The sequence below is a fragment of the Kribbella swartbergensis genome (genome assembly GCF_054784135.1).
This window is the reverse complement of record NZ_BAAGPM010000008.1, coordinates 54045-111715: the sequence shown is the minus strand read 5'-3', so window position 1 is coordinate 111715 and position 57671 is coordinate 54045. Positions and strand designations below refer to the sequence as shown.

Genomic DNA, 57671 nt, shown 5'->3' with positions numbered 1-57671 from the left:
GGCGGCGAGGACGACGTACCGAACAACCTTCACTTCCTGCTCGCCACCCTGGCCGGCTTCACGCTGAACCCGAACGTCGGCGCCGTGCTGATCGTCGACACCGAGGACGACGTGGTGTCCGGTCAGGCGATCGCGGACTTCATGGCGGAGCACGGCTACCCGTCGATCAAGGTGCCGCACGCGTACTTCACCCGTCGTGGCGGGTTCGAGCACGACCTCACCGCGGCCGGCGCGTTGATCGAGCCGTGGCTGCCGATCGTGGACGCGCAGCGGCGGGTGGAGGTCCCGCTCGCCGATCTGCGGATCGCCTTGCAGTGTGGCGGCTCGGACGCGTTCTCGGGCATCTCGGCGAACCCGCTGGCCGGTCTGGTCGGTGCCGAGGTGATCAAGCACGGCGGCGCCGCCGTCCTCGCGGAGACCGACGAGCTGATCGGCGCCGAGGGGTACGTACTGAAGAACGTCCGCGACCTGGCGACCGCGAAACGGTTCCTGGCCACCGTCCGCTCGTTCAAGGAGCGCGTCGGCTGGCACGGTCACACCGCCGAGGGCAACCCGTCGGGCGGCAACGTGTACCGCGGTCTCTACAACATCGTGCTGAAATCCATCGGTGCCGCCCGCAAACTGCCGCGCGAGGTCCGGCTCGACCATGTCATCGGGTACGGCGAACCGCTTCCGGGCAGCGGCTACATCTTCATGGACAGCCCGGGCAACGACCTCGAGTCCGTCGCCGGTGAGGTCGCCAGCGGCTGCAACCTGATCTTCTTCACCACCGGGAACGGTTCGATCACCAACTTCCCGTTCGTGCCGACAGTGAAGTTCGTCACGACCTCGGCCAGGTACGAGAGTCTGCAGGCCGAGATGGACGTGGACGCCGGGCGCTACCTCACCGGTACGCCAATGGCCCAACTGACCGCGGAGACCTTCGACCTCACCGTCCGGGTCGCGTCGGGAGAGCCGACCGCGGGGGAGCGGGCCGGGCACAGCCAGGTGTCGATCTGGCGCAACTGGCGGCAGCGCGGGCCGCGGGAGGGCATCTCGATCAGCACCGACGGCCGGATGAGCCGCGCCCTGACCGATCTGCCCGCCGAGGACCGCGACGCACCGCTCGACGGACTTCCGCTGACCGGCCTCGGTACGAACACGCGGACCGCCGTACGGCTGCTGAAGGTCGACGACCGGCTGGTTCCGGAGTCGGTCGGTCTGATCCTGCCGACCAGCCTGTGCTCGGGCCAGATCGCGCTCAGGCTCGCGGCCCAGGCGGACCTGGAGAAGTGGGCCGGTGACGCGGTCACGCGGATGGTCGCGCTCCCGCACACCGAGGGCTGTGGCAGCAGCGGCGGTGCGTCCGAGGAGACGTTCGCGCGCACCATGCTCGGCTACCTCCTGCACCCGAATACCCGGATGGCGCTGCTGCTCGAGCACGGCTGCGAGAAGACGCACAACGACTACTTCCGGTCCCGCCTGGTCGAGGCCGGCGCGGATCCGTCCCGCTTCGGCTGGGCGAGCATCCAGGCCGACGGCGGGCTCGAGGCCGTCGCCGGCAGGGTGCGCGATTGGTTCAGCGGCTTCGACCTCCCGGCGCCGAGCGAGTACGACGGAACGGTCGGCGACCTCACCATCGGACTCGAGGCCCGCGGACCGTTGTCCGGCGAGACGGCCGAGGCGCTGGCCCTGATCGGCCGCGAGATCGTCGGCTCGGGCGGTTCCGTCGTACTGTCGTCCCGCGGTGCACTGCTCGGACATGACGTCTTCCGTACGACGGCCTTCGGATCGGCGGACCGGGTCGAGTCGACGATCGCGCACGGGCAGCGGTTCGCCGAGCCGGGCTGGCACGTGATGCGGATGCCGGGCACCGACTGGATGGAGACCGCGACCGGGTTCGGGGCCGGCGGGGTGCAGCAGATCCTCGCGCACGTCGCCGGCGGCACCGTGTCCGCGCAGCGGTTCGTCCCGGTCGTCGAGATCAGTAACGATCCGGAGACGGTCGCGAAGTACGGCGACGACCTCGACGCGGTCGCCACCGGCAGCGCGGCCGACCAGGCCCGGATCGGGCTCGACACGATCGCGGCGGTGGCGAGCCGGCAGCTCGTCCCGAAGGCGGTTGCCTCAGGCAACGTCGGTTTCCAGATCACCCGTGGTTTGCTCGGCACCTCGATGTGAAAGGTCTCTCCATGCACCTGGTCCGTTTCCAGTCCCCGGACGGCCGTCCGGTCGTCGGCGTACGCACCGGCGACACCGTTGCGCCGGTGGAGGGCGTCGGCAGTTTCGCGGAGCTGCTCCGGCTGACCCTCGACGAGCTGCAGACCGCGGTCGCCAAGCTCGGCGAGCCGGTCCCGGCCGACGGCGTACGATTCCTGCCGCCGCTCGACGGGCGTGGCGAGGTCTGGTGTGCGGGGGTCACCTACGAGCGGTCGCGGGGCGCGCGGATGGAGGAGAGCACCGAGCAGTCCGTGTACGACAAGGTCTACACGGCCGAGCGGCCCGAGCTGTTCCAGAAGGCGCCGGCCTGGCGGGTCGTCGTGGACGGCGAGCCGGTCGGCATCCGGGTGGACTCCGGGCACGACGTACCCGAGCCGGAGCTCGCCGTCGTCGCCAACAGCCACGGCGAGATCGTCGGCTTCACCGTCTGCAACGACATGAGCTCGCGCTCGATCGAAGGCGTGAACCCGCTGTACGTCCCGCAGGCCAAGCTGTTCGCCGGCGGGTGCGCTCTGGCCGCCGGGATCCGCCCGGTCTGGGAGGTTCCGAACCCGAAGGACCTGACCATCGACCTGGTCATCCGCCGCGGCGGCGACGAGGTCTTCACCGGTACGACGTCGACGTCCAAGCTGGTCCGCGACCTGCAGGACCTGATCGACGTGCTGTTCTTGCCCAACGACTTCCCGGACGGCGTGATCCTGGCGACCGGCACCGGGATCGTGCCCGAACTGGGCTTCGCGCTGGCTGAGGGTGACGTCATCACGATCACCATCGACGAGGTCGGGACGCTGACGAATACGGTGGCCGTAGGCCGGGAACCCTTCGCGTTCCTGGCAACCGAGAACAGAGACACAGAGGAGAAGCGATGATCCCGGACACCACCCCTGCCGAGCTCGAGCAGGCCCTGGCCGACGCGGCGGCGGCCGCACCGGCGCTCGGTGCCTCGGAGCCCGGCGTCCGGGCCGGGTGGATCCGCGCCGTGGCGGACGCACTGGACGCGGCGGCGGACGAGCTCGTGCCGATCGCGATGCGGGAGACCTCCCTGCCCGAGGCTCGGCTGCGGGGCGAGGTCGCGCGGAGCAGCGGCCAGCTGCGGCTGTTCGCCGACGTGCTCGAAGAGGGCTCGCTGCTCGAAGTCGTCATCGACACCGCCGACCCCGACGCCAAGCCGGTGCCGCGCCCGGACCTGCGTCGCGTGCTGATCCCGCTCGGTCCGGTGCTGGTGTTTGCCGCCAGCAACTTCCCGTTCGCGTTCAGCGTCTGCGGCGGCGACACGGCGTCCGCGCTGGCCGCGGGGTGCCCGGTGATCGTCAAGGCACATCCCGGCCACCCGGAGTTGTCCGTGCGCACGGCCGAGGTGATGATCGAGGCGCTGCAGGTCGCCGGTGCCCCGGCCGGCACGCTGAACCTGATCCAGGGTTTCGAGGTCGGCGTCACCGCGCTGAAGGACCCGCGGATCACCGCGGCCGGGTTCACCGGGTCGGTCCCGGCCGGCAAGGCGCTGCACGAGATCGCGGTCACCCGGCCGGAGCCGATCCCGTTCTACGGTGAGCTCGGCAGCCTCAACCCGGTCTTCGTCACGCAGTCCGCGGTCGATGCCCGCGGCAAGGACATCGCCGCCGGGTACGTCGGTTCGTTCACCCTCGGCGTCGGCCAGTTCTGCACCAAGCCCGGCCTGTTGTTCCTGCCCGCGGGGCACGGTCTGCAGGACCAGCTGACCGAGGCGGTCGGTGGCGTGGCCGAGGCCAAGATGCTGAGCGACCGGATCCAGGAGGGCTTCACCTCCGGCCTGGACCGGCTGCAGAAGGTGGACGGCATCCGGGTCCTGGCGTCCGGCGGCGCGACGCTGCTGCAGACGACGGTCCCCGAGTTGCTGGCGCGTCGCGACGAGATCCTCGAGGAATGCTTCGGCCCGGTTTCGATCGTCGTCGAGTACGACGGTCCGGACGAACTGCGGTCCGCGGTCGAGGCCTTCGAGGGCAACCTGACCGCGACCCTGCACGCGGAGGAGTCGGCCGACGCCGAGCTCGCCGCGGAACTGCTTCCGTTGCTGACCGCAAGGGCCGGGCGGGTGCTCTGGAACGGCTGGCCTACGGGTGTCGCGGTCTCCTGGGCCCAGCACCACGGCGGCCCGTTCCCCTCCACCGTCGGGTCGATCCACACCAGCGTCGGTGTGACCGCGGCCCGCCGGTTCCAGCGTCCGGTCGCGTACCAGGACGCTCCGGATGCGGTGCTCCCCGCCGTACTGAAAGACTCGAACCCGGCCGGGATCAGCCGCCGGGTGAACGGCACTGTGACAACAGGTGAGGTATCCCGATGAGCGATCTTCCCCCGACCAACGACCCGGTCGACGCCGAGCTGCCGGGTGACGTGCCCGGTCAGCCGACCCCTGAGAAGACCGGCGGCGCCGCCGGACGGCCGGAGGCGCCGATCGGCCGGCGCAGCTTCGACCACTGGTTCGGCGAGAAGGACCGCAACGGGTTCATCCACCGGTCCTGGATGCGCGCGCAGGGCTTCTCCGACGAGGTGTTCGACGGCCGCCCGGTGATCGGCATCTGCAACACCTGGTCCGAGCTCACCCCGTGCAACGCGCACCTGCGCCGGCTCGCCGAGTCGGTCAAGCGCGGTGTCTGGCAGGCCGGCGGGTTCCCGCTCGAGTTCCCGGTGATGTCGCTCGGCGAGACGATGCTGCGGCCGACCGCGATGCTGTTCCGCAACCTGCTCAGCATGGACGTCGAGGAGTCGCTGCGCGGCAACCCGATCGACGGCGCGGTGCTGCTGACCGGCTGCGACAAGACCACGCCCGGCTCGATCATGGGCGCCGCCAGCGTCGACCTGCCCACCCTCGTGGTGACCGGCGGCCCCATGTTGAACGGTAAATTCCGCGGCTGCGACATCGGTTCCGGTACGGCGGTCTGGCGCTTCACCCAGGAGCGCAACGCCGGCCGGATGTCCGAGGAGGACTACGCGGCGGCCGAATCCGGCATGTCCCGCAGCAACGGGCACTGCATGACCATGGGTACGGCGTCCACGATGGCCTGTATGGCCGAGGCGCTCGGCCTGCAACTGCCCGGGTCGGCGGCGATCCCGGCGGTCGACTCCCGGCGCTACTCGATCGCCCAGCAGGCCGGTCAGCGGATCGTCCAGATGGTGCACGAGGATCTGAAGCCGAGCGACATCCTGACCCGGGACGCGTTCGCGAACGCGGTCCGCGCGAACGCGGCGATCGGCGGCTCGACCAACGCGGTCATCCACCTGCTGGCGATCGCCGGCCGGGTCGGTGTCGACCTGACCCTGGACGACATGGACGAGTGGGCTCGCGGGGTGCCGTGGCTGGTGGACCTGCAGCCGTCGGGCAAGTACCTGATGGAGGACTTCTACTACGCCGGCGGCCTGCCCGCGGTGATGAAGGAGATCCTCCCGCTGCTCAAGGCCGACGCGATCACGGTCACCGGCAAGACGATCGGCGAGAACGTCGCCGACGCGGAGCGGACCGTCGACACCGACGTGATCCGGGCCGTCGGCAACCCGCTCGGCAGTGGCGCCGGGACCGCCGTACTGAAGGGGAATCTGGCGCCGGACGGTGCCGTCATCAAGCAGTCGGCGGCGTCCGAGCGGCTGCTGCAGCACCGCGGCAAGGCGCTGGTGTTCAGCAGCATCGAGGAGTACGACAAGGCCGTCGACGACCCCGATCTGGACGTCGACGAGGACACCGTCCTGGTGCTGCAGTACGCCGGTCCGCGTGGCTACCCGGGTATGCCCGAGGTCGGCAACATGACGATCCCGCGCAAGCTGGCCGAGCAGGGCGTCGACGACATGGTCCGGATCTCCGACGCCCGGATGAGCGGTACGGCGTACGGCACCGTCGTACTGCACGTCACGCCGGAAGCGGCCGTGGGCGGTCCGTTGGCGCTGGTGCGGACGGGCGACTGGATCGAACTCGACGTACCGGCTCGGCGGTTGCACCTCGACGTATCCGAGGAGGAACTGGAGAAGCGGCGGGCCGACTGGCAGCCGCCGGCGCCGCCGACCGACCGCGGCTGGGCCCGGCTGTACGTCGACCACGTCACCCAGGCCAACCAGGGCTGTGACCTGGACTTCCTGATCGGCCGGACCGGTTCGGCCGTGGCGCGGCAGAGCCACTGATGCCGGCCTCCTCACAACCGCCGGCCTCCTCACAACCGCCGAGCGAAGCGAGGCGGTCCTCGGGGGACTGGGGGCATTTCGAGGCGATCCGGGGGCTGCGGCCCACCGGCGTGATCCCACAGGTCACGCCGGTCCGCCGCCTGCTCCCGGACCTCCCCAGCTCGGCCGATCCGTACGCGGATGCTCAGGCTGCGCTGGAGCCGTTGCGCGAGCAGATCCTCCCGGGCGCGCGGATCGCGGTGACTGCGGGCAGCCGCGGCATCCACGACCTCGTGCCGGTGGTTCGGGCCGCGGTGGACTGGCTGACCTCCGTGGGCGCTGCCCCCTTCGTCGTCCCGGCGATGGGGTCACACGGCGGCGCGACGGCCGACGGGCAGCGGGAGATGCTGGCCGGGCTCGGGATCACGCCGGAGTCGGTCGGCTGCCCGATCGAGGCGACGATGGAGACCGTTGTCGTCGGCACCTTGTCCGACGGTACGCCGGTGCACCACGACGCGATCGCCGCCAAGGCCGACGGCGTCCTGCTGGTGAACCGGATCAAGCCGCACACGGACTTCCACGGCCCGATCGAGAGCGGGCTGGCGAAGATCCTGGCGATCGGGCTGGGCAACCACGCCGGCGCGGCGTCCCTGCACGCCGGCGGGATTCCCTCGCTCGGCGCCTCGATCGAGGCCGCGGCCCGGATGGTGATTGCCCAGGGCAAGATCCTCGGCGGTCTCGGCATCCTCGAGAACGCGCTGGAACGGACCGCGGCGGTGGAGTTCGTCGACCCCGACGGGATCGCCGGACCGCCCGAACACGCGTTGCTGCAGCGGGCCGGTGGTCTGCTCGGGCGGCTGCCGTTCGACGAGCTCGACGTCCTGGTCGTGGACGAGATGGGCAAGGACAAGTCCGGCGCCGGGATGGACACCAACGTGATCGGCCGGTGCTGGGTGTACGGGATCCCCGAGTTCGAGTCGCCGTCGATCGCCGCGATCACCGTGCACGCGCTGTCTGAGGCGTCGCACGGCAACGCGGCCGGACTCGGTCTGGCCGACGTCATCCCGGCCCGGATGCTGGAGCAGATCGACCTGCGGGTCAGTTACGTGAACGCGCTGACCTCCGGCGCCGGCGGGGCCCGCCGGTCCCGGCTGCCGATGGTGATGGAGGACGACGAGGCCGCCGTCCTCGCGGCCGCGACGATGTGCGGCCGGCGCGACTGGTCCGAGCTCCGGCTGGCCCGGATCAAGGACACCCTTTCCCCGAACGAGTTGATGGTGACGCCGGCGTTGCTGGCCGAGGCGGGTGACCGATTCGACCTGGAGATCACCGGGCCGGCCCGGGACCTGACCGAGGCCGGCCGGCTCGGACCCTGGAGTGACAGATGAACCTTCGCGAGGCGCACGCACTGCTGGCCGATCGTGGTTTCCGCCCGGGCGATACGTCCACGGCCACGTTTGCCGACGGATCGCCGTACAAGGTGGAGATCCCTTCCTGTGAAGGGCCGCGGGTGATGGCGGCCGTGCTGGAGGAGGCCAAGACCCGCGGGGTGACCATCGACCGGGTGTCGCAGGGCAGCGGTGTGATGATGCTGACCGACGGCGAGATCGAAGAGATGCTGGCGCTCGGTGCGTCCAACGGCGTCGAGGTCTGCCTGTTCCTCGGGCCGCGCGGCGCCTGGGACATCGGCGGCCAGGCCAAGGTGTCGGCCGCCGTCGGCGGTGTTGCCCGGGGCAACGAGATGGTGGCCGCGTCGCTGTGTGACGCATTCCGGGCGGTCGAGCTCGGCGTCCGCAGCCTGCTGGTCGGCGACCTCGGCGTCCTGGAGATCCTCGGCCAGCTGAAGGTCGAGGGGTCGCTACCGTCGGACCTGGTGCTGAAGACGTCGGTGCTGATGCCGCTGCCGAACGCCCCGACGGCCCGCCTGTACGAGCGACTGGGCGCGACCAGCCTGAACGTGTCGACCGACCTGCCGGTGCCGGTACTGGCGGAGATCCGGTCGGTGACGTCGGTGCCGATCGACATGTACATCGAGGTGCCGGACGACCAGGGCGGGCACGTCCGGTTCTACGACGTACCGGAGATCGTGCGGGTCGCGGCGCCGGTGTACCTGAAGATGGGCCTGCGGAACGCGCCGAACATCTACCCGGTCGGCGCCCATCTCGCGGGTACGGCGGAAGCCCTCGGACGCGAGCGCGTCCGCCGGGCCGAGTTGATCCTGCGCCTGCTGGCCGAACAGGATGAGGCATGACGTCTTTGGATCCTCTTGTCGCCCGGCTCCGGTCGGCGCTGGGCGACAAGGCTGTCCTGGACGATCCCGACGTGCTGGACGCTCATCGCAACGACCACGCGACCTTCTGCACGGCCGGCGTACCGCGGGTGCTGGTCCGGCCGTCCTCGACGGCCGAGGTGTCCGAAGTGTTGAAGGCGGCGGGCGCGTTCGGCGTGCCGGTGGTCACCCAGGGTGCGCGGACCGGGTTGTCAGGTGCGGCGAACGCGATCGACGGGTGCTTGTTGCTGTCGACGGCGCGTATGGATCGGATCCTGGAGGTCTCGGTCGAGGACCAGGTCGCGGTGGTGCAGCCCGGTGTGGTCAACGCCGAGTTGTCCCGGGCCGTGCTGGAGAAGGGATTGTTCTATCCGCCGGACCCGTCGTCGTGGGAGATGTCCACGGTGGGCGGCAACATCGCGACCAACGCCGGTGGGTTGTGCTGCGTGAAGTACGGCGTGACGTCCGACTTCGTGCGGGGACTCGAGGTGGTGCTGGCGTCCGGTGAGGTCGTCCGGACCGGCCGCCGGTCGGCGAAGGGCGTCGCGGGGTACGACCTGACCCGGCTGATCGTGGGATCCGAGGGGACACTCGGTGTCGTCACCGAGGCGACGCTGGCGTTGCGACCCGCGCCCGAGGCGGCGTTGACCGCGGCGGCCACGTTCCTGTCCATCGAGGACGGTATCGCCGCCGCTGCCGCGGTGATGGCGTCCGGGCTGCGGCCGTCGTTGCTGGAGTTCCTGGACGGGCCGACGGCGCGGGCGATTCAGGACTACCGCGACATGGGGTTGCCGGCCGATGTCGGCTCACTGCTGATCGCTCAGTCGGATCGCGGCCCGCGGGCGGCCGAGGACGTCGCGCGGATCGCCGCGATCTGCTCCGAGCACGGCGCGATCGAAGTCGCGGAGGCGTCCGACGCCGAGGAGTCGCGGATGCTCCTCGAGGCCCGCCGGCTGGTCAACCCCGCGCTGGAGCCGCTGGGTGTCACGCTCGTCGACGATGTCGCCGTACCGCGGTCGAAACTGGTCGCGTTGCTGCGCGGCATCGCTGAGATCGGGGCGAAGTACGACGTACTGATCTGTTGCCCGGGGCACGTAGGCGACGGGAACATGCATCCGACCGTGGTCTTCGACCGAGCGGATCCCGCCGCCGAGGCGCGGGCGCTGGAGGCCTTCGGCGCGGTGATGGAACTCGGGCTCGCGCTCGGCGGCACGATCACCGGCGAGCACGGCATCGGGACGTTGAAGGCCCAGTGGCTCGAACAGGAACTCGGCCCGGTCGGCCTGGACCTGCAACGCCGCATCAAGCAGGCCTTCGACCCCGGCAACTTGCTGAACCCCGGGAAAGTCCTTCAACGCTTCTGAAGTCCCCCTGCCTGGAGTCGAACCAGGGACCCGGCCTTCGGAGAGCCAGGCGTGCATCCGTCACCAGAGGGTCGGTGGTACGCCGCGGGACGGCGCACCACGTGTGGTCACTCCTCGACCGAGACAACGCGGACCCAGTCGGAGCAGTCGGCCTCGCACCAGACGTGATCGCCGCGGTGTGCGATCCGGTCGCGCTGCACATGCCCGCACGCGAGCCGCACCCGGCGCATCGCGTGACCCTGCTTCACCGGAGCACCGGTCCTGCCGCCGGGCACTCGCTTTCTGTTCCTGAGGTCGGCCATGGCCGGTCCTCCTCTCTTGCAGATCAATTGGTTGCCCAGAGCACCTTTGCCCTGGAACGTGCAGGAGACAGGATTCGAACCTGCTCAGTACGCGACAACGGGTTTACAACCCGCCCCAGCTCTCCCACGGTGGCGCTCCTGCTCATCGCGTGTCGGCTGCTCGCCGAGCACTGCTCGCGGTGAGAGCGAGATTCGAACTCGCGGACCAGGTGAACCCGGCCGACGGTTTAGCAAACCGCTGCCCCTGCCAACAGGCGGACCTCACCAGCGCCGCCCGAGGCCCCCACCCCGAGCGGCTGCTTCCACCGGCGGCCGCCGTCTCCCCTGACGACGGCGGCCGCCGTACCACTAACCCTTCACGCAGATGACCTGCTTGAGGTGGGCGACGACCTCGACCAGATCGGCCTGGGCCGCGATCACCGACTCGATGTCCTTGTACGCCGCCGGCAGCTCGTCCAGGACTCCGGCGTCCTTGCGGGACTCGACCCCGGCGGTCTGGGCGATCAGGTCGTCGACCGTGTACCGGCGCTTCGCCTCGTTGCGGCTCATCCGCCGGCCTGCCCCGTGCGAGGCCGAGTAGAACGACCGCTCGGAGCCAAGTCCGCGGACGACGTACGAGCCGGTGCCCATCGACCCCGGGATCAGCCCGAGGTCCCCGCGCCCCGCTCGGATCGCACCCTTGCGGGTGACCAGCAGGTCGAGCCCGTCGATGTGCTCCTCGGCCACGTAGTTGTGGTGGCACGAGATCGGCTGCTCGAACCGGACCTCCTGCGTGAACGACTCCCGCACCGCCTGCATGACCAGCGCCAGCATGACGGCCCGGTTCCGGGACGCGTACTCCTGCGCCCAGCTGAGGTCACGCCGGTAGGCGTCCATCTCCGGCGTACCGGCCAGGAACACCGCGAGGTCGCGGTCCGGCAGATCGGCGTTGTGCGGCAGCGCCTTCGCGATCCGCATGTGCCGCTCGGCCAGTTCCTTGCCGATGTTCCGGCTCCCGGAGTGCAGCATCAGCCAGACCCGGTCCTCGTCGTCGAGGCAGACCTCGATGAAGTGGTTGCCGCCACCCAGCGACCCCATCTGCTGCTGCGCCTTCTTCTCCCGGTCCTGCACCCCGTCGTGCAGGCTCGAGAACGAACCCCAGAACCGGTCCCAACCGCGGTCCAGCCCGAGCTTGCGCACACTGACTGGGTCCTCGTGCGCCCGGAACCCGACCGGTACGGCGGCCTCGATCCGCGACCGGATCGCCGACAGGTCGTCCGGCAGGTCAGCGGCCGTCAGCGAGGTGAGCACGCCTTCCATGCCACACCCGATGTCGACCCCGACCGCGGCCGGCGACACCGCCTGCTTCATCGCGATCACCGACCCGACGGTCGCACCCTTGCCGAGGTGGACGTCCGGCATCACCCGGACACCGTGCACCCACGGCAGCGCGGCGATGTTCCGCAGCTGCTGCAGCGCCTGCGCGCCCACCTCGTGCTCATGCGCCCACATGAGCGTGGAGCTCTTGGCCCCACTGAGCTCAACCGGGAACTCCACGTTCATCTCCTCACTCTCCTCGATCGTGTGCATGCGGTGAGACTGGGATTCGAACCCAGACGTCCCTCGAAGGACCGGCCGTTTTCGAGACGGCTGCCGCTAGGCCTGACACTCGGCTTATCTCACCAGGTGCACGCCGTGGAGTACGGCGTACCGCTGCCAGGGCAGGGCTCGAACCTGCGGGACCTCGGGTCAGAACCGAGGGTGGGACACCGTCGCCCACCTGGCATCGCGTCCGACGCGGCACCAGGTGGGCACCGCGTCAGATCGCCAACTCCGCACGCGACGGGATCCACGGCTGCCACAGCAGCGGCATACCGGCCTCCTCGGGCGTGCGTGAGCCCTTCTTCTCGTTGCAGGACGCGTGTGCGGCGACAGCGTTCAGCCACTCACCACGTCCACCACGTGATCTCGGCACTACGTGGTCCATGGTCGTGGCGCCGGGCTTACCGCAGTACGCGCACGTGTACCTGTCGCGCTTCAGTACGCCGGCTCGCGTGTACTGCAGACGTCCGGAGGCGTACCGCCACTTCATCACGACGTACCGGACCAGCCGGAGCACGCGGGGGAGAGGGAACGGGCCGATGTTCGCGCCGTCGTGCGCTTCCTCGACGACGGCGACCTCCCGGACGAGCATCCGGATGGCGTGCGGGACCGACACGACATGCAGTTGCTCGTACGAGGCGTTGAGCACGATCACACCGCTCATGTGGTTCCTCCTCCCTTCCAGTGTGCCCGACCGCATGCCGGCAGGTCGGTGATCTCGGTGTCGACGACGGGTCGGTCAGGTGGTGCGGCCCCGGGGATTCGAACCCCGAACCTTCTGGTCCTAAGCCAGCTGCCTCTACCAATTGGGCGAGGGCCGCAGGTATCTACTGGGGTGTCCGGCGGGACTCGAACCCGCTTCCTCCGGGTCCACATCCCGGTGCATCGACCACTTCCGCCTCGGACACAGCACGCCCGGCAGGACTCGAACCTGCACTCCCCGGCTTCGTAGGCCGGTGCTCTCTCCCGTTGAGCCACGGGCGTCGGGTGCCCTGCGCCGGATGTGGTGCGGATTTCCGTCGCAGGGCACGTTCGTGGCGCCCGCTCGGCCGGTAGCTGAGCATGCTGCGGGCGCCTGGTCCAGCTGGAGGGACTCGAACCCCCGTCGTCCTCAACCCAAATGAGGTGGCCTGGCCACTGGCCCACAGCTGGTCCTCCCGGGGGCACGCAGGCACCCCGGGAAAATGCGATGAATGTCCAGTTGTCAATTGTTCGGGTCGGCATCCGTGAATGCCGCGCAAAAGCACCGGTGGAATTGCGCACCGGTCACGGGAAAAGCGGGATGATGCGGACAAAAGAAAAGAGCCGCCTGGAGCCGGATACCCGGCGCAGACGGCTCCCTGGGACGATCTCCCGCTGGAGATCACACAGGTGGGCCGCCGTACCTCGGGCTCAGCTCGGTGCCGAGCTGGTGATAGAAAACCTCTTCACTGCCGGATCGATCCTCGCGCACCGGTCGCAGGCACGCCGACAAGGCAATGGCCTCTCGCCACGCCCTCATCGCGTTCCATTTCCCGGTCACAGTCGTCTCCTCGATCCGTAGTTCCTCGCGGCCATTAGTCTCACCCAACCCCCACAAAGAAGTCAACGCATTTCCCACATCAATTGTTCCCCTCCCATTTCCCACCCCTCCGACGCGCCCCACCACCCCAAGTTCCCGCGGCCCGCCCACCCGCTCGGACCTCCGAAAATCAGCCCACCCACCACTCACCTCCACGAAGCCCTCACCCACCCCCGGCCACCGCCCCGCCCCACCACAAGGACCCCACCACCACCCCCAACCACCGCCCGACCTAGATCGACCCCTCACCGCCCCACTCCAGACCACCGCCAAACCACACGCCAACGGACACAACACCCCCACCGCGCCGGGACCTACGCACCGCCGAGCTGCCGCGCCGACCGGGCCGGCTATCCCACCGCCCTGGGGCCTGCGCCGGGAGCCGCCGCGCCGACCGGGCCAGCTGTCCCACCGCCCCGGGGCCCGCGCCGGCGAGCCACCGCGCCGACCGGGCCGGTTATCCCCCGCCCCGGGACCTGCGCCGGCGAGCCACCGCGCCGACCGGGCCGGCTATCCCACCGCCCTGGGGCCCGCGCCGGCGAGCCACCGCGCCGACCGGGCCGGCTATCCCACCGCCCCGGGACCTGCGCAGCGGCGAGCCACTGCGCCGACCGCGTCGGCAACGGCACCGACCCCAGACCCGAGAACCGCCGGGAGCGGAGACGCCACGGGTCTCCTGAGAAGACCTCCGGCGCCCGGGAGCAGCCCGATCGCCGCCCGATTCCCGCCTATAGACGTATCCGATTCGGAATCTCCCCACCCCTCCCGCTACACTCTTGCCTCGGCCCCCGGGCCACCCGCCGCCTTAGCTCAGTCGGCAGAGCGTCTCACTCGTAATGAGAAGGTCGTCGGTTCGATTCCGACAGGCGGCTCCACCCAAAACCCCAGGTCAGAGGCCACTCTGATGCTGGGGTTTCGTTCGCTCTGAGCAGGCCGTGGTGCGGAACGTGGTGCGAACGGGTCCTATGATCCCCCGCATGGCCAAGGAGAAGTCGAAGCTGAAGCGGTCCCGCGGCCAGATCGAGACCTTGCCATCGGGGTCCCTTAGGGTCTCGCTCTACGCCGGCACTGACCCCGTCACCAAGGATCGGATCTACCTCCGCGAGACGGTGCCAGCCGGGCCGAACGCCGAGGCCGAAGCGCAGAGGATCCTTGCGGGCTTCATCCATGAGGTCTACGAGCGTCGTCATCCCCGCACCGACGCAACGGTGCGCCAGCTTATCGAGCGGCACCTCGCCGACGCCAAGCTTGGCATCAAGACTCGCATCAACTACCGCAGCCAGGCTGAGAAGCACATCATCCCCTGCATCGGGCGGCACAAGGTCCGCGCTATCAACGCCGACATCACCGATTCCTTCTACTCAGAGCTACGACGGTGCCGCGACCACTGCGACGGTCGAGCCCAGGTTCAGCATCGGACGACCCAACCGCACGACTGTGACGGGCGCTGTAAGCGGCACGTTTGCAAGCCGTTGAGTGAGTCGAGCATTCTCTACATTCACCAGATCCTCAGCGGAGCGTTCCGGCGGGCCGTTCGCCTGAAGTGGGTCTCGGTGAACCCGATCGACTTCGCCGAGGCGCCGGCGGCGCCAAAGTCGAATCCTCGCCCTCCATCGGCGGACGAGGCGGCGAGGATCATTGCCGAGGCGTGGAAGGACCCCGACTGGGGCACGCTGCTCTGGCTCACGATGGTCACCGGGAACCGCCGGGGAGAACTCTGTGGGATCCGCTGGCGCCACGTCGACCTCGCCAATGGCGTCCTCCACGTCCAGCGGTCGATTGGGCAGTACGGGAAGACGACGTGGGAGAAGGACACCAAGAACGAGGGCGACCGTCGAATCGTCTTGGACCCTGATACCGTGCTCGTCTTGTCCGAGCATCGGGAGCGCTGTGTCGGGCGCGCTCGTGCTGTCGGCGTCGAGCTGGCAGGCGATGCATTCGTCTTCTCTCGCGACCCAGGCGGTCGGGATCACCTGAGGCCCGACTCAGTCACACAGCGGTACAGCCGACTTGTGAGCCGGCTCGGGATCGAGACCTCCATCCACAAGCTGCGCACCTACAACGCTACCGAACTGCTCGCCGCCGGCCTGGACATTCGCCAGGTTGCTGGTCGTCTCGGTCACGGCAGCGGAGGCGTCACAACGATGCGCCATTACTCGGCCTGGGTATCGGAAGCTGACCAGCGCGCAGCCGGTACCATCGCGCCGCGGATGCCTCCGCGCCCGCGCCTTGCAGACCTTCCGCCGCGAGTCGAGATCGATCCGAAGCACCCCTTCGAGAAGCTCGCCGTCGAGCTGCGTGACCGTATCTACGAAGGCGGTCTGGCTATCGGACTGCCGATTCCATCGGTCAAGGACCTGGCGAAGCAACATGGCATTTCGCCGTCGACGGCGCTGCGAGCAGTACAGCTCCTAAGCGAATGGGGCCTGGTTCGGGTCGAGCCTGGGATGCCGACGCTGGTCGCGCCCCGAACGGCCGAGCCGGACGTCGCTGTCGCCGAAGTACGACCAAACCAGGTGGGCGAGGCGGGCGCACCAATGCCGCTTGAGCTGGAAGTACGCCGGCTCGGCGTCCCGATCGCAACGCTTCGCACGCTGGCCGACCCCACCGATACCGGGTCTCTGCATCGTTTGCTGCTCGGCGCGGTCAAGCGCCACGGTTGCCAGCCCTCGGAAGTCGACGACTTCGAACTGATCGTCCGCGCGGCTGTCGACCAAGCGGTGGTTGCAACGTACGTCGCCGCCGCCCCGTGAGTACGCAGACGACGGGAGATTTGCAAACCACATCCGGGTGGCCCGTTTGAACGCATGTAAAGCTCAACCAAAGGAGGAGCGTCGTTTGCTGCTACGACGACCGGTCAGCCGTCAGGCGAAGTCGGGCTGACAGTTATGTCGAGCGCCTTCGCAGCTACCGGTTGGCGCGGCATGAGGATCGACCTCCGGCTGGCATACTGACACCCACGTGTCAACGGCGCCGAGCAGTGGGGGAGTAATGACTGAGGGCTCGAGCAGTTCGAACTCTGGGGCGAGCGATTCCGTTGCATATAAGGCGATTCCCGACACGCTCGCTCCGGATGACCCGCGGCTGATCTTATGTTCGCGCGCGGATGAGTGGGGTGTGGGATGGGAATGGGTACAGAGACCTGGGGTGCAGGGGCGATATCCCGACTGGATGCTTCGTCTAATTGTAAAAGCTGGCAGAGGAAGTGTTCGGGTGATTGTCACGAAGGAGCAGGCGGCGGAGATACTCACTCTCGGCCCCTTCTCTATTACGGCATTGTCGCCATATCACGCCTACTTCTTTGCCGACGGCGTCATCGAAGCATCGATAACTGGACTTGGCCCAATGTACCTGCCGGTCTATACGAACCTGCGCGGTCAGACCTGGGTACACGAGTCCAGAGAATATCCCGACGCGCGCCTCAGGGAATTCTCGCTCCACCCTCCTCCCTGGCGTGTTGAGATTAGCGGCCTGCCGGTCGGCGTCAAAGTTGAGATCGGCACTGCTAGCGAGCGATTCGCGGTATTTGACCACCTTCTGGATAGCGAAACCATTCGGATCTCGGGTGTTCCCTTTCAGGGACACGATGAGGCGGTATCCGTCTTGGAGGAGATTAGAAACGATCTTGCCTTCGAGTTCGATCTCAAGTATGGCGCGGGCTTCGACTTGCGTCGTCGCCCGAGGGGCCGATCCGAAACCCGTGGCGGTGTGGCCAACCAGCAGCTTCCGGCGCCGAAATGGCCGCAGAATCGGTATTCCGCTGACTCGTTGTCCCTGTATTGGTATGCCCGGTCCGCGAGAGGTCTGCCCCTGCTCGAGTATTTGGCCTATTACCAAGTCCTTGAGTACTACTTTCCTCATCACCTCCAGCGACAGTCGATTACTGCACTCCGCGAGGAACTGAAGGATCCACGATTTCGGGCGGACAGCGATGACGATCTCTCGCGGATTCTGCAGATCGCATCGACCGGCATCGGTTCTCGAGGGAGCGAGGAAGATCAGCTTCAGGCCACATTCCGGGGAACGGTCACGAAGGAGAATCTGCTTGATTTCATCATTTCGCACGAATCTGTCCAGAAAGACTTGACAGGCAAGCGGATCTTAGCTGGCGTCCCGCAGTTAAATCTTCAGGACAAGGGAAGCGATATCCGCGACCAGCTCGCAAGGCGGGTATACGCGATTCGTTGTCGAATAGTACATTCAAAGGTTGACGGTGGTGCGAGGCAGTCCTCTCCGTTGTTACCATTCTCCGAGGAGGCAGGTCGGCTGAGCGCCGATATACAGGTTCTCCACTTTCTCGCGCAGAAGGCAATCATTGTAGGAAGTACGCCGCGCCAGCGGGCCCAATGAAGCACTACCTGGGTATTGCCCCGTTTAGCTGCCGGCCTAGCTTCGGGCCCAGTCTGGGCATGGGCGAGCCTGCTCGCCCCGCAGAGCGAGGCGGGCGGCATCCTTTGAGTCCGAGTTGCCGTCCTCGGTCGCTCCACGTCGGCCGCGTGCGTGCGCAGGCCAATGGGGTCGGCGCCGGAGCCCTGCCACCGGTAGGCCGAGCCAGTCCCAGCATCGACGAGCTGGTTTAGATCGGGACCGTCGACGACGGTCCCGAGGTGGCGGCGCGAATCGCCACCGATCATGCGTACATTGACCCGCGTGGCGACGAGAGGGTTCCATCCCATCGACTCGCCACGCGCCCAAACTGACCTGGTCGCCCGCCCGACACCGACATCCATCGGATACCACCGGCGGCCGCCCGTACCGACTGAGAATCGGTGACCGCCGCGTCGGGGTCGCCGTGCGGCTGCTCCGATCCCTGGTCTGCAGCGAAGGCGCCTAACATTTGAACATGTCGAGAGATTCCCGCGATCGTGAAGGCGCCCCCGAACCCACGGATGTGAGTTCACCGACTCTGCGAGAACTTGGCCCCAGGTACGACGAGAAGCACCATGGCCTCTATGTCGACATCCTTCGCGATGCTCTCGAGCGGGTGAACGCCACTGCGCCCCGCAACATCGCCCTCACCGGGCACTACGGCAGCGGGAAGAGCAGCGTTATACAGGGACTGCTCACCAGCATCGACTCCAAGAAACATGCCATTAGCATTTCCTTGTCGAGCCTAGGGATCACGGGCTCCGACGATGGTGAACCTGACACGAGCCCGGACCGCAGCGTCACCAACCAGATCCAGAAGGAGATCGTCAAACAACTTCTCTATCGCGAACCTCCCTCGAGGATGCGGGCATCGAGGTATCACAGGATCCAGCCATTCAGGTGGACTCTGGCATTGACCTGGGCCATTGCCGGTTCGGCAGCTGTAGTTGCTCTCGTCAAACTGGTAGGACGACCCCAGCGGCTCGGAAGCAACTGGGACCTACTCCTCCTCGCCGCTGGCCTGGTCGGCGCTGCGGTCCTTCTGACACAGTGGCGATTCAGGGGCCGCATCTGGCTTGAGAAGCTTTCGGCCGGTCCTGCGTCGATCTCGCTGACTGGAAGCAGCAACTCATACTTCGATGACTACTTAGACGAGATCGTCTACTTCTTCGCAGTGTCGAAATGCCGGGTAGTCATCTTTGAGGATCTGGATCGGTTCAATGATGCATACATCTTCGAGACGCTCCGCGGGTTGAACACCATCCTCAACAGTGCAAAGCAGCTTGAGGCAGATAGCCCGATTCGGTTCATTTATGCAGTCCGCGACAGCATCTTCGAGCTACTAGACGCGGAGCTGTCCGACGGCCAGCCGGAGACGATGGACGGTGCACGGCTCGACCTGACGCGCAACGCAGCCAATCAAATCGACGCGCCCAGCACAAGTCGAACGAAGTTCTTCGACCTCGTTGTGCCCATGGTGCCTTTTATCACCTACCGCACTTCGCGAGACCTCATCGCGAAGGAAATGGCGGATAGTCCTCATGTCCCTTCGGGTGAAGTGATCAAGCTCGTTGCAAGCCACATCACCGACATGCGTCTGATTCGGAACATTCGCAACGAGTACGAAGTCTTCCAAACCAAAGTCTTGCCGCCAACCGGTCTCGCAGGGCTTAGTGCGGACAAGTTGTTTGCAATGATGGTTTACAAGAACCTTTACCTGAGTGACTTCGAGAAGATCAAGACTGGCGATAGCAGGCTTGATCAAGTCTACAACGCATATCGAGAACTCGTAAATGAACAGATCGCAATTCGACAATTGCGCATCCGCCAGGCGCGACGCCGCTTAACTGCATCCGCGCTCACCCCGGAGCGATGTCAGGAGCGAGGGGAGCGCCTGGTCGAGTTCCTCAAGCTCGTATACCATTTTATTGGATACAGCCATTATCAACTTCAGCAGATACAGCTGCGTGCCAACGGAACCGCACATACCGCAGACAAGGCTACTGATGCCAGGTTCTGGCGCGACGTCCTGGTCGACCCGGTGCGAGTTGAAATGGTACTCCCTACCGGAGCGTCTAAAGTCCTCCACCAGGGCGAACTCGAAACCATCCTGGGTACGAAGTTGCGACCGACAGACTGGATGGATAACGTCCGGTCCTCGTTGCGAGTCGAGATCGACTCAATCCGGGATGAGGTCGAAACGCTACGTCGGGCAGACTTGGCGAGCATCCTCAACCGGACAGATCTCACTATCACCGTCGGCGAAGAAGAGCTTCCTCTGCGGGACCTGGCTGACCAGGTACTTAGGTCCACTTTGGTGGTCGATCTCTTGGCGGCTGGGTATATAGACCAGAACTTCGCTCTCTATGTCGCGCAGTATTACGGCGTACATGTCGGACCCTCGGCGATGAACTTCATCTTGCATGTCCTTCAGCAGGATACTCAGGACTTCCATTATCGCTTCGATTCGCCGTCCGACATTGAGGCTTTGGTCGAAGAGTTGGGTCCGGACTTCCTCGGAGAAGAAGGCGCCTACAACGTTGACATTTTCGATTACCTTCTTTCGGACGGTGGAAACGAGCTCATCAAACCTGCCATTGCCAAGCTCTCCCGCGGTGGCGCCGGGGACCGGCTGTTTTTGGACGCCTATATCTCTGCGGGTCAGCATCGCGCCGGACTCATCCGGCGGCTAAGTCCGCTGTGGGGCGAGATCTTCGCTTACCTTGTGGACGCCAGTAACGTCAATCCGGCGGAGGCCCCGCGTTGGTTCAGCGCAGCCCTGGCAAGCGCATCGCCGGACTTGGAGTACAACAGCAGCGAGGCTGTGCGTCACGCGATTGAGAACGTGGCTGATGCGATGCCGGCTTTTACTGATACCGCGTTGGATGGCGGATCTGCGGAGGTGATCGCCATGGTGTCAGCAAGTCTCGGTCTCGAATTTCCCAATCTCGCCCGGATGGTTTCGGAGGTGCGCGAGCAAGTCGTTGCATGGAATGCCTACCGAGTCAACCGCGCGAACCTAACGGCCGCCCTGGGCTCACCAAACGCCGGCCTGTCACTCGACGCGTTGGCGGCCGCCGACCCGGGTGTACAGGAACATGCGATTGATCGCCTCGAGGACTACATCTCCGTTCTTCGCGAGGATCCGACTCTATATTCGGTCGAGGACCCCGCGACCTTCGTCTCCGTGCTCAACGCGTTGAGCGATGCCTCACATGACCACCTCCGCGAGGTGCTGGATCGAGCAGCCCCGGAATGCCGAGTCGATGATCTACGCGATGTGCCGGAATCGATCTGGCCGGCCGTCATCGCCTCACAGAGGTGCCACGTGTCAATCTCGAATGTCACCGCGTATCTTGAGGTTGCCGACGACGTTGACGAGGACCTGGGTCGACTGCTAGCCGACGCTGGCGCTGTGGAGGATGCCGAGTCAGCGGCAGATTCCGACAGAAACGCTCTCGCAGTGCGAATCGCGAACAGTGAGCACGTGCCACTAGGACGACTCGAGCCGCTCTTAGTGAGTTTGGACAGTCTTGTCTCGGCGCAGAGCATCAGTAGGCCGATCGGTCCCGTTGTTCCGGATCTCGTGGATGCGGGCGTTCTGGCTGACGATCAATTCGCCTTCGTTCGCATCGACAGCGCCGATTGGATGACCAAGGAGCGCCTAATCAACGCCTCGGAGGAGTTTGCCGAGTATCTGCCGCATTTGGATCTCTCTAACGAGGATCTGACGAACCTATTCCGCAGCGCGAATGTGTCTCCCGTCGTCAAGACTGCCGTCTTGGAAGGACGGGCGTCGCTCCGAGATATGAGCCAAACAGCCGCGAATGTCGTGACCGCCGAGGCGCTCGCGGAAGATCTTCCCGTCGCTTCCTCCGTCTTGGTCGCCTTGACTGGAGCGGGGGCGCAACCTGAGCTCGTCCTGCAGCTCCTCGTTCGGCAAATGGACCAGATGCCAATCGAGGACACGTTCTCAGTCCTTGGCGCCATGCCTGAGCCGTACCGTAGCGTTCCCGCCTCCACTAGCACTGCCCCTGTGACCATATCAGCGGACAGTCGCGAGCTCTTCGATCGGCTGGCCAAGAGCGGGCATCTGCAGCCACCGAGGAAGGTCCGATTGAAAAATCTCGTCCAGGTCGCTCGGCATAGCCAATAGGGCGTGGTCAGTGCACCGCTTCCGGTACGGCTGGCGAGGTTGGCCGGACTGACCCGCCATTCTGGCGCACGAGTGAGCGATCGAGGCGAATGGGTTTGCCGGATACTGCAGCCTCAGTTGTGGCAGCAATCGCCGTGGCCAGCAGGCCAGGTGCCTCCTCGTGCAGCCGGTGGCCGGCCTCATGTGCAATTATCAATTCGCCCCTCCACCGACGTGCGTATTGCAGTTGCGCCAGTTGCCATCTCTGGTCGACCTCGGCCAACGAGAGCGGGCGGTAGAGCTCTGGCCGCTTGGCTTGGAACCACCGCCAGATTGCGCTGCCGACAACAACCGTCGGGGGTCGTACCGACGGCTCCACAGCGGCGTACTCATCAGCGCTCGCCGCAACGTCCCACCTCCAGCCGCGGCCAGCACGGGTCGGAACGGCGTCGTCTAGCTCTGGCCGCGCTGGATCGGTGGCGAGGTTGAGTCTTGGGTCCACGGCGTCGACCAGGACGAGCCCGGCGACCGCGGCCGGCCATCTGATCGCGAACGCGTCAGCAATCTGACCGCCCAGCGAATGACCGACGAGAACGACTGGGTGCGTGACGCCGGCAATCTTTAGCAGTTCACGTAGCTGCGCTGCTGCCCAGCTGGCAGGCAGAGGCCTGGACGCCTGTTGGGACGGCAAATCGTCGCTGCCCCCGCACCCCGAGCGGTCGTACGACACGATCGTGGTCAACTTCTCGAGCCGCGCGGTGACTGATGTCCAGACACTCGCAGTGTCGCCAAGGCCGCTGATAAGGACGACCGGCGGAGTCCCTTCTCCGGTGGTGTACACGGCGAGTCCGGTGCCGTGAACATCGAGCTTCCGTGCGTCTACCTGGCTGGTGGCCATAGATCCAAGTTAGCGTCCTCAGGCTTGCCTCGCATAGGATTGCATATCGACTGTCGGACGGGAACGAGTGTATGGCTGACGACACGCCTCTCGACAAGCGCAGGAGGCTTGGACGCGAGCTGCGCAGATTCCGCCAGAGGGCAGGCTTGACCGGTCCCGAGTTGGCGAGACGGATCGGCACCACCCAATCGCGGGTGAGCCGAATCGAGAACTCAGTAGTGAAGCCCAAGATTTCCGATGTCAAGGCGTGGGCCGACGCCACATCTGTGACGGCTCGCGAGCGCGACCAGCTCCTGAAACTCGCTGAAGATGCCCTGACCGAACTGTCCGAGTGGCAAGCCGTACTGAAGGGCTCCTTGGCCGGACGCCAGCGCGAGCTGATGGCGACGGACAAGGTCGCGCGCGAGATCCGGCATTTTCAGCCCTATCTCGTGCCAGGCCCGTTCCAGACCCCTGACTATGCCCGAGCGGCTATCACGGGCAGCAATCTCACGGGTGAGATCGATGTTGAGCAAGCAGTGGCCGACCGGATGGAGCGCGGCCGGCGGATTTTGAAGGCGCGCAGCCCGCGGTATGACGCCGTTCTGATGGAGGCCGGGATTCGGTGGCGTCCGATGGGTTGCCCGCCAGGTACGCGCGCTGAGCAGTGGCAGAGGCTGATCGACTTCGCGGAGGCGCCGCACATCAGCATCCGCGTGATCCCGCTCGACGCCGAGCTGGTCGTCGCACCGATGGTCGGCTTTGTCATGGTCACACTCAAAGATCCCGACGAGCCGCCGGTCGTCCGAATGGAGACGCCCGCCATTCACATGGCATTCTCAGGAGCCGACCAGGTTGCGGCGTTTGAGCTGACGTGGAGCCGAATGGCCGACGCCGCGCTAGACGCAGATGAGTCGATTAGGCTGTTGCGGCAACTGATTCGAACCGAGAGGAGCTAGCGAGTGGCCAACGATTCTGCGTCGAACGTCCCTAGCCTGGAAGAGTTCGCGGGCTGGAGGAAGAGCAACACGAGCGACGATGGCGCGTGCGTCTACATTGCCGACGGCCCAGACGGCTGGGTGGCTCTTCGCGACAGCGAAGATCCCTCCGGTGCTGTTGTACGAATTCCGCGCAAGTCCTGGGATCACTTTGTCAAGGGGATCGCGAACGGCTCTGTGAAGCCCGCCGACTTCTAATGCCGAACGTCGAGGGCGCGAGACGCCAGCAGATCGCCGCCCAAGCCGCCCGCAGTCGGCGGCTCGTGCTTTCAGCCGTCGGCGTCTCGTCCCTCGGCGATGGAATGTGGACAGCCGCCGTTCCTCTTGCAGCGGCAGCCATCGACCGCTCTGCAGCGTCCGTCGCCGCAGTTTCGGCGGTTGGTCTGCTCCCATGGCTCGTCGTCGCACCGATCGCGGGCGCGCTCGTGGACAGATGGCCGACCAGGCGGGTGCTGGTCCTGAGCGACCTGCTGCGTGCAGCAGTCATCGCGCTGCTTGTGGTTACGTTTGCCACCCACGCGATCTCAGTCCCTATCCTAGCTTTCTCTGCCTTTCTCGTGGTGTCCGGTTCGATCTTCCATGGGGCTGCGCAGCAGTCGTTGGTCGCGGATCTGACCGAAGCTGAGCCGGAAGTCCGCGACACCATGAACGCCCGAATGTCGTCCCTCGACGTTGCGGGCGCGTCTCTAGTAGGACCTCCCGTTGGGTCTGTCGCCTACGCCGTGACGGCATGGCTTCCGTTCCTCGCAGACGCGGTTTCGTTCGCCTTCTCGTCGATCTGCCTCGCCTTCGTGCGCCCGCAATCGAGGCCCCGGGCAACTAACCAGCACGAATCCGTACGCGCCGCCATCCGCGCCGGCGGTGCCTTCTTGCTGGGTCATCGAGAACTTCGAACTCTGGCGCTCCTGACCGGAGTAGCGAACCTCACGACCAACTGTGCGCTGGTCGTACTCGTCCTCTACGCCGCTGACGGCGATGGCCTCGATCTCAGCCCCGCCAGATATGGCCTCCTGATCGCGGCCCTGGCGGTCGGCGGCGTTGTGGCAGGCCCGATTGCTCCGCGTGCCCTGCGCCGTTGGGGAGCACGCAAACTTGTCATGGCGTCGCTGGTCACGCGTGCCCTGGTCTGGCCGGCAATAGCGCTGACTGACCAGCCATTCGTGGCGGGGATCGCGCTCATGGTCGCCGGTATGGCGTCAACATTCGTCACCGTCACCGTGACATCGGCGCGCCAACAACTTAGCCCGCGGGAGATGCTCGGAAGGGTCGTAACTGCCTTCCGCACGATCGGCAATGGTGCCGCTCCTCTCGGCGCACTGCTCGGTGGAGCGTTAGCTACTCTGGTCGGCCTTCGGGGCACCCTGCTGCTCGCCGGTGGAATCCTCGCCCTTGCATCGGTGGTACTGCTGCCCCGTCTCATGCGCTCGCAGAGCCTGCGATAGTTCCCGGCTTACCGACTTCCTAGGCCCCGGTTCTGAGCTGGACCGGGGCCTCGCTGCGTGTCCGGACTCGGTCCGCCGCGACCGCTGCTGCTGCCCATGGCTTGACTACTGCATAAAACTGCATACGCTTAGCATGCGACTTATGCAGTTTTATGCGATTGGAGAGACAGATGAGTGCTGTGGTGAGGAACCAGGGGCAGTCGACGCAGCGCGCCTTCTATGGCGTGGGGGACTTCGCTCGGGCGCTCGGGATCGGCGAGATGTCGGTCTACCGAGCCATTCATGCGGGGCGCTTGCCGGCGCTCAAGTTCGGCGGCCGGTACATGGTGCCCGCCAAGGTTCTTGACCAGCTGGTCGAGGCCGCGATGCACGGCGGCCTTGTCGACATTGACGAGTGGGAGCCGGGAGCTCAGGGCGGTGTCGCGTTATGACCCGCCGTGGAGGTGCTGGACAGCCGCTCTCCGCATGGGATTGCGGCGCGAAAAGGCAGGACCGGCCCCGTCAGGGCGCCAACCGATCCGGGGCCGGTTCTCCCGTCACTCAGGTACGAGTTCGAGAGGTCTACAGCATGACTGACGCAGTACAGGCGGGTACGGAGTGGGTGCCGCGGTTTGGGATGTTGGAGGTCCCGCGTGATCGCGCGGAGCTGATTCGTGGGTTGTTTGAGTTGGCGGCGTGGGTGGCGGATCATCCGGACCTGCCGATGCCGTGGGTCAGCGCGGTGATGATTCCGTGCGAGTCCGGGTTTGAGCGCGACGTTCGCGTGGTCGGGGATGTTGCCGAGGCGCTGGGTGTTGTGTCGGCTTTTGCCGCCGATGGTGCCTACGTGGCGCAGGGGCGGTTCGGGCCGATGGTGCATGTCAAGTGCATCGTCCGCCCGGTTCCGCATGGAGTGGACGACCCGGCTGAGGTTGACGCGGCGGGTGGTTCGCGATGAGTGCGCGACCGGAGCTTGACCTGGCGTGGCGGATGCACGATTCGGCCGCGGCGGCGGTCGACAAGGCGGACACGAAGGCCGGTTTCGCGGCGACGGTGGAGACCGCGCTCGCGGCGGTGGTGCTGACGCTGGTGTCGCAGTCGGACGGCGACCCGGTGATCGGGCGGGTGGCGTTCGGTGTGGCGCTGGTGGCGCTGGCGGTGGCCTTGGGTTCGGCGTTGCTGGTGGTGGTGCCGCGGCTGCATCGTCCGGCGGATGCGCTGGTGCCGGGGGAGTTTCTGTACTTCGGCGCGGTGCGTCGCCGCTCGGTCGAGCAGCTGCTCGACCGCCACATCGACCCGCAGCTGTCTGGCGAGAAGATCGCCGACCCGCTGGTGGCGGTGACGCATCAAGCCAAGCGGCTGGCGGACATCGCGTGGACCAAGCACCAGTGGCTGCGGGTGTCGTTCGCCGCGGCCGTCCTGGGTGCGGTGCTCACGGTCACCGGTGTGCTGGTCGGTGGTGCGCGATGATGCGGCGGCCGACCAGGACCGAGGGCGTGTTGGTCCCGAAATTCACTCTCGCCACGATGGGCCTGCTGGCCGCCGGCGTGGCCGCGGTCGCGTGGGACAAGGCACCGGCGGTGACCGAGCTGGGCTGCTGGACGGCCGCGACCGGCGCAGTCGGTCTCGTGACCGCCGGCCTGCTGTTTTGGCGGCTGCTGCACGGCGCCCTGATCGCGGCCCCGCTGTGGGTGCTACTGGCCGGGGCCGCGGGGATGCGGCTCGAGGCGCCCGGTGGCGCGGCCGGATGGGTGATCGCCGGTGGCGTGCTGCTACTGGTCACACTCGCATTGGTGGCAGTGAACCGCCCAGTCGGCGGCGGTCTCGCGGCCGCCCTGTGGCTCGGCTACGCCAGCTTCGTACTGCGGGCGCTGCCGGAGACGATCGCTGCTTCGGCCCGCTGGTGGCAGCTGCTGCTGGCCGCCGGCGTGGTGCTGCTCGGCACGGCGGGATTCACGCTGCGGTCGCGGTCCAGCTCGCGCGGTCTGCTGCGGCGCCTGGGTCGCGCCGGTCGGGTGACCGACGGCCTGGCATCGGGCTGGGATGTGCGGCGGGTGTCGTCGGCGCGGATGCTGCGCAAGAAGGCCAAGATCGTCCGCCCGTCACTGGCGCAGCTGCCGGCGTGGAAGCGGCGGTCCGTGCCGCTCACCCAGCTGGGCACGACGGTCGCGACGGTCGGCTGGGTCAGGGTCCGGTCGTCGGCGGAGGATCACACGATCACGTTCGCGGGTCCGCGCGCCGGCAAGACCGGTCTGTTGATGGGGCATCTGCTCGACGCGCCGGGCGCGGTGATCGCCACCAGCACGAAGACCGACATCCTCGACATCACTCGCACCCAGCGGGCCAAGCGCGGCCCGGTGTGGGTGTTCGACCCCGACGGTCTCACCACTGATGGCTCCACGATCACGTTCGACCCGCTGGTTGGCTGCACCGACCCCGGTGTGGTGATGGACCGCGCATCGGACCTGCTCGACGGTGTCGGCGCCAAGTCCGACGACGCCGAACACTGGTTGAACCTGGCCCGGCAGGCTCTGACGGCGTTGATGCACGCCGCCGCGCTCGGTGGCTACACGATGGCTGATGTTCAGCGCTGGATCGCCCACCCCGACGACGACGCCAAGTCCGACGTGCTGTGGCAGCTGCGGGTCGCGAACGCGACTGGGTTCGAGCAGCAGGCGATGCAGTTCTTCACCAACAACGAGCGCACCCGCTCCAGCATCTCCACCACGATCATGCCCGCCCTGTCCTGGCTGTCGGTGCCCACCGCCGCCGCGGCCGCCGCACCGGGCGGGGTGCCGTTCGACGTGGAGCGGCTGCTGGCCGAGAACGGCACCGTGTACCTGCTCGGTGCGGAGGACAAGAAGACCGCACCACTCGTCACCGCGCTGACCGCGCACATCGCGCGCCAGGCCAAGGCGCTCGCTGTTAGGACGCCGGGGCGCCGGTTGGACCCGCAGCTGACGATGGTGCTGGACGAGGCCGCGCTGATCTGCCTCATCCCCCTCGATAGGTGGACCGGTGACTTCGGCTCCCGCGGCATCACGCTGCACATCTCCGCCCAGTCGCGCGCCCAGCTGCGCGACCGGTTCGGTGAGGCCGCCACCGGCGCGCTGGTGACGAACGTGACCACGAAGGTGCTGCTGGCCGGCACCAGCGACGACGACGACCTGCAGTTCTGGTCAACGCTGTGCGGGGAACGGCTAGAGCAGGTCGCCACCCGCGACCGCACCACCGGCGGAGTGTCGATCAGCGACCGCCGCGTCCCGGTCCTCACCCCAGGCCAGGTCGCCCAGTTGCGCGCCGGGCAGGCGCTGATCATCACCCGCGGCATGCCGCCCGCGATCGGGCGGGTCAAGATGGCGTGGAAGCGCCGCGACCTGCGCATGGAGCGGTTCCACAACCGCCGCAGCGTCCAGTGGGCCACCTGCCACCTGGCCGCGCTCGAGAACCGGGTCGGCGCCCGGCTGCTCACCGGCACCGCGCTGCTGCGCGACCAAGTCGTCGACGGGATCGACCGCATCGACGCCGCGCGGCAGCGGATCACCGCCCCCGTCGTACGGCGGATCGCCGCCCGGCTCGACGCCGCGGTGACCCGGCTGGAGGCCACCGACCCGGCCCGCGAACTCATAGCTCGGCTGCGGTTGGCCGGCGCGATGCGCAAGGCCCGCGCCGCTCTCGCCGCGCGCGACACAAGCCGTGCCGGTACGCCGGAACTAGTCGGCTCCGACGACACAGACGGGAGCCGGTGATGACCTTGCTGACTGCCTTGTCGCTGGGTGCTGGCGTGCAGTCAACCACGCTCCTGCTACTGGCCGCCGAAGGTGTACTGCCCGCGCCAGACGTGGCGATCTTCGCCGACACCGGGTGGGAACCGTCGGCCGTCTACCGCCACCTCGACCGATTGGCCGTCGTGGCCGCCGCGGCTGGGATCGAGGTTATCCGGGTCAGCCAGGGAAACCTGCGCGACGACGCGATCGACCCCGAACACCGGTACGCGTCGATTCCGTACTTCATTCTCGCGCCGGAAGGCACCACGCGGGACCCGATCTACGACGACTCCGACCCGGACAACCCGGTGCTGACCGGATACGGCCCGGAGCGCCCGCTGACCCGCGCTGAGCGGGAAGGCATCGGGCGACGCCAGTGCACGGCCGAGTACAAGCTGGCGCCGATCACCCGCAAGATCCGCGAGCTGCTCGGCGCCGCGCCGCCGGAGTTTCGGCGGGTGCCGACCGGGCGGGTGTGCGAGCAGTGGATCGGGTTCTCCACTGACGAAATCCACCGGGTCTCGGACAAGCAGCGAGTCCGGTACCTGACCAGCCGCTACCCGCTGCTGGAGCTGGGTATGTCCCGCAAGGACTGCCAGCGATGGCTGACCGCCCGCGGCTGGGGCCAGACACCGAAGTCGGCCTGCATCGGCTGCCCGTTTCACGGCAACCGCCAGTGGCGGCAGCTTCGTGACACCTGCCGCGCCTGCGGTCACAGCAGGGCCGATCACTGGCGGGGCCTTCCCGGGGCTCTGGCCGCCACCAACCTCGATGTGAGGCTGGACTCCGAGCATCTGTCGTGTGCACACCTCGACAACTGCGGAGCCAGCGACGACGAAGCTGCGATCGTCTGTCGCTGCCCCCGTTTTGATGACGGTGAATGGATCGACGCGGTGGCGTTCGACGCCGCGATCCGCCGTGGCGGAGCCCGTGGTGACGCGCTGCGCGGCACGGCGTACCTGCATCGCTCACGGGTCCCGCTGGGCGAGGCGCCGATCGACCGCGTCACCCGCGCGGAATGGGCTGACCGGCAGGTCGACGTGCTCGATCTCGTCGCCGACCAGGTCAGCGAGATCGGAGACCCGGACGGATGCAGTCCCTACGGCTGCCGGTCGGGGCAGGCCGTCCCGAGCGACGCCGAGACGACCGAAACCACCCACCAGACCAAGTCCCGGACGGAAAGGGGAGTGGCATGACGACCCCGATCAACGGGTCACCGGCCAACGAGCTGCGCGCCTACTACGGCTGCGCCGAGGTCGAGAAGCGCGGTCTGCGCGCCGTGCCTGCCTACGACGAACACGGCTGCCCGACCGGCCTGGTCGCGATCGACGCTGACGAGTTCTGCGACTGGCTGGAAGACCTGTACGAGGGAGATGACTGATGCAGTACGACGACGAGAAGGACCCCGGCACCGCCGCTCTGGCGGCGGTGGCCGGCCTGGCCCGCTCGGTCGAGGCACTGACTCGGGACGTGGCCGCGATGAAGACCGGTCTGCAGCAGACCGCCTCCAAGACCGCCGTAGCGCGGCTAAACGACACCGTCGCCTCACTCGGCAACACGGTCGCCTCGTTCGAGGACCTGCTGACCCGCCTGACAACCAAGCCGAGCAACGGCAAGGCCGCGGCTGCCAGCGAGGTGGAGCCGGTGCGGTCGTGGCTGCGGCTGCCCGAGCACGACGAGGCCGCGGTGCAGGCGGTGCTGAGTGAGCTGCTGCCGTGGATGGAAGGTGTCTATCTGCGGTACGCGACGGCGCGGGACACGCTGCCGCCGTGCTGGCTGTGGCACCCCGAGATCGTCGAGGAACTGCTGTGGCTGATGGGCGCCTGGACCATCGCCTACGAAGGCGAGGAGGCGTCGAACAAGCTCGTCGGTGACTGGCACGACCGGCAACGCCCCGGCGTGACCCGCCGCATCGGCGAGTACGCCCCGGCCTGTGACGTGCTCGCCCATCGCGACGCCGCCGGACAGTCCGCGATCACCGTTCCGCTGGCCGCCGACGCCGACCCCTTCGTCACCTGGTGGGCCACCAGCCGCGACGACAACGGCCCGGCACCGACCCCGGAGCAGATCAAGGCCGGTCGCCGCGGCGGCCTGACCGCCGTACCGAACAGCACCGCTGGAGGCCAGCGATGACCCTCCACGCGATCGACCTACTCGAGCTGTTCGACCCGGGCTCGGTGACGTGGCCGACGATCGCCGCCGGCATTGCCGCACTGCTGCTCGTCGCCGCGACCGTCGCCGCCGTCATCTGGGCGGCCAGGCGCGCGGTTCGCACTGCCGCCGCCGCGATCGAGACCGGGAGGTTGTCGACTCGGCGGGTCTTGATCGCGGTCGCGGTCGTGGCCGCGGTCGGCGTCGCCGGGATCGGCGGTGCCCGCTCGTTCAACGCCGTCTCGGAGAAGTTCGACAGCCCGCTGGTGCCGTTGGTTGCCGACGGCATGATCGTGGCCTGCACCGCGCTGCGGCTCGCGGCGTTGACGCGAGGGTGGCGGATTCCGGGCGCGCTGGTCACGACTTATGTGTTCATCGGCGGCACGGTGTGGCTGAACGTCGACACCGCCCACGGCATCGCCGACGCCGTGGCGCACGCGCTCGCGCCGCTGGCCTACGCGGTGCTGGTCGAGATGCTCGCCCACCTGCTGCGCCTGCACATGAAGCTCGCCCAGCCCGCCAAGCCGAAGCTGTCCGCGCTGACCTGGTTCACCTCGCCGGTGATCACCACCCGCGTGTGGCTGCACCTGTCGCGGACCGGCAGCGACGACCCGGCCGAGGCCCGGGCGCTGGTCCAGCAGGTCGTGCGGATGGCGTCGCGGCTGGCGACGCTGTGCCCCAGCCGCAAGCTGTGGCCGTTCGACGCCGCCCGCGCCGCGAGGACCGCCTGTCTGCACACCATCCGCGACGGCCTCCTGTCGGCCAGCCAGCTTGCGGCGCTGCTGCCGGCGACCGGGCGACTGGCCCCGGGTGAACTGCTCGCCCTGGTCGATTCCGCAGCGCTCGGTCTGACCAACACCAGCGAACCGGGTGTCGAGGAGGCGACTCGGGCCGAAACCAAGCCGGAGGCTGCACCGGTGTGGCTGATCGCGTACCTGCTCGGTGCACTCCGCACCGACACGACAACCGCACCGGTGCACCACGCCACCCGCACCGCACCGCCCGCACCGGTGCACCACGACGCCCCGAGCGGTGCAGCCGCACCGGTGCACGCACCGCACCGCACCACCGACACGGCCAAGAGCACCGACAAGTCGCCCGCCGCTGCACCACACAAGGGCGCGGGACCCTCGGATGCCGAACTGCTCGACGCGGTGATACGGCACGCCGCCGAGCACGGCGGTGCACCGCTCGGACAGCGCGAGATCCGCCGCGCCACCGAGGAAGCCTTCGGCCGCCCGGTCGGCTTCAGCCGGGCCAAGCGCCTCCAGGAACTGGCCGGGTGGGCCGAGCCCGGCGACGACAGCGCCACACCCGCGCCGCAGGTCCGTGGACAGCTCCAGCTCGTCACCGAGCCCGGTGAACCCACCCCTGACGACAGCCCTGACAAGACCCCTGACAGCGAACCCGAGCCGATGACCGACCGCGACCTCGAAACGAGCACCAGCCGATGAGCACCCACAGCAGGAGACCAGTGACCAGCAGCCAGAACAGCAACGAACCCGCAGCGACGATGACCAAGCCGACGATTCAGCAGCAGCCAGCAGGCAGCAGCAAGAACCAAGAACTCAGATCACACCAAGGCATCACGATCAAATGGAGCCTCGACTCCGCTTCGTGTCGTCGTATCGGCCTGCCGCCTGCGTCGGCCGTCGGCACCGGCGCGCCGGTCGCGGCGGTGGCCATCGAGCGGGCTGGGGGTGGCTCGTGCTGAGCATCTCCAGCGGGCATCGGGCCGACTACCTGACCGGCGCGGTCGCGGCGGGCCGGGAGAACTACTACACCGGCGCGGTCGCTGCCGGCGAGCCGCCCGGGCGGTGGTTCGGTAAGGGCGCGGAAGCCCTGGGGTTGTCCGGTGAGGTCGATACCCAGGACATGACCGCGCTGTACGAGCGGTTCATCGACCCGCGCGACGAGGCGTTCCATGACCCGGCGCGGTGGGACGAGGCCGAGACCCTCGGCCACACCGGGCGGGCGTACAAGTCCGAGGAGCAGGTGTATGCCGATGCACTGGCCAAGGAGCCCGGTGCATCACCGGAGCGGCGCGCCGAGCTGCGTGCACTGGCCGGGAAGGCGGTGCGCAAGAACGTCGCGTTTCACGATGCGACGTTCTCGGTGCAGAAGTCGGTGACGGTGCTGCACACATCGTTCGAGGCCCAGGAGGTGCAGGCCCGCACCGCCGCCGAGGCGGCGCGCCGTGCACTGGCCGAGGCGCACCGCACCGGTGACCGCGATGCGGTGCACCGGTGCACCACGGCGGTGCGCCAAGCAGAGGCCGAGGCGGTGCACTGGGCCAAGCATCGGCAGGCGGTCGAGGACGCGATCTGGGCCGGGAATCAGGCCGCGTTGACCTACCTGGCCGACAAGGCCGGTTACACCCGCGTCGGCCACCACGGCGGCGCGGCCGGGCGCTGGGACGACGCTCACGACTGGGTCGTGGCGTCGTTCTTCCAGCACGACTCTCGCGACCACGACCCGCAGTTGCACATCCACAACGCGATTCTGAATCGCGTGCAGGGCAGCGACGGGCAGTGGCGCACGCTCGACTCGAAAGCGCTGCACCGCTACAAGCCGGCCGCCGGCGCGGTCGGCGAGCGCGTGATGGAACAGCACCTGACGCGCTCGCTCGGGGTCCGGTTCGCGATGCGCCCCGACGGCAAAGCCCGAGAGGTCGTGGGAATCGAGCAGGCCGTGATGGACCTGTTCAGCTCGCGGCGCCGCGCGATCACAAAAAAGACCGCGAGACTGGTTGCCGAGTTCGAGACCAAGTTCGGCCGGGAGCCGAACAGCCTGGAATTGGACCGGCTCCAGCGCACCGCCACGCTGGCGACCCGCCGATCGAAATCGCACGACGGTGAGACCGTCGCGCAGCGGCTGGAACGCTGGGATCGGCAGCTGCGAGCCGAGGTCCGCGGGGGACTCGGCAAGGTCGCACACGACGTGCTCGCGTTGCGGCAACGCCAGTCGCTTCCCGGCCGGATCAACGAGGCGAAGGTCCTCGAGACCGCCCTGGCCGAGGTGCAGACAGCACACGCGACTTGGCGCGCGTCGGACCTGACACGTGCGATCAGCAACGCGTTGCCCGACAACCTGGGCAACCTGAAGCCGGACAGAATCGCCTGGCTACTGGACAGGTTGACCGAACGCGGGTTGAAGCTCGCTCAGCGCGTCGATGCTGACCGTCCCGGGCAGCGCGCGGGCGAGCTCGCGGCGCTGCCCGACGATCTGCGCCGCGGCGACGGGTCGTCGGCGTACTCGGCCCCCGGCGCGACCCGGTACGTGACCCCGGATCACGTCAAGGCCGAGCGGCAGCTCGCCCAGGCCGGCTACGCCCGCGGCGCAGCCGCCATGACCCCGGCCGACGTGGACGCGTTCGTGAAGCGGCTCGCCGCCGACGGGCTGCAGCTCGGCGACGACCAGGCCGCCGCGGTGCGCGGCATCCTCACTTCGGGTGCGAAGGTCGAAACCCTGATCGGCCCGGCCGGCACCGGCAAGTCCCGCGTCGTCGGTGCCCTCGCCAAGGCGTGGGAAGACCCCGACCTATGGGGAGGCGCGCAGCGCCGGACGGTCGGGCTGGCCGCATCCCAGGTCGCCGCGGAAGTGCTCGCCGGCGACGGCGTCACCGCGCAGAACATCACTCGCTGGCTGATGACCCAGCAGCGACTTACCGACGGCTCGACCATGCCCGAGGACCAGGCGTGGACCCTGCGTGAGGGTGACCTGGTGGTCGTGGACGAGTCCGCGATGGCCAACACCCGCGACCTCGCCCCGATCCACGCACACTGCGATGCGGCCGGAGCCAAGCTGCTGCTGGTCGGTGACCACCGCCAGCTCGCCGCCGTCGGCGCCGGCGGCGGGATGGAACTGGTCACCGCAGGCGCACTCACCCACGAGTTGACCGAAACCCGCCGCTTCCGCGCCGAGTGGGAAGGCCCGGCGTCGCTGCGGCTGCGCGAGGGCGACGAATCGGTGCTGGACGAGTACCACAAGCAGGGCCGCATCCTCGACGGCGGCCACCTCGAAGCCGCCCAGCGCTCCGCGGCCGACGCATGGCTAGCCGACCACCTCAACGGCCGCCACGCGCTGCTGATCGTGGACACCAACGCCCAGGCCGCCGATCTGTCCGCGCAGCTGCGCGCCCGGCTGGTCGAGTACGGCCAGGTCGACGACGAACGCACCGCCTGGCTCGCCTCGACCGGCAACCGCGTCGGCGCCGGGGACCTGATCCAGACCAGGCTCAACGCCTGGCACCTCAACGGCTACCGCGGCAACAAGCGCGCCGCGTTCAACCGCGACGAGTTCAAGGTTTTGGACGTCCTCGAAGACGGTGGCTTGCGGGTCGCGCCGCTGGCCCGCGGCACCCGCGAACCCGTGCCGGGGCAGACGATGGTGCTGCCCGCGAGCTATGTACGCGACTGGATCGCTCTCGGGTACGCCGCCACCGTCCACTCCTCCCAAGGATTGACGGTGGACACCAGCCACCTGGTCGCCACCCAAAACACATCGGTCTACGCGCTGTATGTCGCGATGACCCGGGGCCGGGTCGCGAACACCACCCACGTCGTCACCCAATCCGTGGCGAACCAAGCCGAGTACGGCGAGACAACGACGGCGGCGAAACGGTCGCCGCTGTCAGTGCTACGCGGCGCGTTCGACCTGGACGACCCCCAGCTGTCAGCGTTGCAAACCGCGGCCGAGTCCGCCGCCGAAGCCAACCGGCTCCGCACACCCGCCGAACTGCTCGCCGACGGCATCGCGCTCGCCACCGCCGGGCGCACCGCCCGCTGGCTCGACGAACTCACCGACGCCGGCGTCCTCACCGCCGACCAGCGCACCGCGCTCGCGGTCGAGGACGGCGCCGGAACCCTCGACAACCTGCTGCGCCGGGTCGAGCTGGCCGGACACGACCCGCGCCGGGTCCTGACCGACGCGATCCAGCAGCGGTCGCTGCACGACGCCCACCGGATCAGCCACGTCCTCCAGGACCGCATCAAGCGCGCCGGCGGCAGCCTCGACCCGGTCGGTGACACCTACACCGACCGGCTCCCACACATCGATGACCCGAAGTGGGCGGCATACCTGGCCGGCCTCGCCGCTGAGGCCGACGCCCGCACCGCCGAACTCGGCGAGCAGGTCGCCGCGGAACTGCCACAGTGGGCGGTCGAGGCCTTCGACAGGCCACCAACCGACCTCGGCCGAGAGCGCGACGTGTGGATTCGGCGCGCCGGGCTGGTGGCCGCGCACCGCGAGGTCATGGGCCACGACGCGGCCGACGACGCGCTCGGACCGGCACCGAAACCCGGCCAGGTCGAGCAGTACGCCTCCTGGCGTGCCGCGTGGCGGGCGCTCGGGCGTCCGGAGGCGGACCGCGCCGAGGCCGAGATGTCGAACGGCCAGCTGCGCGTCCGGGTCCGCGCCTACGAACGCGAAAAGGCGTGGGCACCGCCCTACGTCGCCGAGGAACTCGCCGGCACCCGCCAGGCCGCCGACCGCGAACGCCGCACCGCCGCCCTGCGTGCTGCCGAAGCCGACGCGGCCAACGATCCAGCAACTCAGGAGCGGCTGCGCACCGAAGCCGAACAGGCCGAAGCCCTCGCGCGGGCACTAGACGCCCGCGCCGCCGAACTGCAGATCGCCGACGACGCCCGCGCTGTCTGGTGGGCGCACACCGCCGAAACCCGCGCCGCCGCCGAACGCGCCGAGGCCGAACTTGAGGCCCGCGGCATCGACAACAGCGACGACGGACCCACACCCGACGAACTGCTCGACACCATCGACACCGAAGCCCAAGCCGACGATGCCGCCCAGGCCGACGAGGATCAGCACCAAAAGGTCACCGACGGGCACGAGCTGGCCGACGTCGCCGAACAGGGCGACACCGACACCACGCAGCCGATGGCTGCCGACGTGAAGGCCGAACTGGTCAACGACGAGCTACCCAGCAAGACCGCGGCACCCGAGATAGCTGCCGACGAGCTCCCCGACACGCAGATCGTTGCCGACGACAACACAGCCATCGCAAAGGCGGCCGGTGACCTCGAATCCCGCGGAACTGAGCCGCTCGCGGACTGGGCCCTGATGGATAGTCAGGCGCCGGCCGACATCCGCGAGGTCGCGGCCGGCGAGGAGCCTGTCGCCGAATCCGACACGCCGCGGGTTCCGTCCGCGGACGAAACCGCCGAAGCGGTACGGCGGGCGCAGCGGGCACTGATCGAGATTCAGCACCGCCGCGAAGCCGAAGAACGCCACGCCGCCGCCGAAGCCGAAGCCCGGGCCGAAGAACTTGCCCGGTGGCACGCCGACGACACGACCGCCGAACACCCCACCGGCGCAACGGCGGTGTCTGCAGCCGATCGGGCCGCGGACGATCACGGCCCGGTGCTTGAACTCGGCAGCTACGACGACGAATAGCCGCGCGGTCCAGGCTCTCCCGCCCCTGGCGGGCGGGAGAGCACCCCGGCCTCCGGCCGGGCAAAAGGCCCTTCTGTGGCTGGGTTTGGTGGCCGGGTGCCAGACCGCCCCCTCCAAAGTCAAGGGGTTCTCGCCTGGAGGACGGCGGCGCTCCGCAAGCTCCGCTTATTTCCTTGTCCACCAGCCGAGAACCCCTTGACTTCGGAGCCTCTAGCGGTCCGGCAGACGGCAGTTGCCGGCAGGCCCCAAAGGACGGGGACTGCCGTCACACAACGGCCACCAGCGACAAGGGAGCAACCCCAGATGCCGGACACCACCACCTCCGAGCACCGCGACACGACACCGATCGATCAGCCCTACCGCGACGGCATGTTCGTCAGCACCTGCGGCTGCGGCGCCGAGTTCCTCGGCCGTGATCCCGACGAAGCCGACTACTTGCTGGTCGAGCACATCCACAGCGCCACCGGCACCGCGAACTGACACCGAGCTCGGGGAGGGCCGTGGTGAAGGACCACGCACCCACGGCGCCTCCCCGCACCAACCAGAGAAGGGGTTGAGACAAGCGATGACGCTGACGATGACTGACCTGTTCTGCGGGGCCGGTGGCTCGAGCACCGGGGCTGTGCAGGTGCCGGGGGTGACGGTGAAGCTGGCCGCGAACCACTGGAAGCTGGCCGTCGAGACGCACAACAGTAACCACCCGACCACCGACCACGACTGCGCCGACCTGTCCCAGGTCGAGCCGCGCCGCTACCCGCGCACCGACATTCTGTGGGCATCGCCGGAGTGCACGAACCACTCCCAGGCCAAGGGCAAGAAGCGCAACGTGGACGCGATGCCGGACCTGTTCGGGGACACGCTGCCGGACGAGGCGGCGGAGCGGTCGCGGGCCACGATGTGGGATGTGGTGCGGTTCGCCGAGCACCACCGCTACGACGCGATCGTTGTCGAGAACGTCGTGGACGCCGCGTCGTGGGTGCTGTGGCCGGCGTGGCGGTCCGGGTTGAACGCCCTTGGCTACTGCGTGCACGTCGTCTACCTCAACAGCATGCATGCGCAGGCCGGTGGGCTTCCGGCGCCGCAGTCGCGTGACCGGCTGTACGTGGTGGCTCACCTGCGCACGTCGGGTTGCCCGGACCTGAACCGGTGGACCCGGCCGAGGGCGTGGTGCGAGGGCTGCGGCCAGCTGGTGCGGGCGATGCAGGCGTGGAAGAAGCCGGAACGGACCTGGGGCCGCTACCGCGCCCAGTACGTGTGGCGCTGCCCGAACGTGGCCTGCCGCAACCAGGTCGTCGAGCCGGGCTGGCTCCCGGCGGCGGCGGCGATCGACTGGAGCCTGACGGGGGAGCGGATCGGTGACCGCGCGAGGCCGCTGGCCGACAAGACAATGGCGCGTATTCGCGCCGGGCTGGCCCGCTACGTGAAGCCGGAACTGCTGGTGCCGGTCGAGGGCCGCGACGGCAAGACCGCCGCGCCGCTGTCGGAGGCGATGCGCACCATGACGACCCGCAACGAGACCGGGCTGCTGGTTCCGGCGGGCGGTACCTGGAACGAGACCGCGACCACGGTGGCGGAGGTGATGCGGACCAGGACCACGCGGGAGTCCGAGGCGCTGGTGGTGCCGCTGCGCAACAACAACACGACCAAGCGCGCGACGGACCCGTTCGACACGTTCGCTGCCGCGGGCAACCACCACGGCCTGCTGATGCCCTACTACGGCAACGCCACCAGCCGCGCCACCAGCGAGCCGCACGGCACGTTCACCACCCGCGACCGGTACGCGCTGGTCATGCGCAACAACGGTTCCCGCTCCGATGGCGCGGAGATGTGCACACCGGCGACCGAGACGCTGCGGACGCTGACCACGGCGGGGCACCAGTCGGTGCTGGAGCCGCAGACCATCGCGGTCGAGGATTGCCTGTTCCGGATGCTGGAGCCGCACGAGGTGGCGGCCGGGATGGCGTTCACCAACGGCTACGTGGTGCTGGGCAACAAGCGCGAGAAGGTCCGCCAGCTCGGCAACGCCGTCACCCCACCCGCCGCGCGCGACCTCATCGCCGCCGTCGCCGAATCCCTCGGCCACGACCTCGGCGACCTGACCGCCGCCTGACCGCCCCCCGGGGCGGGGCCGTAACAGCCCCGCCCCGTCCACCACTGCACGCCAAGAAGCACTGACCCACACAGACAGGAGAACGCCTGATGACGATCAAGGTCCGGCTGTCGGGAGAACCCGACGAAATCGCCCGCCTGGTCGAGCACCTGCGCCACCAGTTCCAGGTCGCCGGCGCCGACCGCGCGTACCCCAACCGCGGATCGTTCGGTGTCCGCGTCTACCTCGAACTCCGCGAATCCAACCCGAACCAGATTACGCAACGAGTCTGCAGTGAACGAGTAGACCCCGACTGCAGAGAGGTTGAACCGTGACCAGCCCACGGCGCCACCCAACGGCGGTCACCAATCCCGGCCACCAAATGCTCAGCCGCGCTGCGCACTGGCACGCAGACCAAGGTTTCGCGGTCATTCCGCTGGTACCGGGCAAGAAGGTGCCGGCCGTCGAGAACTGGGAACACGCCGCCACCACCGACCACCTAGCGATCGCCCGCACCTGGCGAACGGCGCCGTACAACATCGGCGTCGCCACAGGACCCTCCCGGCTGCTCGTTGTGGACCTGGACCAACCCAAGAACCCCACCGACCTGCCACCCGAGCCATGGAGAAGCCGCGGCGCAACCAGCGGAGCAGACGTACTGCGACTCGTTGCCGCCGACAACGAGGGCAACCTGCCCGACACCTACACCGTCAGCACGCCCTCGGGCGGACGACACCTGTACTACCGCCAACCCGCCAGCCACCAGCTCGGCAACAGCGCCGGCCGCCTCGGATGGAAGATCGACACCCGCGGCCACGGCGGATACATCGTCGGCGCCGGATCGACCACCGCCACCGGCCGCTACCGCGCCGACACCACCGCATCCCCACACCCCCTACCAACGTGGCTCACCAAGGCACTCGACCCGGCGCCGCCGGCCGCCAGCGCGGCCCCGACCACACGCAAACTGACGAACACCAGCGCGTACACCCTGGCAGCGCTCACCGGCGAACTCGAGAAAGTCCTCGCCGCCGCGCCGGGCCAGCGCAACGACACCCTCAACCGCGCTGCTTTCGCACTCGGCCAACTCATCGGCGCGCAACTGCTCGACCAGCACATCGCAAGAGACGAGCTCATCTCCGCCGCCCACCGCATCGGCCTGCCCCGCAATGAAGCCGAACGCACCATCACCTCAGGACTCACCGCCGGCACACGCCGTCCACGCCAACGAACCGCGTGACACAGAGGATTTCAACCCGAGAACGAGAAGCCCTTCTTCTGCGGCGCTGCGGTCAGCCTGCCTGAGCGTGCTCTACCTCGATCGGCGGCACGCCCGATCGACGCCACGCCCACGCCAGCGTCGCCATCGCGCCCTCAGCGAAGCCCGGGCGACCAGGCAGCCCACCACGCGCAACTGCATGCTCCGCAGCCTCAGTCTCCCGCGCGATCAGCTCCTCATGCGCCTTTCGAGTGCTCCCAGTGATCGGAGCATGCGCACGCGACCGAACCGGGCCGGTCGGGTAGTTGAAGGTGACAAAAGCACACGCCAACCAGCTGCAAGTCACCTGCACGCCGGTCAGGTACCAGTCGCCTCGGCCTTCAGCCGCTAGCGCATCACCGCGCCGCTCAGCCGTCAACCACAGCCGGGCGAACTCCCGCACCGGCACCCGCAGATTCTCCCGCGGTATCCGCTCGATGTCCCGGGCAGTCAGCTCCATACCACAACACGATCCCACCGCCCGCCGACAGTTTCCAGGCCGCGATCGATTCGACTCCGCATAGGCGGCGACTGAGGGACCGAGCGAGACCGTGCCCCGGGGCGTCTCACCGGGCACGACGCACGGCAACCGGTGGTCGCGCTACTGCTCAGAACGTCCCCCACCACTAACTGCGTGCCGGCCGACAAGGTACCCGGAGTCAAAACCTCCGCCCCGCGCGGGAGCTCAGGGGGATGCGCCTTAGGACCGCAATCTGCAACTGCCCGCTACCGCGGAAGGTCACTGCCAGAGACCACGCCAGAAAACGTCCGGCCGTTTGTGTCCAAGGCGCGTCACGACGGCTCGGATGTGGAGGCATGCTGGTGTTGTGGCCGGGCGGTGGCGGTGCGGGAAGTGCGAGGGAGCGAACGTTCCTGAGCATCATCGGTTCTGCCCGCACCGAGATCCCCGGCTCACTGTGAAACGTGTGCTGATCGTGGTGTGGCCACCTTTCGGACGGTGTCCTGACGGGAACACCGATGAGCCCGACTCGGGGGCGAATTGAACCCGTCGGACCGACCAATCCACGCAGCACGGGGCAGGTCGGCAACTACACGACCACTCAACCAGTGGTGCCCCGCGATAAGCCAGCGGTCACCACCTACGGTGAAGCAGGGAGGCGGCTCCGACGCCGAAAAGGGGGGAGTCCAGCGCCGGAGCCTGGCGACCCGGATATGGGGTACACGGAGCCGCCTATCCACACGGTACCGACCGCTCCTCCGCTGGTGTGGCGTGATATGAACGCTGAACTGCGCGACGTTGACAGAAGCGTTGCTCTCGAGCCGAGAAGCGACCGCGCCGCACCAGCCATCTCGCTCTGGCGGGTTCGCCGAGCCCGGCTCGCCGCGTTGCAGTCACCGAATGATCGCGATGCTCTCATCTGGTGCGGGCGACTTGAAGCGCGTCGAGTGACATGGCACCGACAAAGGGGGGCAAGGATGTTTCGCAGAAGGCAAACAGCGCCGGTGCACCGCCCGGCTTCGCCAGCCGCTTCGGCCGGGGCGTCCGTACACCTTGACGACGACCAGGCCGCTCGGATGACCGCACAGCTCGCCGCGGACGGCCCAGCCGTTGCCCGGCCGATCCTCACCATCGAGCTGCTCGAGCACCTGCTCGAAATCTCGCCCAACTACAAAGCCGGCGAACTCGCCAGAACCCTCATCGTGCGCATCCTCGACCGCCTCGACACCGACGGCGTCGCATCGCCCGCATCGAGCATCGAATGAACCGCCGCGCTCACCGCACCGTCAGCCGATGCAAAAGCAGCGAGATCGGGCCAGGCGACGTTGTCGCGGTCGAGCTGGGACAAGGCGCGTCGGCAGAGCTCATTGGCTGCATTGCGTGGATCATCGGCGACGCCGTCTGCCTCCTCGACCACTCGACCTCGCCGCCGAACAGTCTCGTTGTTCCCCGCTCATCGGTGAGGACCCGGATCAATAGATGACGCGGACGTTGGTTCCGGTTCGCATACTGGCCGCCGTGGTATGACACGACCCTGCTTGAGCCCTTGGTGTCTGAGCCGATTCGTCTTCGGTGCTTCAGCAGTCGCGGCTGCACCCGCCGGCGGAGGGCGGCTGTGGAACCTAGGCGGTGGAACCGTACGGCTCCTGGCCTCCGGCAGAACTCGCTCGGGGTGATCGTCGGCCCCTGCGTTCAAGTGCTCCACGAGGCTCACCGGCGGCGACGGTCATTCGATCCGTTGTTCGTGTGTGCTGGCCGAACGCTCGCCTGCGCCTCTGGGACGTCGACGACGTAACAGTGACGTTGTCGCTTCGGCAGCGGAACGCCAGTGTCTGGGCTCTGTGAGCTCGCCCGGGTCGTTATCCGGCGGGGACGCTGGCGATTGCGGTGCTGAGCCGGATTCGAGTCCAGCACGGGGACGGCGCCGGTGGTGCCTACGCCGCCTGGCCGGATCGTGAGCTGGACCGGACGCTGAGTCTGGGGTGTCTGGATCGCCTCGTTCGCCGTGCCAGTAGGCCAGCCTTCCCGCTCGGCTGACCGCCCTGAGGCGGCGCTCAGTGACGGCTCGGCCGCCGTTGGCCGCGGCGAGTAGGACGTGGTCGTTGGCGCGGAGCACCGTGTTCTGGTCCGGGACGAAGAGCCTGCCTTCGCGGTGAATGAGGGTGACGACGGCATCGTCGGGCAGGCGCAGTTCGGCCACGGACACGCCGGCCAGCCTGGAGTTGTCCGGGACGGTGAACTGGAGCACGGTGGCGTCCAGCTCTTCGAGGGGAGCAGACTCGATCCTCACGTCACGGGTGGCCATGGACTCCTGCACGCCCAGCCGCCGGGCAACCAGGGACAGTGTCGGACCTTGTATGAGGGTGAAGACGATGACGAGGAGGAAGACGACGTCGAAGATCCGCTGGGCGGACGGCAGCCCGACGGTGACTGGGATCGTCGCGAGGACGATGGGTACGGCGCCTCTGAGCCCGGCCCAGGACATGAAGGCCTGTTCTCGCCAAGGTATGCGGAACGGCGTCGCGCACACCAGCATTGACAGCGGCCGCGCGATGACCAGGAGAGCGCCGCCGACGATGAGCGCCGGAAGCAGCGTGTCCGGCAGCCGGGACGGGCTGGCGAGCAGTCCGAGCATGACGAACAGGCCGATCTGCGCGAGCCAGGCGAGGCCTTCGGCGAACCCCTGGGTGGCGCCGCGGTGTGGCAGCGCGGCGTTGCCCAGCCACAGCCCGGCGACGTACACGGCCAGGAACGGGCTGCCGCCGGCGATGCCCGCGACCGCGAACGCCAGCAAGGCGATGGCGATGGTGGCCAGCGGATACAGACCGGCGGCCGGCAGTGCGCTGCGGGACAGCAGCCACTGCCCGGCACGGGCGATCGCGAGGCCGACAACGGCTCCAATCAGCAGTTGGCGCAGCATCATGACTGCGACAGCGCCAGCGCTCGCCTCGTTCCACGCATCCGAGGTGACGACGGTGACGAGGATGATCACGGGAGGGTCGTTGAAGCCGGACTCGGCCTCGAGCGTCGCCCGGAGCCGACGCTGCAGCGGCAGTTGCCGCATCACCGCGAACACGGCGGCCGCATCGGTAGAGGAGACCACGGCGCCGAGAAGCAGCGCAGTGCGCGGATCCACGTCGAGGGCGAGATAGGCAAGGCCCGCCGTGACCGTGACACTGACCGCTACCCCGACGGTGGCCAGGACGAGCGCGAGGCCGGCGACCGGCCGGATGACCTGCCACCGGGTGGTCAGTCCGCCCTCGGCGAGGATGACGGCGAGCGCCAACGAGCCGAGGATCATGGTGAGACCGGTGTCTTCGAAGTCGAGTCCCAGACCGGACTCCCCAATGGTCAGGCCGATGGCCAGGTAGAGCAGCAGGCTGGGCAAACCGGCTCGCGTCGATACCCGGACCGCGGCGACGCCCGCGAGCAGCACCAGCGTGCCGGCCAGCACGACGACGTTGAGATCGGCCGGGTTCACCGGTCGCCGGGCGGTGTGGAGCGCCTGCCGGCACTCGGTCTGCTCAAGGGGGTACCGGCTTGCTGAACGAGACGTAGCAGGTCCGCGGACAGCCGAGCTTCGATGTCGCTGACCGTGATCTCCGCGACCTCTACTCCCCAGGCGGCAGCGATCGTGCTCAGCTCGCAGGGCAGCGTGTCCTCGAGCCGCTCCCGCACCATCAGCAGGTCGACGAGGTCGGTGTGTGCGACTCGTTTGGCGAGCGCGCTCTCCACCGTCGCGACTGTGTCACCGACCGGATCGGCCGACGCCACGGTCGAACGAGCCGGAGCGGCGATCCGGCACGCCACCGTCGCGGTCAAGCGCACCGAGACGCCGTCTCGGGTGAGAGCGGATACCACCAGCGGGAGGTGGACCGGCCGCAGTGACACGGTCGCCACTCGTTCCAGGCCCGGTATCGAGGCGACGATCCCCGGTCCGCGCACGCGCGTGATGCGCCCCAGCCGGAAGACCACGATGCGATGGTGTTCGGGCACCACACGCAGTGCGGTGCCACCAAGAACCGCCACGGCGAGCAGGGCGACCGTCAGCCAAAGCCCGAGGCTCCACTCGGCTGGATCGGCGACCATCGGCCGCGCGGCTTCGGCCACGGAGATCGTCGTCGTCACGACGGCGCCTCCCTCCGGCCGGTATCTCGTCTGCCCGGTGGGCGGACGACCGGGCCCCACGGCATCGCTGACTACTGACAGCGGGTGTCCCGGCCGTCCGCCGCAGACCCAGTCTTTCGTCTCTAGTACTACGGCGGTATGAGTGCTACCACCCATTTCGTTGCGGCGGACCCGACGGCATGGACACGCGTTCCGGAGAGGGGAGGTCGGCGCGTGACGGTGGCGCCGACTTGCGGTCACGGCGCTCTACGTCTCCGACTGAGAAGGCACACGGCAGGCGGCCGAACGGCTGACGACATCTGCGGTTGGCCACTCGCCTACCGGCCCGAGGCACTGGCAGCCTGCGCCGGATCTGGACCGCAACCGAGGACTGGCCGAGGAACCCGCCAGCCGGCAAGGCGGCCTGACACCTTATATGGAGCGCGGCCGGACCGCCGCCAAGCCCACTGAAGGGTCGTGACCGTCGACGTGGGCGGGAGCGCCTGGCCAGTCAGGCCCGAGCCATGACTCAGCCTTGACGGTCTCGTCCAAGATCGTTCCTCGTACAGGATGTTCTCGTGTCCAGTGATAAGAGCGGCGACAATTTCACCTCGCCGACCCGTCCGACTGTCGCTGCTCGCCGACCAGCATGCCAGCCAGGGGCGCGTCGTGAGCACACCAGCCAGGTAGCCCTCGAGGTTGTCCTCGGCGGCGAGCACGTGAGCTCGCCGCTCTGCGCTCACCCACAGGGGCGAACTCGGCGGCCGGCACGCGCAAATTGCGGGCCGGGATGTGCTCCAGGTCAGCGCCGGAGCGAGCAATCCACAAACGATCCATCCCACGACCTTCCGACAGTTACCACGGATCAGGTCAGGACCATTAATGATGTGTACAGTTCTGTACATGAGCCACACTTTGCCGATCTCGGAGGCCCGAGGGCAGCTCGGGTCCCTGGTACGCCGGGCGTCGACCCGCCGTGAGCGGACCACGATCACCGACCACGGCCAGCCAGCCGCGGTGATCATCTCTGCCCAGGAGCTGGAAGACCTTGAAGACCAGCTCGCCCTCGCGCAGTACCGGGTCGAGAAGGCGACCGGCCAGCTTCGGACCGTTCCCCACAGCGAGGTTAGGCGCCGTCTCGGCATGAGCCGGGCGTGACCTACGAGGTCGTCTGGAGCGAACGCGCCTTGGATCAGGCCGCGGGCTTCCTCGCCGACGACCCGGCCGGTCTCGAGCAGCTCATGGCCGCGGTCGACATGCTCGCCGACGAACCGCGGCCCGAGGGCACTGCGGAGTACGGCTCACCAAACGTGCGCCGGATGCATGTCGGCCGGTACCGGGTGCTCTATGACGTGAACGACACCACCGTCACCGTTGTGGTGATCCACGCCGGCCGCCTCGGCTGACGAACAGCTCACACCGCGACCCACGCTAAAACGCATCCTGGTCGTCGTGTGGCCGCCGCTGGCCGCTCCCGCCACTGTGATCGCGACGGGCTCGGGACGGCCGCTCGGTGAACAGACGCTCAGCGCGGTCGGCCTGCGGCACGGCGGCGCTGATGACGTTCCGATTCGTCCCCATGAGGACGAACGGTCAGGCTTTTGGCAGTTGTCGGGTGTCGATCAGTTGCTGGGCGACATCGCGCAGTTTGGTGTTGGTGTCTTGGGAGTAGCGCCTGAGGATCGCGAAGGCCCGGTCCTCGTCGAGATCGAAGCGTTCCATCAGAATGCCCATGGCTTGCCCGACGAGTTTTCGGGCGTCCACCGCCGCCGCCATGGTTTCCTCGTGGCGTGCGGTCGCGACAGCGACCGAGGCGTGCCGGGCCAGGATGTGCGCGATCGCTTCGTCGTCGGCGCTGAACCCGTCAGGGACAGGGCTGTACAGGCCGAGCACGCCAACGGTGGACGAGCTGCGTGAAAGTGTCAGTGGTACGTCCAGCACGCTGCGCACTCCCAGGCTGGTGACCTTCGCGGCCCAATCCGGCCACCTCTCGTCGCTGGCAGTGTCACGGACCAGTACCGTGGCGCGGTCCCGCAGAGACGTAATCAACGGGCCGTTCTGAGTGTCGAGCTGGACCTGGTAGATCTCGGCCACCACCGGATCGGTCACAGCGGGGATCTCTGGCCGGCCACCCCTGGTGTACAGCGCGACACCGGCGAAGGTGCAGTTCAGTGCTTGCAGCGAGAACTGCACGACCGCCTCGACGGTCTGTTCGACGCCGCCGGCGTCGTGCATTTCCACCGCCAAGCGCGAGAAGAGGTCAGCCTGCGCTGCGGCGGCTGGGTAGGCCGTCGCTGCGCCGATTGCAGGGTCGGCGGCCGCGTCTGGCTGACCGATGAGATCCATGCCCACATCATGCCCAGGAGTGCAGCGCACGTCACCCACGAACGCGCCGGGCGGCCAATCGACCACGCACCGTCGGCCGGAGAGCCGTCCCCTGAATGGCTCTCCAGCCGAAGCGTGCCACAAGGATACGAGCGCGGTTTGAGGGCGACGGTCAGCTGCGGCTGTCAAACGCCGCGTAGCGATGCCTCGTATCGATAGAACATGTGTTCGACTAATGGCATGATGGCTGCATGGTGGGTCGCTTCAAGGTGCGTCCCGGTGACGGGGCCAACGACTGGTCGGTGTGGGACAACGCGATGAACGGGTGCCGCGGCGCTGGCCTCACGCGGGAAGAGGCGCATGCACAGGCGGCCGATCTTGAGTTGCAGTACGACGCGCACGGTGCCCGGTCGGCCGACAACGTCCGGCGGGTCAGCCCTGCGGTGGCGGTTGAGGCGTGGCGGCCGGCAGGCGTGCTGGACGCGTGGGTCCGTGAGAACGGGTGCTGGGTCGGGCGGGTGCGGCTGCCCGACGGCGGATTCGCGTGGATCGAGCAGGCCAGGCTTCGGCCAGCGGGTGATTCGTGATGGCTGAGACCAGGGGACCGGTGATCCGTCTCGAAGGCGGACCGCGTGCTGGGGCGCAGTTCTACGAGGAGGACTTTCTCGAGCGCATCCGCGCCGCCCAGCGGATGGGGCGTACCACCGTAGACGGTCCTGGCTGGCCGCTCGGTTACCAGCGCCCCACTGCTGGACTGTTGTGGACCTGGCGCGGGGTCAACTGCCATTCCCGCCCGCTGGCTGACACGCAATCGGCCTAGCCGGCTGCCGTCAGATCAACATCCGGCGCGTGGCTGATGGCCGGATTTCCGCGGTTTGCAGGTACCGCTCCAGGTCGGACTGCCCGCGCAGCCATGCAGCATCGCCAGCTATGTCGAGGCACCATCGGCGGCTCCGACGCCGAAAGGGGAACTTCAGCGCCGGAGCCTGGCGGCCTGGCTATGGGATGGCGCAAAGCCGCCTACCCACAAGGTACCTACCACGTGTGCTCAACGCCGGAGCATGACGGCAACGCTCGTGGACCGAGCGAGATCAGCCTCTGCCGCGTGGCTGGTGGCCGGATTCCGGTGCGGTTTGCAGGTACCGTTCCAGGTCGCGCAGGCGGGTCGTATCGAGCGGCTGGGTGGCCTTCAGCCCTTGGCGCGGCGCGGCCTGCCAGGACCGGGCTCGTTCGTACTCGCGGCCGGTGAACACCTCGGCCAGGAATACGCCGTACCCGAGGTCGACGGTAGCGCGGTCGGCGAGCTTTTCGGATACCCGGGCGGCCCACCAGACGAAGAACGGGCCGACCAGCGGCGACAACACCATCGCCACCCGAGTAGTCGAACCCTTGGAACCACCACACGCCGATAACACCGGTCAGGCAGAACGCGATCACCAGTTTGATGACGATCGACAGAACGCGCTGCTTGAGGCCGACCCGGATCGCCTTGGCCATCAGCCGCGCCGGCATCGATGCCCCGTACAGCAGCAGCGACAAGACACGCGGCAGCGTCAGCGCATGGAACAGCTCGTGCGCCAGGACCGCTTCGAGGTGGCGCGGCGGAAGCGTGTAGGTCGCCCAGCTCGTCACCGCGACGGTGGAGCCTGCCGCGACCGGCGCGGTGGCCTCCGGACCCTCGTGGATCCACACCCGGTAGCGGTTCGGGTTCACCCGCGCCGCGGCACAGACCGCGAACCACGCCGGCCCGAGGCGCTGCGCTTCCAGCGCCGATGGTGGACGCAGCCGCCAGACCCGTCGCGCTAGAAGTTCCTCGGCCTTCGGGTGGAAGATCGCAGCCGTCACCGCGAGCCACGCGAACAAGGCGACCACGTACAGGGGGCGGCTGGGGAAACCGACGAACTGCACCGCGAGCCAGGACCACCACAGCCAGGGCAGGGCGAGACCCAGCTCGATCAGCGCCGCCAGCTTCAACCGCTGCCGCAGCAGCGTAGGCCCTGCCGCCTGCGCTGGTGACACGAAAATCCCCGGGCGGGAAGACTCCGGCGACGACGGCGTGGGCAGACTCGAGGGTCCACCGAGTCGAGATTGAACCTGGCCGCCGTGATGCCCGCGCTGCGAGTGCGCGTCAGGTCGATTCCCTCTTCGTTGCTGTTAGCACCGGTCATGCTCCGGAGGGTAGGCAGACACCGAGGCGAGAATCCAGACATTTGCCACTTCTTGCAACCAGCCTGCGGTCCTGGACGTGGTGGTATCCCGCACGAGGCGTCACATCGGTGCGGCGACTCAGTGAACAGGTTGCCTGTGGCAACCGTGGACGTCACTGTGGGGTGATGGACCTGCATGCGGTGCTGGAGCTGTACGGGCTGCCGCCCGAGCAGTTCACCGCGGCCCGCAACCAGCTCGCCACGGCGCTGAAGGACGCCGGAGACATCGCGGGCAGTGCCGAGGTCAGAGCGCTGCGCAAACCGACGATCGCTGCCTGGCTGGCCAACCGGCTGGTGCGGATCGCGCCCGACCAGGTCGACGAGCTGACCGCGTTCGGCGAACAGATCCGCACCGCCCACGCGACCGGCGACCGGGTCGGTTTGAAGCAGCTCACCCCGCGCCGGCACGAGCTGGTCCAGCAACTGGTCGCCGTCGCCGCGGCCGACGCTGCCGCGAACGGGCGAGTGGTCACCCCTGTCGCGGCCGAACGCCTCACCGAGACCCTCGACGCGGCCCTGGTCGACCCGAGGGCCGCGCAACTGCTGCGCACCGGGCGCCTGTCCAGCGCCATGCGCCATGTCGGATTCGGCGTCGTCGACGAAAGCGGCGAACCGGCAGCGGTTCAGCCACTCAAGAAGGCCGCCAAAGTCGCACAACCTACCCAACGGGCCAAGGCGCCCACAGGCAAAGCCCCGGCCGCCCAAGCAGCCCCAGTCGCGGCCGGGAAACCTACCCAGAAGCAGCTGCTCCGGCAACGCCGCACCGAACTCCAGCAACGCCTGCGCGAGGTGGCAGCCGAGTACGAGGCAGCCGAGAAGGAACGCCTCGCGGCCGAGTCCGAGCTGGACGCCAACGAACACCACATCGCCGACATGCAGACCGCCATCGAGCGCCTCACCGACGAACTCGAACAGGCCCGCCGCGAACTGCGCGCCGCACAATCGCGCACCCGCAAACTCGAACGAGGCCTGACCATCGCGGCCCGCGCCGCCGCCAGCGCCAAACGCCGCCTCGCCGCTCAACAGCAACGACTCGAAGCACTCAACGAATGACGCGCAGGCCAGCCGTCCGGGTGACTGCGGGCCGGTGAACCGGAGGTGTCGCCAGTCCCGGGCCTGCCTGCCGGCGGGGCCTCACGCCTCGACGCTGTGCGGGCGACGGCTACACCCGCCGGTGGCTCCGGGCCGGGGACTGACGACACCACACCAGTGTGACGCTCGGTGCGAATCGGCGTACGGGGTTATCCACAGGGTCATGGAGTCGCCGAGCGCCGTGTCGCGCAAGCTGGGCTGTCCAAACTGGCCGTGCCCCGGCTTGGGATCTTGAGCGTGAGCCAGGTCTGGCTTCCAGGCGGCCTCGCGCGCTGTGTTTTCAACGCGCGAGGCCTGGCGCCCGCTGGTCTCGAGCTCAGCGGGCATCTTCCTGCGGTGCCCGCCAGGCAAACGCTTGTATCCGCTTGAGCCGATCCGACCAAGCATCGGGCGCCCGCCAGTTCGCGGGCGACCCTCATTCGGGCTCGGCTGCGACTGGTTCCAGGAGGTGCGGCCCGTTGTTCTTGACGTCGTTCACTGCCTTCGAAATGGCGTAGATATCCAATCCGGACGGCGGCGCCATCAGGCTGTGCACAGTGTCGACGTCGTCGTTGCGAGGATCGAGCCATGCGTCCCAATTCTCCGGGGCGACGGCCATCGGCATCCGGTCATGGATCCGGCCCACGTCGTCGGTCGCTGTGGTCGTGATGATCGTGAATGAGGTCAGCCAAGCGTCCGGGTCGTCGGACGGTTTCGAGTCGTCGCGCCAGAACTCGTACAGGCCGGCCAACGTCAGAACTCCACCGTCGGCGGGGTGGATGTAGAACGGCTGCTTCAGCGGTTTCCCCGACTTGCCGATCTGCTGAGTCGGGAACCACTCGTAGAACCCGTCCACGGGGAGCAGCAGCCGCCGCGACTTGAAGGCCCGCTTGAACGCCGGCTTCTCGTGCACGGTTTCGGCGCGGGCGTTGATCATGCGGTTCCCGATCTTCGGATCCTTGGCCCACGACGGGACCAGCCCCCATTTGAGGTTGCGCAGCTGCCGGACCGGTTCGGCGTCGTCGCCGGCCCCGCGCGGTGGGCGGGCCAGCACGGCCGGGCTGGTCTTGGTTGGCGCGACGTTGTAGTCCGGAGCCTTCTCCTCATCGGCGTAGGCTTCCTCGATCTTGAACGTCTCCAGCAGCTCCGAGCGGCTCCGGGCCGAGGCATATCGTCCGCACATGCCTCCAGCCTGCCAGAGCGCCCTACCGATCTGGCGGCAAACTGTTGCCGGTCCGATTCCTCAGACCGTGAAACACTCACCGCTCAGGCCGCGATACACCGTGGGGAGGGGCCGTGTCACGCAAACGCTGCCGCTACGAGCGGCCTGCACCGACGGACGACAATCAGCTAGTCGTCGCCCGTCTGCTGGCGCTGTGGCGAGCCGTCGCCGATTCGTCACCGCCAGTCGACTTCGACCTCGCTGTGCTCGCCGACGACGCCTTGCTCGACCAGCTGGCCGCTTCCACGATCTCGCCCAACCGGTCCACCCCCCGTAGAAGTGGGCCGGCCGCCGGAACGACACGGTTCCCGGGAGCGCCGGGGGGAGGGCGCTCACCGGGGACCGCACAATCACGGTAGCTCGGATCTGGTGATGTGCTCCGCCCGCTCACCGACTGATCGTGAGGTACGTGTGCCGCCGGTCCCGAGCCTGCCTGCCGGTGGGGCCTCGCGCCTCGACGCCATGCGGGCGGCGGCTACACCCTCCGGTGGCTCCGGGCCGGGGGCCGGCAGCACCCAACCAGTGTGGCGGACCACAGGCCACGGCCACGCGAGTTATCCACAGCCTGTCCGTGACCTGAGCGTCTGATCGAACATTCGCTACCGTCCGGACGCTCGCAATGATGGTTGCGCGCATGTCCCGCGCCGCAGGCAGCCGAGCGGCGGCGGGCCGGTGCAGTAATTCGTGGTGCAGGTCGTGGTGCGAAATGATGGATAGCAGTGGGGAATCTCGAGAGTGGTGCGGGCGTCCGTGTTAGCAAAACCGCTGGTAGAGGGCCTAGGCGACGCTGTAGTTCCTCCTCGTAATGAGAAGGTCGTCGGTTCGATTCCGACAGGCGGCTCCACCCCAACCCCCAGGTCAGAGGCCACTCTCCGACGCTGGGGGTTCATCGTTTCCAGCCTCGATCGCCTTTGGTGCCCCCGTGGTGCTCCTGAGCCTCTTGGCAGCGTCCCAGAGGTTCTGATCGATCAAGGGCGCGCCTTCGGCGCGCGGCCCCGGCTGCGGGCGGCGCTGGGGCGCCGTCCTCGCCGGAGGCCGGGAGCAGGACGCTTCTCATCCACGCGACCCCAACCCGTCATGAGCCGCCGTCCTGGCGTCTGACCGCCGGTTAGCCCGTCCCCCCGACCGCTCGATCGTACGGCCACCACGGCCCACATCAAGAGCGCCTGCGGCGTCCCTGCGGGATCGGCAAGCCGACTCTTGACGTGCGCCGCGCTGGCCTGGGTTTGGCAGCTATCGGGGGGACGGGGCAGGTGTGGGCGATCTCAGCCCTACTGCGCCCAGCTCACGGCGTCGGGTTGCTCTTGCTGAGTGGCTAATGCACGCTGACTCCCGGAGGTGTGCGATGCGTTTCAACCAGACAATGCCTGTCGACGTACTGGTGCCAGTGCTGGGTTACCCAGACGTATCTGAGGCAGTCGAGTGGTTGACTGCCGCATTTGGATTTCGTTTGCGCTGGCAAATTTCCGATCATCGGGCTCAGCTCGCGGTTGGACCGACCGCTGCACTCGCAATCGTGCAGTCCGATGGGATCCCTACCCGTACGGACGAGGTCATGGTGCGAGTCGATGACGTCGATGCACACGCGGCAGCTAGCCGGGCTCATGGTGCAGAGATCACGCAGGAGCCGAAGACCCACATCTATGGCGAGCGCCAATACGTTGCCCGCGACCACACCGGCAGGAGTTGGTGCTTCAGCGAGTCGGTTGAAGACTGCGCGCCGCGAGCCTGGGGCGCTGTCGAGGGGCCGGGCCTCCTTCGGGCTGAGCCATAGTCCGAGGCTCGTGCAATTAGCGTGCGATGACGACGGGTCAAGCGGGGTCAAGTGGGGTCACTCGTCGGGCACAGGTTCACACTCAGGAGGAGGTGTTGAGCGTACTTTCGGCCGTGCTTCCAAACTGGCTAGCTGCTAACCGGCAGGCGCAAGTCTGCGGGCATGAGCTCGACCGCCAATCGCCAGCGGGGCAAATGCGTAGGCTGTGTACTGGGTGTGTATCGCCGAGCCTGCTTGGAAGAGACAAATCAATTCGGGACTCGTGGAGAAGGTCGCTTGATTAGCGCGAGAGGGCCGCAGCACGGTGGTCGGTTGCCCGGCCTCACCGTTCAACGTGAAGTTCCAACCATCGCACTGCAAGCTCGGTTGATCGGAACACTCGAGATCGATCCTTCGACAAACTGCCTGGTAGTTCGCATGACAGTCAGCACCCCAGTCCGCACCGGCGACAGGCTGGTCAACGTCGACAGGCTGGTCGACGTCGACGTCGCTTGGCCGCCACGCTGGAGCGCCGCGATCCGTGATGGCGAGGTTGCCCTGATTGATGCAACTGGACAGACAGCTGCCCACTTGGGCGACGAGGTACACGTCGGTGGAGGTTTCGTAGACACAGCCGTAATCCACGTCGTCTCGTGCACAGGCCAAGATCGGATATTCGAGGCGAGCGGGCTCTCGCGGTCTTGAACGAGCGCACCCGGCTTGGCCGGGCGGGGGCGAGCGGGGTCGTGCTTCGAGCCTAGAAGTCCTGGGGGGCACAGGGGGATCGGCCGCGCTTCCAACCTGGGGATGTAGGCCCCCCAAGGTCCCTGAACAGCCGTCAACGACCCCCCGATCACCGAGCATCATCAGCGCTCAGGATCGGGGGTCGTCGGCGTACGGACGCTCACCGGACCGGACTCGTAATGAGAAGGTCGTCGGTTCGATTCCGACAGGCGGCTCCACCCAAACCCCCAGGTCAGAGGCCATTCCCGACCTGGGGTTTCGCGCGTTCTGAGTGGGTCGTGGTGCGGGAACGTGGTGCGAACGGGTCCTATGATCCCCCGCACGGCGCCAAGGAGAAGTCGAAGCCGAAGCGGTCCCGCGGCCAGATTGAGTACTTCGAGCGAGCCGGTTTCACGAGGGCCGCCGACACCGCGTCAACGCTGGCCGGCCACCCGCGCATCCTCATGCGCCTCGACCTCGGTTGATCGGCGGGCCCGGGCGGCCTCGATGTCGGGGACGTGTTGTTCGGCCCACCGCCGTACGGCGCTGAGGGGGACGAGCAGCGATCGGCCCAGCGGTGTCAGGGCGTACTCGACGCGGGGCGGGTTCTCGGCGTACTCGTGCCGGCTGATCAGGCCGTCGAACTCGAGCGACCGCAGCGTCTCGGTCAGCACCTTGGGGGTGATGCCCTGGATGTGTGCTTTCAGGTCGGTGAACCGTCGCGGCCCGTCGGCGAGCGCGTTGACCACGAACACGGTCCACCGCGCGCCGATCCGGTGCAGCACGGTGCGACTGGGACATGTCGCCGCCATCACGTTGTACGCCTTGCCCATGGTGCTCCCAGTTCCGTTGAAGATACCGGTATCAAATCCATACCGTCGTACCCGTTGAATCCTACGGAAGGGACGGACATGGAGCGGATCCTGGTCATCGGCGGCGCGCGGGCACTCGGTGCGGCGGTCGCGCGGCGGGCGGTGCGGGAGGGGTACGACGTGACGATCGGCGCGCGTGATCTGGTCGCGGCGCGGGCACTCGCCGACGAGATCGGCGCGGATGCGATGCCCATCGATTTGCAGGACGAAACGACGATCGCGGCCGCCGCCGAAGAGCTGTCGGACCGCGTCGATCACATCGTCACGACCGGCTCGGCGCCGCACGACGTACGCGCCGGCGGGCTGGACCGGGACAAGCTGGTTGCGGCGTTCACGGCGAAGGTGATCGGGCCGATGCTGATCGCCAAGCACTTCGCGGCGCGGCTGCGGCCGACCGGGTCGATCGTGCTGTTCTCAGGGGTCGTCGGCTGGCGGCCGGGTCCGGGGTCGCTGGTCAAAGGGGTCACCAACGGCGCGGTCGAGTACGCCGCTCGCCACCTCGCGGCTGAGCTCGCACCGGTCCGGGTCAACGCCATCTCGCCCGGCGTCATCGACTCCGGCGCGTGGGACCGGCTCGGCGACGCCAAGGCGAGTCTGCTGACGAAGAGCGCCGTGACCACGTTGGTCGGACGCCACGGCCACAGCGACGACGTCGTGGACACGGTGATGTGGCTGCTGCGCGCAGGCTTCATTACCGGCGAGACAATCCACCTCGAAGGCGGCGCCCGCCACAAGTCGGCCTGAGGTCGAGCTCAGGCCCGGGGCGTGTTCCTTCAGGATGGCCATGAACGCACGTATCCACGTGGGGTGGTCGGGCCAGGCGCGGCCGGAGACGAGGTTGCCGTCGACGACCACATCGCCGTCCACCCACTCAGCTTCCCGGCCCTGACGTCGGCGCCAGTGCCGGGCAGGCGGACGCCTTGCGCCCGTTCAGTACGCCGGCCGCACCAGCCGCGGGTCGGCCCAAGGTCCGGGGCGACGCGGAACCGGTTCGGGGCCTTGCTGCCAGATCTGCTGGCCGCCTGCGGCGGCGACGGCCCCCAACGCGCCCGTCGTGCTGGTCAAGGCCTCGCGTTCTTCGGCAGCGTTGTCGGCCAGCCGTCAGCCAAACGCCACAAGAAGAAGAAAGAACGCGGCCAGCTGGGCCACTGATCGCTGGAACATATCCGGGTGCGGGTCGGCGCTTCCGCCTCGTAGCCTTTCGCCATGGCCAGCCAGCTCTTCGTCCCTGGTGACTTCGTCGTTCCCACGCAGCTGACCACGCCGCGTTTCCGGCTGGAGCCGCTCGGCCCCGAGCACAACGCCGCCGACCACGCCGCCTGGACCGGCAGCATTGATTACATCCGTGCGACTCCGGGCTTCCGAGGCCGCGGCTGGCCACCGGTCGACGGGATGACCCTGGAGGCGAATCTCGCCGACCTACAGCGTCACGCGGACGATTTCGTCCAGCGCCGTGGATTCACTTACACAGTGATCGAGACCGGCAGCGGCGAGGTGATCGGTTGCGTGTACATCTATCCCTCCCGCAGCGACGACCAGGTCACCGACGTTCGTTCGTGGGTCCGCGCCGACCGCGCTGACCTGGACGTGCCCCTGTACGAAGCCGTCACCACCTGGCTGTCCACACACTGGCCGCTGGAGAACATCAACTACGCGCCCCGCTGACGAGCACGCCGGACGACACAGATCCAGGATTTGAAGCACATGCGGCTGAGCCGATCCAGGGCCGTTCCGCGAAGCAGCTCAGCTGTTCACGTCACTGCCTACATCATCGACTCGGACTGTCCTGCTCCACGGCGACTTCCACCGGCGCAACGTTCTCCTGTCCGGACGAGGCTGGCTGGCCATCGACCCCTCCTCGATGGCCGGCGACCCGTCGTTCGACGTGGCGATGTTCCTCCAGCACGACATGCACAACCCCACCACGACCACACGAGTCGACGGACTGGCCGACCGGCTCGGGCTCGAACGACAGCGGACTCGGGCCTGGCTGTTTGCTCTGGCAACCCAAGCGGCGTCCTGGCATCTGTCCATTGGAGGCAGGCCTATGCACGA

The 57671-nt window shown here is 67.9% G+C and carries 47 protein-coding genes and 9 tRNA genes (2 of these 56 cut by a window edge); 37 read left to right on the top strand and 19 right to left on the bottom strand.

The annotated features are described in order from the left end of the window. The 7 genes from ACYVOK_RS04190 to ACYVOK_RS04160 all read left to right on the top strand — a co-directional run. Positions 1 to 2160: the 3' portion of a UxaA family hydrolase gene (locus tag ACYVOK_RS04190; protein WP_460660882.1), read on the top strand. The gene continues 555 nt to the left of window position 1, outside the view; 2160 of the gene's 2715 nt are visible here — the last part of the coding sequence; the start codon falls outside the window, past its left edge; its stop codon occupies positions 2158 to 2160. A gap of 11 nt (positions 2161 to 2171) precedes the next feature. Beyond that, on the top strand, positions 2172 to 3068 hold the full coding sequence (locus ACYVOK_RS04185; RefSeq protein WP_460660881.1) for a fumarylacetoacetate hydrolase family protein: 897 nt from the start codon (positions 2172 to 2174) through the stop codon (positions 3066 to 3068). Then, entirely contained in the window at positions 3065 to 4519 is a 1455-nt protein-coding gene (locus ACYVOK_RS04180; protein WP_460660880.1) for an aldehyde dehydrogenase (NADP(+)), read from the top strand. Before ACYVOK_RS04185 ends, ACYVOK_RS04180 begins: the two co-directional genes overlap by 4 nt. Then, positions 4516 to 6345 carry an IlvD/Edd family dehydratase gene (locus ACYVOK_RS04175; RefSeq protein ID WP_460660879.1) on the top strand — a complete coding sequence of 610 codons (1830 nt, stop codon included), beginning with the start codon at positions 4516 to 4518 and terminating at the stop codon, positions 6343 to 6345. Before ACYVOK_RS04180 ends, ACYVOK_RS04175 begins: the two co-directional genes overlap by 4 nt. Positions 6346 to 6455: 110 nt before the next feature. Beyond that, entirely contained in the window at positions 6456 to 7712 is a 1257-nt protein-coding gene (locus tag ACYVOK_RS04170) for a nickel pincer cofactor-dependent isomerase, group 22 (RefSeq protein ID WP_460660878.1), read from the top strand. Further along, positions 7709 to 8575, top strand: coding sequence for a U32 family peptidase (locus tag ACYVOK_RS04165; RefSeq protein ID WP_460660877.1), 867 nt, complete (start codon positions 7709 to 7711; stop codon positions 8573 to 8575). Before ACYVOK_RS04170 ends, ACYVOK_RS04165 begins: the two co-directional genes overlap by 4 nt. Continuing rightward, positions 8572 to 9957, top strand: coding sequence for an FAD-binding oxidoreductase (locus ACYVOK_RS04160; protein ID WP_460660876.1), 1386 nt, complete (start codon positions 8572 to 8574; stop codon positions 9955 to 9957). The genes ACYVOK_RS04165 and ACYVOK_RS04160 overlap by 4 nt, the downstream gene beginning before the upstream one ends. 107 nt (positions 9958 to 10064) lie before the next feature. On the opposite strand, the gene ACYVOK_RS04155 is transcribed toward ACYVOK_RS04160, so the two are convergent. The 11 genes from ACYVOK_RS04155 to ACYVOK_RS04105 all read right to left on the bottom strand — a co-directional run bounded on the left by ACYVOK_RS04155 (position 10065) and on the right by ACYVOK_RS04105 (position 12992). After that, positions 10065 to 10259 carry a hypothetical protein gene (locus ACYVOK_RS04155; protein ID WP_460660875.1) on the bottom strand — a complete coding sequence of 65 codons (195 nt, stop codon included), beginning with the start codon at positions 10257 to 10259 and terminating at the stop codon, positions 10065 to 10067. A gap of 59 nt (positions 10260 to 10318) precedes the next feature. Further along, positions 10319 to 10401, bottom strand: a tRNA-Tyr gene (locus ACYVOK_RS04150). A 35-nt stretch (positions 10402 to 10436) separates the two neighbouring features. Continuing rightward, positions 10437 to 10525: transfer RNA gene (locus tag ACYVOK_RS04145), tRNA-Ser, on the bottom strand. Positions 10526 to 10607: 82 nt separating this feature from the next. Further along, positions 10608 to 11828 carry an RtcB family protein gene (locus ACYVOK_RS04140; protein ID WP_460660874.1) on the bottom strand — a complete coding sequence of 407 codons (1221 nt, stop codon included), beginning with the start codon at positions 11826 to 11828 and terminating at the stop codon, positions 10608 to 10610. Position 11829: 1 nt separating this feature from the next. Continuing rightward, positions 11830 to 11922: transfer RNA gene (locus tag ACYVOK_RS04135), tRNA-Ser, on the bottom strand. Between the two features lie 29 nt (positions 11923 to 11951). Next, positions 11952 to 12024, bottom strand: a tRNA-Gln gene (locus ACYVOK_RS04130). Between the two features lie 33 nt (positions 12025 to 12057). Continuing rightward, entirely contained in the window at positions 12058 to 12504 is a 447-nt protein-coding gene (locus ACYVOK_RS04125; RefSeq protein ID WP_460660873.1) for an HNH endonuclease, read from the bottom strand. A gap of 80 nt (positions 12505 to 12584) precedes the next feature. Beyond that, positions 12585 to 12661, bottom strand: a tRNA-Leu gene (locus tag ACYVOK_RS04120). Positions 12662 to 12671: 10 nt separating this feature from the next. Next, a tRNA-His gene (locus tag ACYVOK_RS04115) sits at positions 12672 to 12748 on the bottom strand. 2 nt (positions 12749 to 12750) lie between these two features. Continuing rightward, a tRNA-Arg gene (locus ACYVOK_RS04110) sits at positions 12751 to 12824 on the bottom strand. A gap of 92 nt (positions 12825 to 12916) precedes the next feature. Next, positions 12917 to 12992: transfer RNA gene (locus ACYVOK_RS04105), tRNA-Pro, on the bottom strand. A gap of 1208 nt (positions 12993 to 14200) precedes the next feature. On the opposite strand from ACYVOK_RS04105, the gene ACYVOK_RS04100 reads away from it, so the two are divergent. The 4 genes from ACYVOK_RS04100 (at position 14201) to ACYVOK_RS04085 (ending at position 21925) form a co-directional block, all read left to right on the top strand. Then, a tRNA-Thr gene (locus ACYVOK_RS04100) sits at positions 14201 to 14276 on the top strand. 102 nt (positions 14277 to 14378) lie between these two features. Next, on the top strand, positions 14379 to 16154 hold the full coding sequence (locus tag ACYVOK_RS04095) for a tyrosine-type recombinase/integrase (protein ID WP_460660872.1): 1776 nt from the start codon (positions 14379 to 14381) through the stop codon (positions 16152 to 16154). A gap of 460 nt (positions 16155 to 16614) precedes the next feature. Continuing rightward, positions 16615 to 17751, top strand: a complete 1137-nt coding sequence (locus ACYVOK_RS04090) for a hypothetical protein (protein WP_460660871.1) — start codon at positions 16615 to 16617, stop codon at positions 17749 to 17751. 493 nt (positions 17752 to 18244) lie between these two features. After that, positions 18245 to 21925, top strand: coding sequence for a YobI family P-loop NTPase (locus tag ACYVOK_RS04085; protein ID WP_460660870.1), 3681 nt, complete (start codon positions 18245 to 18247; stop codon positions 21923 to 21925). 7 nt (positions 21926 to 21932) lie between these two features. On the opposite strand, the gene ACYVOK_RS04080 is transcribed toward ACYVOK_RS04085, so the two are convergent. Next, positions 21933 to 22802 carry an alpha/beta fold hydrolase gene (locus ACYVOK_RS04080; protein WP_460660869.1) on the bottom strand — a complete coding sequence of 290 codons (870 nt, stop codon included), beginning with the start codon at positions 22800 to 22802 and terminating at the stop codon, positions 21933 to 21935. Positions 22803 to 22873: 71 nt separating this feature from the next. Here ACYVOK_RS04080 and ACYVOK_RS04075 point away from each other — a divergent pair, with 71 nt between their 5' ends. The 17 genes from ACYVOK_RS04075 (at position 22874) to ACYVOK_RS03995 (ending at position 40858) form a co-directional block, all read left to right on the top strand. Next, on the top strand, positions 22874 to 23740 hold the full coding sequence (locus ACYVOK_RS04075) for a helix-turn-helix domain-containing protein (protein WP_460660868.1): 867 nt from the start codon (positions 22874 to 22876) through the stop codon (positions 23738 to 23740). 3 nt (positions 23741 to 23743) lie between these two features. Beyond that, the gene (locus ACYVOK_RS04070; RefSeq protein WP_460660867.1) at positions 23744 to 23977 is read left to right on the top strand and encodes a DUF397 domain-containing protein; all 234 of its coding nucleotides are present in this window, start codon (positions 23744 to 23746) and stop codon (positions 23975 to 23977) included. Further along, positions 23977 to 25221, top strand: coding sequence for an MFS transporter (locus ACYVOK_RS04065; RefSeq protein WP_460660866.1), 1245 nt, complete (start codon positions 23977 to 23979; stop codon positions 25219 to 25221). The genes ACYVOK_RS04070 and ACYVOK_RS04065 overlap by 1 nt, the downstream gene beginning before the upstream one ends. A 170-nt stretch (positions 25222 to 25391) precedes the next feature. Further along, entirely contained in the window at positions 25392 to 25652 is a 261-nt protein-coding gene (locus ACYVOK_RS04060) for a helix-turn-helix domain-containing protein (protein WP_460660865.1), read from the top strand. Positions 25653 to 25789: 137 nt separating this feature from the next. Then, on the top strand, positions 25790 to 26158 hold the full coding sequence (locus ACYVOK_RS04055; protein ID WP_460660864.1) for a hypothetical protein: 369 nt from the start codon (positions 25790 to 25792) through the stop codon (positions 26156 to 26158). Beyond that, on the top strand, positions 26155 to 26670 hold the full coding sequence (locus ACYVOK_RS04050; protein WP_460660863.1) for a Pycsar system effector family protein: 516 nt from the start codon (positions 26155 to 26157) through the stop codon (positions 26668 to 26670). The genes ACYVOK_RS04055 and ACYVOK_RS04050 overlap by 4 nt, the downstream gene beginning before the upstream one ends. Positions 26671 to 26696: 26 nt before the next feature. Further along, the gene (locus tag ACYVOK_RS04045) at positions 26697 to 28949 is read left to right on the top strand and encodes a type IV secretory system conjugative DNA transfer family protein (RefSeq protein ID WP_460660862.1); all 2253 of its coding nucleotides are present in this window, start codon (positions 26697 to 26699) and stop codon (positions 28947 to 28949) included. After that, positions 28949 to 30163 (top strand): hypothetical protein, encoded by a 1215-nt coding sequence (locus tag ACYVOK_RS04040; protein ID WP_460660861.1) that lies wholly within the window; start codon positions 28949 to 28951, stop codon positions 30161 to 30163. Before ACYVOK_RS04045 ends, ACYVOK_RS04040 begins: the two co-directional genes overlap by 1 nt. Beyond that, positions 30160 to 30348, top strand: coding sequence for a hypothetical protein (locus ACYVOK_RS04035; protein WP_460660860.1), 189 nt, complete (start codon positions 30160 to 30162; stop codon positions 30346 to 30348). The genes ACYVOK_RS04040 and ACYVOK_RS04035 overlap by 4 nt, the downstream gene beginning before the upstream one ends. Further along, positions 30348 to 31100 carry a hypothetical protein gene (locus ACYVOK_RS04030; protein ID WP_460660859.1) on the top strand — a complete coding sequence of 251 codons (753 nt, stop codon included), beginning with the start codon at positions 30348 to 30350 and terminating at the stop codon, positions 31098 to 31100. The genes ACYVOK_RS04035 and ACYVOK_RS04030 overlap by 1 nt, the downstream gene beginning before the upstream one ends. After that, a complete protein-coding gene (locus ACYVOK_RS04025) occupies positions 31097 to 32572 on the top strand; it encodes a DUF2637 domain-containing protein (protein WP_460660858.1) in 1476 nt (491 codons plus the stop codon). The genes ACYVOK_RS04030 and ACYVOK_RS04025 overlap by 4 nt, the downstream gene beginning before the upstream one ends. Positions 32573 to 32592: 20 nt before the next feature. Beyond that, positions 32593 to 32832, top strand: coding sequence for a hypothetical protein (locus ACYVOK_RS04020; RefSeq protein ID WP_460660857.1), 240 nt, complete (start codon positions 32593 to 32595; stop codon positions 32830 to 32832). Next, positions 32826 to 37529 (top strand): MobF family relaxase, encoded by a 4704-nt coding sequence (gene mobF / locus ACYVOK_RS04015; protein WP_460660856.1) that lies wholly within the window; start codon positions 32826 to 32828, stop codon positions 37527 to 37529. Before ACYVOK_RS04020 ends, mobF begins: the two co-directional genes overlap by 7 nt. Before the next feature lie 303 nt (positions 37530 to 37832). Next, on the top strand, positions 37833 to 38009 hold the full coding sequence (locus ACYVOK_RS04010; RefSeq protein WP_460660855.1) for a hypothetical protein: 177 nt from the start codon (positions 37833 to 37835) through the stop codon (positions 38007 to 38009). 85 nt (positions 38010 to 38094) lie between these two features. Next, a complete protein-coding gene (locus ACYVOK_RS04005; RefSeq protein ID WP_460660854.1) occupies positions 38095 to 39639 on the top strand; it encodes a DNA cytosine methyltransferase in 1545 nt (514 codons plus the stop codon). Positions 39640 to 39728: 89 nt separating this feature from the next. Further along, positions 39729 to 39953: a hypothetical protein gene (locus ACYVOK_RS04000; protein WP_460660853.1), complete on the top strand. Its 225-nt coding sequence runs from the start codon at positions 39729 to 39731 to the stop codon at positions 39951 to 39953. Then, positions 39950 to 40858 carry a bifunctional DNA primase/polymerase gene (locus tag ACYVOK_RS03995; RefSeq protein WP_460660852.1) on the top strand — a complete coding sequence of 303 codons (909 nt, stop codon included), beginning with the start codon at positions 39950 to 39952 and terminating at the stop codon, positions 40856 to 40858. The genes ACYVOK_RS04000 and ACYVOK_RS03995 overlap by 4 nt, the downstream gene beginning before the upstream one ends. A gap of 52 nt (positions 40859 to 40910) precedes the next feature. Here ACYVOK_RS03995 and ACYVOK_RS03990 read toward each other — a convergent pair whose 3' ends face one another. Next, positions 40911 to 41336: a hypothetical protein gene (locus tag ACYVOK_RS03990; RefSeq protein ID WP_460660851.1), complete on the bottom strand. Its 426-nt coding sequence runs from the start codon at positions 41334 to 41336 to the stop codon at positions 40911 to 40913. 1076 nt (positions 41337 to 42412) lie between these two features. Between ACYVOK_RS03990 and ACYVOK_RS03985 the strand changes: the two genes are divergently transcribed. Next, positions 42413 to 42601, top strand: coding sequence for a hypothetical protein (locus ACYVOK_RS03985; RefSeq protein WP_460660850.1), 189 nt, complete (start codon positions 42413 to 42415; stop codon positions 42599 to 42601). Positions 42602 to 43062: 461 nt separating this feature from the next. Here ACYVOK_RS03985 and ACYVOK_RS03980 read toward each other — a convergent pair whose 3' ends face one another. Together ACYVOK_RS03980 and ACYVOK_RS03975 are read right to left on the bottom strand one after the other, a co-directional pair. Continuing rightward, the gene (locus ACYVOK_RS03980; protein ID WP_460660849.1) at positions 43063 to 44817 is read right to left on the bottom strand and encodes a potassium/proton antiporter; all 1755 of its coding nucleotides are present in this window, start codon (positions 44815 to 44817) and stop codon (positions 43063 to 43065) included. Beyond that, positions 44814 to 45464: an SPFH domain-containing protein gene (locus ACYVOK_RS03975; protein WP_460660848.1), complete on the bottom strand. Its 651-nt coding sequence runs from the start codon at positions 45462 to 45464 to the stop codon at positions 44814 to 44816. The genes ACYVOK_RS03980 and ACYVOK_RS03975 overlap by 4 nt, the downstream gene beginning before the upstream one ends. A gap of 882 nt (positions 45465 to 46346) precedes the next feature. Here ACYVOK_RS03975 and ACYVOK_RS03970 point away from each other — a divergent pair. Both ACYVOK_RS03970 and ACYVOK_RS03965 read left to right on the top strand, forming a co-directional pair. Next, positions 46347 to 46601 (top strand): type II toxin-antitoxin system Phd/YefM family antitoxin, encoded by a 255-nt coding sequence (locus tag ACYVOK_RS03970; protein ID WP_460660847.1) that lies wholly within the window; start codon positions 46347 to 46349, stop codon positions 46599 to 46601. Continuing rightward, positions 46598 to 46849, top strand: coding sequence for a type II toxin-antitoxin system RelE family toxin (locus ACYVOK_RS03965; protein WP_460660846.1), 252 nt, complete (start codon positions 46598 to 46600; stop codon positions 46847 to 46849). Before ACYVOK_RS03970 ends, ACYVOK_RS03965 begins: the two co-directional genes overlap by 4 nt. A gap of 187 nt (positions 46850 to 47036) precedes the next feature. On the opposite strand, the gene ACYVOK_RS03960 is transcribed toward ACYVOK_RS03965, so the two are convergent. Beyond that, a complete protein-coding gene (locus tag ACYVOK_RS03960) occupies positions 47037 to 47789 on the bottom strand; it encodes an ANTAR domain-containing protein (RefSeq protein ID WP_460660845.1) in 753 nt (250 codons plus the stop codon). A gap of 230 nt (positions 47790 to 48019) precedes the next feature. Here ACYVOK_RS03960 and ACYVOK_RS03955 point away from each other — a divergent pair, with 230 nt between their 5' ends. Further along, positions 48020 to 48355, top strand: a complete 336-nt coding sequence (locus ACYVOK_RS03955; RefSeq protein WP_460660844.1) for a hypothetical protein — start codon at positions 48020 to 48022, stop codon at positions 48353 to 48355. Positions 48356 to 48859: 504 nt separating this feature from the next. Here ACYVOK_RS03955 and ACYVOK_RS03950 read toward each other — a convergent pair. Then, positions 48860 to 49141, bottom strand: coding sequence for a hypothetical protein (locus ACYVOK_RS03950; RefSeq protein ID WP_460660843.1), 282 nt, complete (start codon positions 49139 to 49141; stop codon positions 48860 to 48862). Positions 49142 to 50101: 960 nt separating this feature from the next. Between ACYVOK_RS03950 and ACYVOK_RS03945 the strand changes: the two genes are divergently transcribed. After that, positions 50102 to 51028 (top strand): hypothetical protein, encoded by a 927-nt coding sequence (locus ACYVOK_RS03945; RefSeq protein WP_460660842.1) that lies wholly within the window; start codon positions 50102 to 50104, stop codon positions 51026 to 51028. Between the two features lie 454 nt (positions 51029 to 51482). Here ACYVOK_RS03945 and ACYVOK_RS03940 read toward each other — a convergent pair whose 3' ends face one another. Further along, positions 51483 to 52229 carry an SOS response-associated peptidase gene (locus tag ACYVOK_RS03940; protein WP_460660841.1) on the bottom strand — a complete coding sequence of 249 codons (747 nt, stop codon included), beginning with the start codon at positions 52227 to 52229 and terminating at the stop codon, positions 51483 to 51485. Positions 52230 to 53586: 1357 nt separating this feature from the next. Between ACYVOK_RS03940 and ACYVOK_RS03935 the strand changes: the two genes are divergently transcribed. Beyond that, positions 53587 to 54042, top strand: coding sequence for a VOC family protein (locus tag ACYVOK_RS03935; protein ID WP_460660840.1), 456 nt, complete (start codon positions 53587 to 53589; stop codon positions 54040 to 54042). 1136 nt (positions 54043 to 55178) lie between these two features. Here the strand turns inward: ACYVOK_RS03935 and ACYVOK_RS03930 are convergent. Beyond that, positions 55179 to 55577: a winged helix-turn-helix transcriptional regulator gene (locus ACYVOK_RS03930; RefSeq protein ID WP_460660839.1), complete on the bottom strand. Its 399-nt coding sequence runs from the start codon at positions 55575 to 55577 to the stop codon at positions 55179 to 55181. 78 nt (positions 55578 to 55655) lie between these two features. Here ACYVOK_RS03930 and ACYVOK_RS03925 point away from each other — a divergent pair, with 78 nt between their 5' ends. From ACYVOK_RS03925 to ACYVOK_RS03915, 3 genes are all read left to right on the top strand, one after another. Then, the gene (locus tag ACYVOK_RS03925; RefSeq protein ID WP_460660838.1) at positions 55656 to 56360 is read left to right on the top strand and encodes an SDR family oxidoreductase; all 705 of its coding nucleotides are present in this window, start codon (positions 55656 to 55658) and stop codon (positions 56358 to 56360) included. Between the two features lie 462 nt (positions 56361 to 56822). Then, a complete protein-coding gene (locus ACYVOK_RS03920) occupies positions 56823 to 57281 on the top strand; it encodes a GNAT family N-acetyltransferase (RefSeq protein ID WP_460660837.1) in 459 nt (152 codons plus the stop codon). Between the two features lie 82 nt (positions 57282 to 57363). After that, positions 57364 to 57671 carry the 5' portion of an aminoglycoside phosphotransferase family protein gene (locus ACYVOK_RS03915; protein WP_460661250.1) on the top strand. It continues 34 nt past the right edge of the window, so only the first 308 of its 342 coding nucleotides appear in the window; its start codon is at positions 57364 to 57366; the stop codon falls past the right edge of the window.

What these genes read in the sequence shown, in the direction of transcription:
- ACYVOK_RS04185 (WP_460660881.1), top strand. Translation starts at nt 2,172, where the DNA reads ATGCACCTGGTCCGTTTCCAGTCCCCGGACGGCCGTCCGGTCGTCGGC.
- ACYVOK_RS04180 (WP_460660880.1), top strand. Translation starts at nt 3,065, where the DNA reads ATGATCCCGGACACCACCCCTGCCGAGCTCGAGCAGGCCCTGGCCGAC.
- ACYVOK_RS04175 (WP_460660879.1), top strand. Translation starts at nt 4,516, where the DNA reads ATGAGCGATCTTCCCCCGACCAACGACCCGGTCGACGCCGAGCTGCCG.
- ACYVOK_RS04165 (WP_460660877.1), top strand. Translation starts at nt 7,709, where the DNA reads ATGAACCTTCGCGAGGCGCACGCACTGCTGGCCGATCGTGGTTTCCGC.
- ACYVOK_RS04160 (WP_460660876.1), top strand. Translation starts at nt 8,572, where the DNA reads ATGACGTCTTTGGATCCTCTTGTCGCCCGGCTCCGGTCGGCGCTGGGC.
- ACYVOK_RS04155 (WP_460660875.1), bottom strand. Translation starts at nt 10,259, where the DNA reads ATGGCCGACCTCAGGAACAGAAAGCGAGTGCCCGGCGGCAGGACCGGT.
- ACYVOK_RS04140 (WP_460660874.1), bottom strand. Translation starts at nt 11,828, where the DNA reads ATGCACACGATCGAGGAGAGTGAGGAGATGAACGTGGAGTTCCCGGTT.
- ACYVOK_RS04125 (WP_460660873.1), bottom strand. Translation starts at nt 12,504, where the DNA reads ATGAGCGGTGTGATCGTGCTCAACGCCTCGTACGAGCAACTGCATGTC.
- ACYVOK_RS04095 (WP_460660872.1), top strand. Translation starts at nt 14,379, where the DNA reads ATGGCCAAGGAGAAGTCGAAGCTGAAGCGGTCCCGCGGCCAGATCGAG.
- ACYVOK_RS04085 (WP_460660870.1), top strand. Translation starts at nt 18,245, where the DNA reads ATGTCGAGAGATTCCCGCGATCGTGAAGGCGCCCCCGAACCCACGGAT.
- ACYVOK_RS04080 (WP_460660869.1), bottom strand. Translation starts at nt 22,802, where the DNA reads ATGGCCACCAGCCAGGTAGACGCACGGAAGCTCGATGTTCACGGCACC.
- ACYVOK_RS04075 (WP_460660868.1), top strand. Translation starts at nt 22,874, where the DNA reads ATGGCTGACGACACGCCTCTCGACAAGCGCAGGAGGCTTGGACGCGAG.
- ACYVOK_RS04065 (WP_460660866.1), top strand. Translation starts at nt 23,977, where the DNA reads ATGCCGAACGTCGAGGGCGCGAGACGCCAGCAGATCGCCGCCCAAGCC.
- ACYVOK_RS04060 (WP_460660865.1), top strand. Translation starts at nt 25,392, where the DNA reads ATGAGTGCTGTGGTGAGGAACCAGGGGCAGTCGACGCAGCGCGCCTTC.
- ACYVOK_RS04055 (WP_460660864.1), top strand. Translation starts at nt 25,790, where the DNA reads ATGACTGACGCAGTACAGGCGGGTACGGAGTGGGTGCCGCGGTTTGGG.
- ACYVOK_RS04050 (WP_460660863.1), top strand. Translation starts at nt 26,155, where the DNA reads ATGAGTGCGCGACCGGAGCTTGACCTGGCGTGGCGGATGCACGATTCG.
- ACYVOK_RS04040 (WP_460660861.1), top strand. Translation starts at nt 28,949, where the DNA reads ATGACCTTGCTGACTGCCTTGTCGCTGGGTGCTGGCGTGCAGTCAACC.
- ACYVOK_RS04035 (WP_460660860.1), top strand. Translation starts at nt 30,160, where the DNA reads ATGACGACCCCGATCAACGGGTCACCGGCCAACGAGCTGCGCGCCTAC.
- ACYVOK_RS04030 (WP_460660859.1), top strand. Translation starts at nt 30,348, where the DNA reads ATGCAGTACGACGACGAGAAGGACCCCGGCACCGCCGCTCTGGCGGCG.
- ACYVOK_RS04025 (WP_460660858.1), top strand. Translation starts at nt 31,097, where the DNA reads ATGACCCTCCACGCGATCGACCTACTCGAGCTGTTCGACCCGGGCTCG.
- ACYVOK_RS04010 (WP_460660855.1), top strand. Translation starts at nt 37,833, where the DNA reads ATGCCGGACACCACCACCTCCGAGCACCGCGACACGACACCGATCGAT.
- ACYVOK_RS04005 (WP_460660854.1), top strand. Translation starts at nt 38,095, where the DNA reads ATGACGCTGACGATGACTGACCTGTTCTGCGGGGCCGGTGGCTCGAGC.
- ACYVOK_RS04000 (WP_460660853.1), top strand. Translation starts at nt 39,729, where the DNA reads ATGACGATCAAGGTCCGGCTGTCGGGAGAACCCGACGAAATCGCCCGC.
- ACYVOK_RS03990 (WP_460660851.1), bottom strand. Translation starts at nt 41,336, where the DNA reads ATGGAGCTGACTGCCCGGGACATCGAGCGGATACCGCGGGAGAATCTG.
- ACYVOK_RS03985 (WP_460660850.1), top strand. Translation starts at nt 42,413, where the DNA reads ATGACCGCACAGCTCGCCGCGGACGGCCCAGCCGTTGCCCGGCCGATC.
- ACYVOK_RS03970 (WP_460660847.1), top strand. Translation starts at nt 46,347, where the DNA reads ATGAGCCACACTTTGCCGATCTCGGAGGCCCGAGGGCAGCTCGGGTCC.
- ACYVOK_RS03960 (WP_460660845.1), bottom strand. Translation starts at nt 47,789, where the DNA reads ATGGATCTCATCGGTCAGCCAGACGCGGCCGCCGACCCTGCAATCGGC.
- ACYVOK_RS03955 (WP_460660844.1), top strand. Translation starts at nt 48,020, where the DNA reads ATGGTGGGTCGCTTCAAGGTGCGTCCCGGTGACGGGGCCAACGACTGG.
- ACYVOK_RS03945 (WP_460660842.1), top strand. Translation starts at nt 50,102, where the DNA reads ATGGACCTGCATGCGGTGCTGGAGCTGTACGGGCTGCCGCCCGAGCAG.
- ACYVOK_RS03940 (WP_460660841.1), bottom strand. Translation starts at nt 52,229, where the DNA reads ATGTGCGGACGATATGCCTCGGCCCGGAGCCGCTCGGAGCTGCTGGAG.
- ACYVOK_RS03935 (WP_460660840.1), top strand. Translation starts at nt 53,587, where the DNA reads ATGCACGCTGACTCCCGGAGGTGTGCGATGCGTTTCAACCAGACAATG.
- ACYVOK_RS03930 (WP_460660839.1), bottom strand. Translation starts at nt 55,577, where the DNA reads ATGGGCAAGGCGTACAACGTGATGGCGGCGACATGTCCCAGTCGCACC.
- ACYVOK_RS03925 (WP_460660838.1), top strand. Translation starts at nt 55,656, where the DNA reads ATGGAGCGGATCCTGGTCATCGGCGGCGCGCGGGCACTCGGTGCGGCG.
- ACYVOK_RS03920 (WP_460660837.1), top strand. Translation starts at nt 56,823, where the DNA reads ATGGCCAGCCAGCTCTTCGTCCCTGGTGACTTCGTCGTTCCCACGCAG.